This is a genomic window from Mucilaginibacter sp. PAMB04274 (assembly GCF_039634385.2).
Classification (GTDB): domain Bacteria; phylum Bacteroidota; class Bacteroidia; order Sphingobacteriales; family Sphingobacteriaceae; genus Mucilaginibacter.
Genome location: NZ_CP155081.2, coordinates 3,402,337 through 3,460,007, shown reverse-complemented (window position 1 = coordinate 3,460,007; position 57,671 = coordinate 3,402,337). Strand labels below are relative to the sequence as shown.

The 57,671-nt window shown below is 43.4% G+C and carries 53 protein-coding genes and 1 pseudogene (2 of these 54 only partly in view); 22 read left to right on the top strand and 32 right to left on the bottom strand.

From position 1 onward, the window contains the following. The 9 genes from ABDD95_RS14475 to ABDD95_RS14435 all read left to right on the top strand — a co-directional run. Nucleotides 1–632, top strand: the 3' portion of a protein-coding gene (locus ABDD95_RS14475; protein ID WP_345948052.1) for an acyltransferase. It extends 487 nt beyond the left edge of the window; the window shows 632 of its 1,119 coding nt (coding positions 488–1,119); its start codon lies off the left edge, out of view; the stop codon is at nucleotides 630–632. 111 nt (nucleotides 633–743) lie between these two features. After that, on the top strand, nucleotides 744–3,728 hold the full coding sequence (locus ABDD95_RS14470) for a two-component regulator propeller domain-containing protein (RefSeq protein WP_345948051.1): 2,985 nt from the start codon (nucleotides 744–746) through the stop codon (nucleotides 3,726–3,728). A 4-nt stretch (nucleotides 3,729–3,732) separates the two neighbouring features. After that, nucleotides 3,733–4,362 (top strand): response regulator transcription factor, encoded by a 630-nt coding sequence (locus tag ABDD95_RS14465; RefSeq protein WP_345948050.1) that lies wholly within the window; start codon nucleotides 3,733–3,735, stop codon nucleotides 4,360–4,362. Between the two features lie 241 nt (nucleotides 4,363–4,603). Further along, the gene (locus ABDD95_RS14460; protein WP_345948049.1) at nucleotides 4,604–4,975 is read left to right on the top strand and encodes a VOC family protein; all 372 of its coding nucleotides are present in this window, start codon (nucleotides 4,604–4,606) and stop codon (nucleotides 4,973–4,975) included. A 19-nt stretch (nucleotides 4,976–4,994) separates the two neighbouring features. Next, the gene (locus ABDD95_RS14455; RefSeq protein ID WP_345948048.1) at nucleotides 4,995–5,858 is read left to right on the top strand and encodes an AraC family transcriptional regulator; all 864 of its coding nucleotides are present in this window, start codon (nucleotides 4,995–4,997) and stop codon (nucleotides 5,856–5,858) included. 345 nt (nucleotides 5,859–6,203) lie between these two features. Then, a complete protein-coding gene (locus ABDD95_RS14450) occupies nucleotides 6,204–9,209 on the top strand; it encodes a TonB-dependent receptor (protein ID WP_345948047.1) in 3,006 nt (1,001 codons plus the stop codon). A gap of 21 nt (nucleotides 9,210–9,230) precedes the next feature. Then, nucleotides 9,231–10,658, top strand: coding sequence for a RagB/SusD family nutrient uptake outer membrane protein (locus tag ABDD95_RS14445; protein ID WP_345948046.1), 1,428 nt, complete (start codon nucleotides 9,231–9,233; stop codon nucleotides 10,656–10,658). 13 nt (nucleotides 10,659–10,671) lie between these two features. Continuing rightward, nucleotides 10,672–11,124 carry a hypothetical protein gene (locus ABDD95_RS14440; RefSeq protein ID WP_345948045.1) on the top strand — a complete coding sequence of 151 codons (453 nt, stop codon included), beginning with the start codon at nucleotides 10,672–10,674 and terminating at the stop codon, nucleotides 11,122–11,124. 638 nt (nucleotides 11,125–11,762) lie between these two features. Continuing rightward, nucleotides 11,763–12,542, top strand: a complete 780-nt coding sequence (locus ABDD95_RS14435; RefSeq protein WP_345948044.1) for a DUF2231 domain-containing protein — start codon at nucleotides 11,763–11,765, stop codon at nucleotides 12,540–12,542. A 30-nt stretch (nucleotides 12,543–12,572) separates the two neighbouring features. On the opposite strand, the gene ABDD95_RS14430 is transcribed toward ABDD95_RS14435, so the two are convergent. The 5 genes from ABDD95_RS14430 to ABDD95_RS14410 all read right to left on the bottom strand — a co-directional run bounded on the left by ABDD95_RS14430 (nucleotide 12,573) and on the right by ABDD95_RS14410 (nucleotide 15,147). Beyond that, nucleotides 12,573–12,953 carry a DUF4406 domain-containing protein gene (locus ABDD95_RS14430; RefSeq protein WP_345948043.1) on the bottom strand — a complete coding sequence of 127 codons (381 nt, stop codon included), beginning with the start codon at nucleotides 12,951–12,953 and terminating at the stop codon, nucleotides 12,573–12,575. A 35-nt stretch (nucleotides 12,954–12,988) separates the two neighbouring features. Beyond that, complete coding sequence (locus tag ABDD95_RS14425; RefSeq protein ID WP_345948042.1) at nucleotides 12,989–13,396, bottom strand: hypothetical protein; 408 nt, start codon at nucleotides 13,394–13,396, stop codon at nucleotides 12,989–12,991. Nucleotides 13,397–13,458: 62 nt separating this feature from the next. Beyond that, on the bottom strand, nucleotides 13,459–13,974 hold the full coding sequence (locus ABDD95_RS14420) for an MOSC domain-containing protein (RefSeq protein ID WP_345948041.1): 516 nt from the start codon (nucleotides 13,972–13,974) through the stop codon (nucleotides 13,459–13,461). 14 nt (nucleotides 13,975–13,988) lie between these two features. Next, on the bottom strand, nucleotides 13,989–14,372 hold the full coding sequence (locus ABDD95_RS14415) for a DUF3037 domain-containing protein (RefSeq protein WP_345948040.1): 384 nt from the start codon (nucleotides 14,370–14,372) through the stop codon (nucleotides 13,989–13,991). Continuing rightward, a complete protein-coding gene (locus ABDD95_RS14410; RefSeq protein ID WP_345948039.1) occupies nucleotides 14,350–15,147 on the bottom strand; it encodes a HipA family kinase in 798 nt (265 codons plus the stop codon). Before ABDD95_RS14410 ends, ABDD95_RS14415 begins: the two co-directional genes overlap by 23 nt. A 647-nt stretch (nucleotides 15,148–15,794) precedes the next feature. Between ABDD95_RS14410 and ABDD95_RS14405 the strand changes: the two genes are divergently transcribed. Next, nucleotides 15,795–18,827: a TonB-dependent receptor gene (locus tag ABDD95_RS14405; protein ID WP_345948038.1), complete on the top strand. Its 3,033-nt coding sequence runs from the start codon at nucleotides 15,795–15,797 to the stop codon at nucleotides 18,825–18,827. 13 nt (nucleotides 18,828–18,840) lie between these two features. Beyond that, nucleotides 18,841–20,619 (top strand): RagB/SusD family nutrient uptake outer membrane protein, encoded by a 1,779-nt coding sequence (locus ABDD95_RS14400; protein WP_345948037.1) that lies wholly within the window; start codon nucleotides 18,841–18,843, stop codon nucleotides 20,617–20,619. 526 nt (nucleotides 20,620–21,145) lie between these two features. Here the strand turns inward: ABDD95_RS14400 and ABDD95_RS14395 are convergent. Together ABDD95_RS14395 and ABDD95_RS14390 are read right to left on the bottom strand one after the other, a co-directional pair. Further along, complete coding sequence (locus tag ABDD95_RS14395; RefSeq protein WP_345948036.1) at nucleotides 21,146–22,795, bottom strand: polysaccharide lyase; 1,650 nt, start codon at nucleotides 22,793–22,795, stop codon at nucleotides 21,146–21,148. 249 nt (nucleotides 22,796–23,044) lie between these two features. Then, on the bottom strand, nucleotides 23,045–24,607 hold the full coding sequence (locus ABDD95_RS14390) for a M20/M25/M40 family metallo-hydrolase (protein ID WP_345948035.1): 1,563 nt from the start codon (nucleotides 24,605–24,607) through the stop codon (nucleotides 23,045–23,047). A 122-nt stretch (nucleotides 24,608–24,729) separates the two neighbouring features. Between ABDD95_RS14390 and pelA the strand changes: the two genes are divergently transcribed. Continuing rightward, on the top strand, nucleotides 24,730–25,887 hold the full coding sequence (gene pelA, locus ABDD95_RS14385) for a pectate lyase (protein WP_345948034.1): 1,158 nt from the start codon (nucleotides 24,730–24,732) through the stop codon (nucleotides 25,885–25,887). Between the two features lies 1 nt (nucleotide 25,888). Here the strand turns inward: pelA and ABDD95_RS14380 are convergent, their stop codons facing one another. Further along, the gene (locus ABDD95_RS14380) at nucleotides 25,889–27,139 is read right to left on the bottom strand and encodes a DEAD/DEAH box helicase (RefSeq protein WP_345948033.1); all 1,251 of its coding nucleotides are present in this window, start codon (nucleotides 27,137–27,139) and stop codon (nucleotides 25,889–25,891) included. 209 nt (nucleotides 27,140–27,348) lie between these two features. Further along, on the bottom strand, nucleotides 27,349–27,723 hold the full coding sequence (locus tag ABDD95_RS14375) for a response regulator transcription factor (RefSeq protein ID WP_345948032.1): 375 nt from the start codon (nucleotides 27,721–27,723) through the stop codon (nucleotides 27,349–27,351). 95 nt (nucleotides 27,724–27,818) lie between these two features. Here ABDD95_RS14375 and ABDD95_RS14370 point away from each other — a divergent pair, with 95 nt between their 5' ends. After that, complete coding sequence (locus ABDD95_RS14370; protein ID WP_345948031.1) at nucleotides 27,819–28,685, top strand: YitT family protein; 867 nt, start codon at nucleotides 27,819–27,821, stop codon at nucleotides 28,683–28,685. Here ABDD95_RS14370 and ABDD95_RS14365 read toward each other — a convergent pair. From ABDD95_RS14365 to ABDD95_RS14340, 6 genes are all read right to left on the bottom strand, one after another. Continuing rightward, on the bottom strand, nucleotides 28,677–29,054 hold the full coding sequence (locus tag ABDD95_RS14365; protein WP_345948030.1) for a single-stranded DNA-binding protein: 378 nt from the start codon (nucleotides 29,052–29,054) through the stop codon (nucleotides 28,677–28,679). The two genes, ABDD95_RS14370 and ABDD95_RS14365, sit on opposite strands and share 9 nt — an antisense overlap. A 139-nt stretch (nucleotides 29,055–29,193) precedes the next feature. Beyond that, nucleotides 29,194–29,571 carry a response regulator gene (locus ABDD95_RS14360; protein WP_345948029.1) on the bottom strand — a complete coding sequence of 126 codons (378 nt, stop codon included), beginning with the start codon at nucleotides 29,569–29,571 and terminating at the stop codon, nucleotides 29,194–29,196. Nucleotides 29,572–29,802: 231 nt separating this feature from the next. Beyond that, nucleotides 29,803–30,459 (bottom strand): response regulator transcription factor, encoded by a 657-nt coding sequence (locus ABDD95_RS14355; RefSeq protein WP_345948028.1) that lies wholly within the window; start codon nucleotides 30,457–30,459, stop codon nucleotides 29,803–29,805. Nucleotides 30,460–30,500: 41 nt separating this feature from the next. Then, nucleotides 30,501–31,415, bottom strand: a complete 915-nt coding sequence (locus ABDD95_RS14350) for a DUF72 domain-containing protein (protein ID WP_345948027.1) — start codon at nucleotides 31,413–31,415, stop codon at nucleotides 30,501–30,503. A gap of 60 nt (nucleotides 31,416–31,475) precedes the next feature. Next, nucleotides 31,476–32,543, bottom strand: a complete 1,068-nt coding sequence (locus tag ABDD95_RS14345) for a M20 family metallo-hydrolase (protein ID WP_345948026.1) — start codon at nucleotides 32,541–32,543, stop codon at nucleotides 31,476–31,478. Nucleotides 32,544–32,871: 328 nt separating this feature from the next. After that, nucleotides 32,872–35,433, bottom strand: coding sequence for a zinc-dependent metalloprotease (locus ABDD95_RS14340; RefSeq protein WP_345948025.1), 2,562 nt, complete (start codon nucleotides 35,431–35,433; stop codon nucleotides 32,872–32,874). 146 nt (nucleotides 35,434–35,579) lie between these two features. Here ABDD95_RS14340 and ABDD95_RS14335 point away from each other — a divergent pair, with 146 nt between their 5' ends. Beyond that, nucleotides 35,580–36,866 carry a DUF2851 family protein gene (locus tag ABDD95_RS14335; RefSeq protein ID WP_345948024.1) on the top strand — a complete coding sequence of 429 codons (1,287 nt, stop codon included), beginning with the start codon at nucleotides 35,580–35,582 and terminating at the stop codon, nucleotides 36,864–36,866. Nucleotides 36,867–36,868: 2 nt separating this feature from the next. Then, a complete protein-coding gene (locus tag ABDD95_RS14330; protein ID WP_345948023.1) occupies nucleotides 36,869–37,090 on the top strand; it encodes a PspC family transcriptional regulator in 222 nt (73 codons plus the stop codon). Nucleotides 37,091–37,098: 8 nt separating this feature from the next. Here ABDD95_RS14330 and ABDD95_RS14325 read toward each other — a convergent pair whose 3' ends face one another. The 9 genes from ABDD95_RS14325 to ABDD95_RS14285 form a co-directional block, all read right to left on the bottom strand. Beyond that, on the bottom strand, nucleotides 37,099–37,470 hold the full coding sequence (locus tag ABDD95_RS14325) for a hypothetical protein (protein WP_345948022.1): 372 nt from the start codon (nucleotides 37,468–37,470) through the stop codon (nucleotides 37,099–37,101). A 142-nt stretch (nucleotides 37,471–37,612) separates the two neighbouring features. After that, nucleotides 37,613–37,756: a hypothetical protein gene (locus ABDD95_RS14320; protein ID WP_345948021.1), complete on the bottom strand. Its 144-nt coding sequence runs from the start codon at nucleotides 37,754–37,756 to the stop codon at nucleotides 37,613–37,615. A gap of 177 nt (nucleotides 37,757–37,933) precedes the next feature. Beyond that, the gene (locus ABDD95_RS14315; RefSeq protein WP_345948020.1) at nucleotides 37,934–38,299 is read right to left on the bottom strand and encodes a response regulator; all 366 of its coding nucleotides are present in this window, start codon (nucleotides 38,297–38,299) and stop codon (nucleotides 37,934–37,936) included. 152 nt (nucleotides 38,300–38,451) lie between these two features. After that, nucleotides 38,452–39,153, bottom strand: coding sequence for a DUF1345 domain-containing protein (locus ABDD95_RS14310; protein ID WP_345948019.1), 702 nt, complete (start codon nucleotides 39,151–39,153; stop codon nucleotides 38,452–38,454). Nucleotides 39,154–39,210: 57 nt separating this feature from the next. Then, on the bottom strand, nucleotides 39,211–39,414 hold the full coding sequence (locus ABDD95_RS14305; protein WP_345948018.1) for a YwbE family protein: 204 nt from the start codon (nucleotides 39,412–39,414) through the stop codon (nucleotides 39,211–39,213). 8 nt (nucleotides 39,415–39,422) lie between these two features. After that, on the bottom strand, nucleotides 39,423–40,757 hold the full coding sequence (argH, locus tag ABDD95_RS14300; RefSeq protein ID WP_345948017.1) for an argininosuccinate lyase: 1,335 nt from the start codon (nucleotides 40,755–40,757) through the stop codon (nucleotides 39,423–39,425). Between the two features lie 62 nt (nucleotides 40,758–40,819). Further along, nucleotides 40,820–42,118 (bottom strand): MFS transporter, encoded by a 1,299-nt coding sequence (locus ABDD95_RS14295; protein WP_345948016.1) that lies wholly within the window; start codon nucleotides 42,116–42,118, stop codon nucleotides 40,820–40,822. 51 nt (nucleotides 42,119–42,169) lie between these two features. Then, the gene (locus ABDD95_RS14290; protein ID WP_345948015.1) at nucleotides 42,170–43,270 is read right to left on the bottom strand and encodes a GAF domain-containing protein; all 1,101 of its coding nucleotides are present in this window, start codon (nucleotides 43,268–43,270) and stop codon (nucleotides 42,170–42,172) included. Between the two features lie 177 nt (nucleotides 43,271–43,447). Next, nucleotides 43,448–44,140, bottom strand: a complete 693-nt coding sequence (locus tag ABDD95_RS14285) for a DUF2490 domain-containing protein (protein WP_345948014.1) — start codon at nucleotides 44,138–44,140, stop codon at nucleotides 43,448–43,450. Between the two features lie 71 nt (nucleotides 44,141–44,211). Between ABDD95_RS14285 and ABDD95_RS14280 the strand changes: the two genes are divergently transcribed. Next, nucleotides 44,212–45,069, top strand: coding sequence for an NAD(P)-dependent oxidoreductase (locus ABDD95_RS14280; protein WP_345948013.1), 858 nt, complete (start codon nucleotides 44,212–44,214; stop codon nucleotides 45,067–45,069). A 177-nt stretch (nucleotides 45,070–45,246) separates the two neighbouring features. Here the strand turns inward: ABDD95_RS14280 and ABDD95_RS14275 are convergent, their stop codons facing one another. From ABDD95_RS14275 to ABDD95_RS14255, 5 genes are all read right to left on the bottom strand, one after another. Beyond that, nucleotides 45,247–46,518 (bottom strand): ectonucleotide pyrophosphatase/phosphodiesterase, encoded by a 1,272-nt coding sequence (locus tag ABDD95_RS14275; RefSeq protein ID WP_345948012.1) that lies wholly within the window; start codon nucleotides 46,516–46,518, stop codon nucleotides 45,247–45,249. A 106-nt stretch (nucleotides 46,519–46,624) separates the two neighbouring features. Further along, nucleotides 46,625–47,362 carry a 3-oxoacyl-ACP reductase family protein gene (locus tag ABDD95_RS14270; RefSeq protein ID WP_345948011.1) on the bottom strand — a complete coding sequence of 246 codons (738 nt, stop codon included), beginning with the start codon at nucleotides 47,360–47,362 and terminating at the stop codon, nucleotides 46,625–46,627. A gap of 158 nt (nucleotides 47,363–47,520) precedes the next feature. Beyond that, entirely contained in the window at nucleotides 47,521–47,754 is a 234-nt protein-coding gene (locus tag ABDD95_RS14265) for a hypothetical protein (protein ID WP_345948010.1), read from the bottom strand. A gap of 106 nt (nucleotides 47,755–47,860) precedes the next feature. Further along, complete coding sequence (locus ABDD95_RS14260) at nucleotides 47,861–48,439, bottom strand: hypothetical protein (RefSeq protein ID WP_345948009.1); 579 nt, start codon at nucleotides 48,437–48,439, stop codon at nucleotides 47,861–47,863. Between the two features lie 115 nt (nucleotides 48,440–48,554). Next, the gene (locus ABDD95_RS14255) at nucleotides 48,555–49,217 is read right to left on the bottom strand and encodes an ankyrin repeat domain-containing protein (RefSeq protein ID WP_345948008.1); all 663 of its coding nucleotides are present in this window, start codon (nucleotides 49,215–49,217) and stop codon (nucleotides 48,555–48,557) included. Between the two features lie 75 nt (nucleotides 49,218–49,292). Between ABDD95_RS14255 and ABDD95_RS14250 the strand changes: the two genes are divergently transcribed. From ABDD95_RS14250 to ABDD95_RS14240, 3 genes are all read left to right on the top strand, one after another. Next, nucleotides 49,293–51,959: a DNA translocase FtsK gene (locus tag ABDD95_RS14250; RefSeq protein ID WP_345948007.1), complete on the top strand. Its 2,667-nt coding sequence runs from the start codon at nucleotides 49,293–49,295 to the stop codon at nucleotides 51,957–51,959. A 90-nt stretch (nucleotides 51,960–52,049) separates the two neighbouring features. After that, on the top strand, nucleotides 52,050–52,721 hold the full coding sequence (locus ABDD95_RS14245; RefSeq protein ID WP_345948006.1) for an outer membrane lipoprotein carrier protein LolA: 672 nt from the start codon (nucleotides 52,050–52,052) through the stop codon (nucleotides 52,719–52,721). Between the two features lie 119 nt (nucleotides 52,722–52,840). Then, nucleotides 52,841–53,389: a DUF1003 domain-containing protein gene (locus tag ABDD95_RS14240; protein WP_345948005.1), complete on the top strand. Its 549-nt coding sequence runs from the start codon at nucleotides 52,841–52,843 to the stop codon at nucleotides 53,387–53,389. Nucleotides 53,390–53,575: 186 nt separating this feature from the next. Here the strand turns inward: ABDD95_RS14240 and ABDD95_RS14235 are convergent, their stop codons facing one another. Further along, nucleotides 53,576–54,073 (bottom strand): ankyrin repeat domain-containing protein, encoded by a 498-nt coding sequence (locus tag ABDD95_RS14235; protein ID WP_345948004.1) that lies wholly within the window; start codon nucleotides 54,071–54,073, stop codon nucleotides 53,576–53,578. Between the two features lie 91 nt (nucleotides 54,074–54,164). Next, nucleotides 54,165–54,581 (bottom strand): hypothetical protein, encoded by a 417-nt coding sequence (locus ABDD95_RS14230; protein WP_345948003.1) that lies wholly within the window; start codon nucleotides 54,579–54,581, stop codon nucleotides 54,165–54,167. A gap of 130 nt (nucleotides 54,582–54,711) precedes the next feature. Between ABDD95_RS14230 and ABDD95_RS14225 the strand changes: the two are divergent. Then, a pseudogene (locus ABDD95_RS14225) lies at nucleotides 54,712–55,451 on the top strand (EcsC family protein). Between the two features lie 11 nt (nucleotides 55,452–55,462). Here ABDD95_RS14225 and ABDD95_RS14220 read toward each other — a convergent pair. After that, nucleotides 55,463–56,740 carry a cytochrome P450 gene (locus tag ABDD95_RS14220; protein WP_345948001.1) on the bottom strand — a complete coding sequence of 426 codons (1,278 nt, stop codon included), beginning with the start codon at nucleotides 56,738–56,740 and terminating at the stop codon, nucleotides 55,463–55,465. A 187-nt stretch (nucleotides 56,741–56,927) separates the two neighbouring features. On the opposite strand from ABDD95_RS14220, the gene ABDD95_RS14215 reads away from it, so the two are divergent. Both ABDD95_RS14215 and ABDD95_RS14210 read left to right on the top strand, forming a co-directional pair. Then, the gene (locus tag ABDD95_RS14215) at nucleotides 56,928–57,074 is read left to right on the top strand and encodes a hypothetical protein (RefSeq protein ID WP_345948000.1); all 147 of its coding nucleotides are present in this window, start codon (nucleotides 56,928–56,930) and stop codon (nucleotides 57,072–57,074) included. A 300-nt stretch (nucleotides 57,075–57,374) separates the two neighbouring features. Next, nucleotides 57,375–57,671, top strand: the beginning of a protein-coding gene (locus ABDD95_RS14210) for a PQQ-dependent sugar dehydrogenase (RefSeq protein ID WP_345947999.1). It continues 813 nt past the right edge of the window; 297 of the gene's 1,110 nt are visible here — the first part of the coding sequence; its start codon is at nucleotides 57,375–57,377; its stop codon lies off the right edge, out of view.

The following is a 57,671-nucleotide window of genomic DNA, read 5'->3' as shown; positions in this document are numbered from 1 at the left end:
ATATATTGTATGCGCTGTTTGTGAGAAAGTTCTCTAAAACTACCCTGAGTATATTAGTGGCCGTTGCTGGTGCTGCCCTCATTCACTACACCGTAACCAGTAAGTCTGGCGATGTGATAGGTGGATGGGCATTAAACGCCGATGGATTGCGTATAGGTTTTACCCGGCTAATGTTTCCTTTTTTTGGCGGCTTGTTACTTTCGCGCACTGCAAACATCACAAAAGTTAAGAATGCTTTTATATGGTGCAGTATTTTGCTTTTAGTTGTTTTGGCTATGCCTCGCATAGGCGGCGCAGATCACCTATGGGCAAACGGTTTGTACGATTCATTGAGCATTATATTGGCATTCCCGATTATTGTATACCTCGGTGCCAGCGGAGAAGTAACTGGCCGGCTTTCATCAAAGCTTTGTAAATGGTTAGGCGATATTTCTTACCCCTTATATATTACGCATTACCCGCTTATTTACCTGTATACGGCCTGGGTAAGCCGCAGGCATGGCGCAACTTTTCAGGAAGCATGGCCTTGGGCGCTTGCTACTTTTGTTTCGGCGTTGGTATTGGCTTATGTTTGCCTCAAATTTTATGACGAACCCGTAAGGCGCTGGTTACACAAAAAGACAATAGCGTAAATTATTCCAGTTCAATACCGACGGAAAAATCACCCCATAAGGGTGATTTTTCCTTTTACTGCACACGCTGTTATTATGTTTGTGTAATTTTCAACCTATTTTATTAACGCATTGTCTAAACACACATTCGTACTTGTTCGTAAAGTAATAGCCGGAATGTTGCTCATGCTGCTAACGGATAAAGGCTACGCGCAGAAGTACATTTTTACGCATTATGACATTGAAGATGGGCTTATTCAATCGCAGGTAAATCGTATTACCGAAGATCCGGAACATCGCATATGGGTGGGAACTCTGGGTGGTGCCTGTCGCTTCGACGGTAAGGAGTTCATGTCATTAACTAAAGAGCAGAGCCTCAATAGTAATTTTATTTTTAGTGTATTTAACGATCCCAAGGGGCGTTTATGGATAGGGTCGAGCGCAGGCTTATCGGTTTCGGTTAACAACAAGGTATTCAATTATGCTTTACCGTCGGCTATTAAGCACCACTCTGTAACCAGTATTGTTCAGGACCGGGCAGGCCAAACCTGGTTGCTTATGGATAATCAGTTATGCAAAACCCAAGGCAAGACCGTTACGCCGGTCACTTTGCCCAATTCCTTAAAGCAATCCATTACCAGTATAGCCACCAATGCCAGCGGAGATCTTTATATCGTGGTGTATGGCAAGGGAATATATAAACATGCACGTAGCCAATGGTTGCCGGTAGCACTTTTCCCAAAGTCAGTTAGCGATAAAGTATTTAAACGCCTGTTATTTGACCGGGCTAATCCTTCCGTGTTCTTTATATTGGCCGAAGACGCTATTTATCAACAAGTGAATGGTGTGCTAACGCCTTACGAACCCGAGCTGCTTAAAAACAAAGCCACTTTCATTTGCATGCAACAGGATAAAGACTTTAACCTGTGGATTGGTACCGGCTGGGGAGCTTACCGTGTAGGTAAGGGTAAACTTACACACTTTAATGCCAGCAATGGTTTTGCTGATCAATCGGTAACCGATATTTTCATTGACCGTAGTAACAACCTTTGGTTTGGGGTTGGCGCCAGCGGCCTTTATAAATATGAGGGAGACAGTTATCTCACTTTTACCAACGTGCCCGGTTGGCAATCAAACATTATTGTAATGGGTTTTGCCAGGCAACGCGATGGTAATATACTCATTGGAACAGACGGTTTTGGAGTGCTGAAATACAATGGTAAAGAACTGACCCAATTGTGGGTAGGGCCGCCTAACAGCATGGGCCGGTATGTACAAAGCATGCATACCGACAAAGCCGGTAATGTTTGGATAGGTACCAGTCATGGCGGCTTATGGAAGTATGATGGCAAGGCGTTTAGCTTGGTTAACGGTACTCAAAACAAAACAGTGAACTCAATTGCATCAAGCGATGATGGTACGCTTTGGGCAACAACACCAGGAGGGGTTATCTGGATAAAAAACGATGTAATAACGCCTGTTAAAGACATTCATTCCTTTTCGGCCTCCATATTACCCTTAGGTAACGATTCGGTATTAATTGGAGGACTGGAAGGACTTAAGCTTATTGTTAAGAAGCGTTATGAACCTGGTTTTAACATGCCGGCTATCAACTCGTCGGCTATTTACTGTATGATGCGCTATGGCCGGTACCTGTTATTAGGCACAGGCGACAGAGGCGTTATCGTACTTGATTTGAAAACGCGGCGATACCGAAGATATACGGCCGCTGATGGCCTGAATTCGGATATCATTTACAGTATAACGGCCGATAAGTTTGGCTTTATATGGGTGGGTACCGGCAGGGGCGTTAACCGCTTAACTTTTAACCGTCGTACAATGGCCTGCGAGGTATTAGAAACCACTACCGACAAGGGTAAAATTGCCGAAGCTAACCAGAATGCCATTTTGTATGATAACGAGCGTATATATATAGGCAATACAAAGGGGCTCAGTATCTATCGGTGCAGCAGCAAAGAGAAGATTGAGGGCAAACCGCATCTCCTTATACAATCTATTAAGGTTTTCCAGAACCAACAAAAAGCCATGCTGGATGCTGCCGATGTACCGGATAAAAAACAGGGGCTTGCCAATACGCTGCTCTTAGACCATACGCAGAACCATATACGTATTTCTTATCTGGGCATATATTTGCAAAGTCCGGCCAGTGTTTACTACCAGTACAAACTTACCGGATTGGATAGTAGTTTTTCCCAACCGGTTAGTAGTACCGAGGTGGATTATTCATCTCTGCCACCGGGCAATTACACCTTTTTTATAAGAGCAGGTGTAACTAAAAAGATGCTGGCCACCGAAACGCTGAAGTACAGTTTTATCATATCGCCGCCTTTTTATCAAACTCTTACGTTCAGATTTATTAGTGTGTTGTTGCTGGTGTTAGCCGGTGTGGCCATTCAATATTATTACACCAGCCAGAAAGCCAGGCGTAAGCTAACCCTTGAGACTATCCGCGAGCAGGAGAAGATGAACATCAGGCGGCAAACCGCCGAAGATTTTCATGATGATCTTGGTAACAAGTTGACCCGCATCAGCGTCCTATCAGATATACTGGACACCAAGTTGAAGGGTGAGGAAGAGCAACAAAACCTGGTTAAGCAAATTAAACAAAACGTAGATGCGCTTTACAAAGGTACCAAAGACATACTTTGGGCGCTGGATCCTAAGAGTGATAACCTTTATGAAATATTGCTGCACGTTAAAGATTTTGGCCGAGAACTTTTTGAGGATACCGATATCAGATTTGAATTTAAAAACGTGGATGGCAAACTCGACAAGATAAAGCTACCCATGGAGTACTGCCGTAATCTTACCATGATATGCAAGGAGATACTGACCAATATACTAAAGCATGCACACGCTGCCCATGTGGTTATGAATGTAGCGCTTGAAGAGAATAATTGGATTAAACTCACTATTAAAGATGATGGGAAAGGGTTTGATACCCAGCAAGCGCATAAAGGGCGTGGGTTAGGCAACATCAACAAAAGGGTAAAGCGTATTAACGGTGACCTGGAGATTACGTCGGCACTTTATAAAGGTACTGGTATACAATTAACTTTTGTGATACCCAAGTACAAGCAGTTTGTAGCTAAATGAAATTATGGAACAAGGCACAATTAAAATAGCAATAATTGAGGATGATGAGACCATAAGAAATGGCTATGAGTTTTTAATTAACAATACGCCTGGTTATCGGGTGGTAGGAGCTTATGCCTCGGTTGAGGAAGCAAGCAAATTGATGGAGGACACCGGTGCTGAAGTTGTATTGCTGGATATTGAGCTGCCCGGAATAAATGGGATTGAAGCATTACCCAAGCTCAAAAAAATTTTACCTGACGCCTATATCCTTATATTAACCGTATACGAATCAGAGAACCTTATTTTTGAAGCGCTATCTAACGGCGCTTCGGGGTACTTAACCAAAAATACATCGGCTGGTAAAATTGTTGAGGCAGTTAAGGAGGTAATGGAAGGGGGAGGTCCTATGAGTGTAAACATAGCACGACTAGTGATCCGCTCGTTTCAAAAGAATCAGGATTCGCCTTTATCCAAGCGCGAAACACAAATACTGCAATTGATAGGGGAGGGCAAGAGCCGCAGTCAAATTGCCACTGAGCTTTTTATAGACCTGGAGACCGTAAAAAGCCATATCCGGAATACTTATCATAAACTCGACGTAAACTCAAAAGCCGACGCTATTAAAATTGCCAAGCAAAACAGGCTGATCTGAAATCACCCTTAATATCACCCTTTTTACACTAAAAAGCCAACAAGTAAGTAAGTTTTACCTATGTGTTGGCTTTTGCTCATTATCGATCTCAGCTTTCATAAATATGCAATTTCCCCCTTTCAGGGTGATTTACCTGGATATGCCATTCTCCTACTTTTGAAATACACCTAACAATGCCTTGCACTTTAATTTGTTGCCGGTGCATTCATATACGTATCACAATTGAGCAGAAGGGTTTACCATGTGCCTAAAAATTAATTATATACCTGTTTTCGTAAACAGCTTGCAAACCGAGATTAACTTTTACACCGAGAAGTTGGGGTTTGAACTTTTGGGCGACGGGGTGTACCACAACGCTAATCCATGCAAACTGGTTAAAACAGGCGATAACATTGTTATTGGCCTAATTGAAGATCCTACATTGACAGGCAACCACAAAAGCAATATGCTGCTGAATACACAGGACCTGTTGCAGGATTACCATTTACTAAGTGCTGCCGGTATTCAATTCAATGGCGGTCCGCAGTATTCACCCAATGGACTTTCGGCTGAGTTTACTGATATGAGCGGCAACGCTTATGTGTTGTTTGAGCAAAGAAATTATGAGGATTAGTTAACAGGAGGCCTCAGATATGAAATACCAAAAAGTACTTAAGAACAACAACAAGATTGCAAGCGATACTACCTGCCAAAAGCAACAAATGCAAATGGCTGACAATCTGAGTATCCGCTTCGTTTTCTCAGGCTCAGAGACCTACCATATCGGTAAGCGCCAGCTTGCCGTACATCCCGATACATTTTTGATACTGAATGAAGATACGCAGTTTACCAGCAGAATAGATGCCATTGATCCGGTTCAATCCTTCGCGCTCACGTTTGACCGTACTTACCTGAGCGATTTTCTTCGATCGCAAACTTTAACGGAAGAGGCGCTGCTGGCCAACCCGGCCGATAAACCTGTACTCTACAACTTCGAGGAGACATTGTATCCGTTAAAAGGGGACATGAGGTATAATTTGCTCCACTTAAAGGAGCAAACCGAACGCGGCCTGCAAGATGAGTTCCTGCTCAACGAGTATTTGTACCACTGCCTGATTAATTATTACAAGGTATACCAGGAAGAAATCTTTGACAAAGAAGCCCGCCTTACCTTTTTGAATCACAGCACTAAAATTGAAATTTTGCGGAGGCTAAACCTGGCTAAAGAATATATGCTGGGCAATTATGATCAAAGTATATCGCTTGATGATATTGCCGAGTATGCCTGCCTGTCGGTCAACCACTTCCTGCGCACATTTAAACAGGCGTTTGATATGTCGCCGCACCAATACCTTACCAAAGTAAGGTTACAACGCGCCAGGCATCTTATTAAAACCACTAACATGCCCATTAACGAGATCGTGCACCTGGTTGGCTTCGAGTGCCCAAGCTCTTTCATTAGGTTATTTAAGAGTAAATATCACACCACGCCGCTGCAGTATAAACTTACAGCGTAACCGGTTAAGCTTTACCAAAACGAGAATAGAATAGGCAACATATTAGTATGTCGCCTATTCTGTTTATACCCCTTTTTCTGCCCCTTTCCATATTTCCGTCAAAATGTGCTGAAATAATCAAAATGGTGATTATCGCATATCCCAGCCATGCGGTAATTAATAAAATTACAAATCAGTTCCAGTTGAACTGATGAATTGATAACAATCAACATAAAAGATTTCATTACTGTAAAAGATCTATGATTTGTATTAACCCCCCGTAACCCGGCTTAACCGGTATATATCTACTCCATATTATACCCCTTAATGCTTTTTATAAAGTGCTAAAAATTAAACTATTAACACATGAAAAAAAAATTACTCATTTTCTTATTTTTATATTCACTGTCAATAACGGCTGTCTTTGCACAAAGGACAGTAACCGGAAAGGTGACAGGAAGTGACGACGGCCTGCCATTGCCTGGCGTATCTATAAAAGTTGCCGGTGGTAGCGGTGGCACGCAAACCAACGCCCAGGGCGATTACACTATTAACCTGCCCGCAGGTTCATCAGCCTTAATATTCACTTACGTAGGTTTTACTACTACTACAGTGCCGGTGGGCAGCCAAAGCGTATTAAATGTTAAGCTAACCTCCGATAGTAAAGCGCTTACCGAAGTAGTAGTAACCGGTTACGGTTTGCAGCAACGCAAACGCGATTTAACAGGTGCCAACTCGGTGGTGTCGGGCAAGGATATTGCTAACGTACCGGTACAAAGTTTTGATAACGCGTTGAACGGCCGTGCAGCTGGTGTGCAGGTTACCTCAGCCAGCGGTATCCCTGGTGCCAACGTGTCTGTAAACATCCGTGGTATTAACTCTATCAATGCTGGTACACAACCGTTATATATCATAGATGGTGTTGAAGTTGTATCGGGCGACCAAAGCCGTAACTTTCCAACGTCTAATGCCCTGGCCGGTATCAACCCTAACGATATTGAATCTATCAATATCATGAAAGATGCCGCCGCCGCCGCTATTTATGGCGCACAGGCTGCCAATGGTGTGGTAATTGTAACCACCAAAAGAGGTAAAGCCGGTAAAACACAAGTAGATGTACGGGCTTATGGTGGGTACTCTGAAGTGATAAGAAAACAGCCTGTATTAAGCACACCGGAATTTATTCAGCTCTCGCGTGAAGCTATTACCAATCGTTACGGGAGCGTAGCTGCAGCCCCTTTGGCGGTTCGCAATTTATTGGCAGGCTTTGGCGACCCTGCTACCGCACCAACTTATGATTGGCAAGATGCGGTATTTAGAAAAGGCGGTTCTCAAAACTATGATCTAAGTGCCAGTGGCGGTAGCGAGAACACTAAGTTCTTTGTTTCCGGCTCATATAACAAGCAAATTGGGCAAACCATAGGTCAGGACTTCACCCGCGGTTCAGGCCGTGTAAATCTTGATCAGAAGATAAGTGATAAAGTATCGTTCGGTACAACCATTAATTTGGCTAGTTACACCCAAAGCGGAACCACAGGGGGTACAGCCTTTGCGAGTCCAAACCGCTCGGCCATGTTGATTCCACCGTACGTGCCCATCTATAATCCCGATGGTACTTACAATACCACTATTCCGGGCGCTTATCCTAATAACGTTTTGCAAACGTCAGACTACGACGTTTACCAGGCTAAAACAAAAAAGTTTACAGGCAACTTTAACTTAAATTACCAAATTACGAAAGACCTGCGTTTCCGCTCATCTTACTCATTGGATTACACAAACATTGCCGAAGATAGGTTTCAAGATCCAAGAACGCCGGATGGTGCGGGTGTAAATGGTCGCGCTGCTGTATACAACACAGCTATTGCCGATTTTAATACCGACCAAACGCTTAACTACAACCATTTATTTGGCGGGCATAAATTAGGTGTAATAGCCGGTGCAACCTATAAAACCGAAAACAATGAGGGTAACAGTGCTACCGGTACCGGTTTCCCAACCTATCAGTTACGCACCCTTAATTCTGCGGCAATCCCCTCTGCAGTTGCAGCGTTTTACACTGGTTACAAACGTATAGGTTATTTCTCACGTGCCGATTATTCTTACAACGATAAATACATTGCCTCGGCAACCGTACGGTATGAAGGTTCATCACGTTTTGGTGCTAACAAACGTTATGGTACATTCCCTGCCGCATCAATCGGATGGCGTATTAATAAAGAATCATTCCTGGACAAAGTTAACTGGATCGATGATCTGAAATTAAGAGCCAGCTATGGTATTTTAGGAAACTCGGCCATTGGTGATTTTGATGCGCTTTCATTATTTACCAGTACAGGTTCATATGCCGGCGGACCCGGCTTATCACCGGTTTTGGGTAATGATAATTTAACCTGGGAGCAATCAAGAACAACCGATTTGGGCGTTGATTTCACGTTATTTAAAGGAAGAATCAGCGGCGGTATAGGTGCGTTTATTAAAAAAACGTCGCAACTGTTACTTAACCGTAGCTTGCCTATTAACGGTGGTTTTAGCAGCTACAGAGCAAACGTGGGTAAGCTGCAAAACAAAGGACTTGAGCTGGAATTGAATACCACTAATATTGCAGGCAAGTTTCAGTGGACTACAACAGCTACTGCTACGATACTGAAAAGTAAACTGCTTGAACTAAACGATGGCCTGCAAAGTTTAAACAATACTTACTTTGTTGGGGAGCCCTTGCTAACCTTTAATACTTACCGTTATGCTGGTGTTAATCCTGCCGATGGCAATCCCATGTATTATGATAAAAATGGTAACATTACCTATAGCCCTACAACTGATGACCGTGTAAAAGTGGGCAGCCAGTCGCCAACAGGCTACGGTGGTATTACCAACACCTTTACCTACAAAGGCATATCACTATCGGCATTTATACAATACCAGTATGGTAACAAAGTAAACAACGTTGATGCACAGTTTTTAAGACGCATGGGCAGCACGCTTGACCGTAACCAGGATGTATCTGAATTACGCAGGTGGCAAAGGCCGGGTGATATTACCGATACGCCCCGTCCTTATTACAACACCGGCGTTCCAACGGGCGATCAGGCAGGTGGTATAACTTATACCTCTGTTTACAGCTTGGTAAACACGCACATGATCGAAGATGGTTCATATGTACGCTTAAAAACGCTTAGCTTATCTTACAACCTGCCGGCTAAGTTATTGTCACGTACTTTCGTGAGGAACGTGCAAGTTTATGCTCAGGCTTATAATCTGGTAACCTTAACCAAATTTACTGGTACCGATCCTGAGGTTGCATCGGCCAGCTATTCGGGTACAGTGCCGCAATATCGTACCGTTACTTTCGGCGTACAAGTTGGTTTATAACATTTTATTTAGGAAGAAAAGATGAAAAAAAATATAATAATACTGCTTGCAGGATGCGCCATAGGTCTGTCATCATGCAAAAAAATATTGGATACGGAACCGCGTCAGTCCATCTCATCTGATGTTGCTTTAAACAGTGCGGCTGGTATCCGCGGGCTGCTGAATAATGCCTATTCGAACTTAACTCAATCTGGCCTTTTTGGTAGGGATATAATCGTTCAATCCGAAGTGCTGGCCGATAACTGCCGTATTGCTACCTCAAACTCTAATCGCTTCGTTAACGAGGCCAATAATCAGCCGCGTGCGCACTTTGATGATTATACTACTATTTACCCAATCATCAATAAGGCAAACCTGATTATCGATTATATTGATAAGGTGGCTGATGCTACGGCGGCTCAAAAAGCTTCCATTAAAGGGCAGGCGCTGTTTTTAAGAGCCTTGCTTTACTTTACACTGGTTAATGAATATGCTTATAACCCTAAGCAAATTGTAAATAGCTTTAATTTAGGTGTGCCCATCTCGTTGAAAGGCGTATCCACGGTAAGCCAGATCGAGGGCTTGCCACGTGCCACAAGTGCTCAGGTATATGACCAGGTAAAAGCCGATTTAGCTGCTGCTATTACCTTGCTGGATAATCCCGCAGGTAATAATGCTAAAATCTATGCTTCAAAGGGAGGCGCTCAGGCTTTATTATCAAGGGTGTCTTTGTACAACCAAGAGTATCAGGCAGCTATTGACAATGCTACAGCAGCTATAAATTCAGGTGTAGCAACATTTGTTTCTACTGCTACAGTAGCCGGGTACCAAAGCATATTTAACCAAAAGTACAGTCCCGAGTCGTTGTTCGAAATTAATATAGATGTATCTGAAAGCAACGGTACTAACTCTATTCAGAACATCTATCAGCGCCTTAATAATGCATCAAACAGCTCGAGCGGTTATGGCGACGTAGTACCAAGCAACAGTATGCTTGCTGCTTATGAAGCGGGTGATTTACGCAAGGATGCTGAATTGATAGCCGTTAATAAAGCGGGTGAGCCAGTTTTTTGGATCCAAAAATATCCGGGTTCGGGAGGTCAATACGGCGTTGACAATATTCGTGTCATCCGTATATCTGAAATGTATCTGAACCGTGCTGAAGCTTACGCACGCTTAGGCGGTGCAGGTAACGAAGACTTAGCCCGTGCAGACGTCAACAGAATACGTGCAAGAGCCGGTTTGCCTGCAACAGCTGCAACAGGCACTGCCTTAATTGATGTAATTTTAAAAGAGAGAAGGGTAGAGCTTGCTTATGAAGGCCACCGTTGGTTTGATTTAACACGCCTGGGCATGAATATCGTTAAAGATAATGGTACGCTGCTTTATACCGATTTTAAAATTCTTCCTCCAATTCCAATCGGCGAGTTAGACATCAACCCTAATTTGGTTAGAAACCCTGGTTATTAATTAAACGATTACAATGAAAAAGAATATAATATTTGCATGTTTAGCATTTGCCGTTTTTGTAATAACGGCATGCAAAAAAGAGTATGATACCTACGAAGGCCCGTCGGTAGTGGAATTTTCTCCGGCTGTTAAAAGTCGCTCGCAAGGTACCGTTGCTACACCCGGTTATGATAGCGTAAAGGTACAGTTGGTTGGCCCCCAGCGCAGCACCGCTGCCGAACTGAATTACACAGTTGATGCAAGCAGTACAGCCGTTGCCGGTACACACTACACTATTGCCAATACCGGTAAACTAACGTTGCCGGCTAACAGCAGCTTTGGATGGATACGTGTTAACCTCATTCCGGGTAGCATACCTACCAACAGTGCTGCTAACCAGCGGAAACTAGTGCTAAAACTCGATGGAAACAGCGAGTTGCCGGCCAGTGTTAATTATCGTACGTATACGCTTACTATTACTTTTTAATAGTTAAAGCTGTTGTCGAAAGTCCTGGTTGCTGTAAGCAACCAGGACTTTTTTTTATGAGAAAAAACTAAATACTTAGGTGATTTTCACACATTGCAGCAATCAGGTGCCGGTTACCTTTACATCAACCAAGTAAGTAAAGTTTTCTTCATTCATATTTGGTCAGTTAATGAAATAGTTTATTAAAAATTTAAAAGTCGTTTACGCGAGGTAGGCGACTTTTTCCATTTACCGAAGTTTTGAAAAAGTTAGTTTGGGGTTTAATTTTAAGTTTTTGCAATTAAAATGTAACGTTTTAAAATAAAGGCGGTCTTATAGTTAAAAAAAGAGAACTATGAGAGCTTTAATGATTTTAGCGGTAGCTGGGGGATTGTATGCATCGGAGGGTAGTACAGTTAAAAAAACGTATAAAAGCCATTCCGTATACAAAGTACATCACAAATGTAAGCTTGTAAAAGCTAAATGCAGGCCGGTTAGCCCCGCCCATAGCTAAACAGCGATTATAGATACAGATATTCAACCATTCCTTCACTTTCACAAAAGAGAGAGCCCTTAATCAGCAAGGGCTCTCTCTTTTGCTTTAGGCCGATGCAAACATCTGGTTACCGGGCTTGTTCAACACTAAAAAGCTCTGATATATGAAAAGTAAAGCCAGTATTAAAGGTCACCCGCTACATCCCATACTTATTCCGTTTCCTATTGCTTTTTTGATCGGTACTTTGGTTTTTGATTTGCTACATGTAATAAACCGCAACGAAAGTTACTGGCGAACGGCTGGGTACCTGGAAATAGCTGGTATAGTTACAGCATTAGCGGCTGCCGTGCCAGGTGCTGTGGATTATTTTACTATTGTGCCACCACAAAGCTCAGGTAAGAAGCGGGCAACGCAACATGCCTTAGTTAATGTGGGCATGGTGTTGGTTTTTATTATTGCCCTTTTTTTAAGAGATAAGGCAAGCAACATTGTTATTTTAGGTTTAGAAGGCCTAGGTGTAATTATGTTATTTGTATCGGGCTGGTTGGGTGGTACGCTGGTTTACCGCAACCAGATAGGGGTAGACCCGCGCTATGCCAACGCCGGTAAATGGAAAGAAGCTCACTTTAACCAAACGAGCGGCAGCATTGAAGTGGCAACGAGCAACGAACTTGAAACCGACCAGATGAAACTGCTGCATGTGGGCAATAAGCGAATCGTACTGGCCAAAACAGAAAGTGAGTACCTGGCTTTTGATGATCGCTGCACGCACAAAGGTGGCTCCCTGGCTGGAGGCATGATGATTTGCGGAACGGTACAGTGCCCGTGGCATGGTTCGCAGTTTGACTGCAAAACCGGCCTTGTAAAAGCCGGCCCTGCAACCGAGAAGATAGCCACTTATCCCGTAACTGAAACCAAAGGCAAAGTGTATTTAAGTTTATAGAAATAGCAGGCACTCATAAGAACTGATTTCTTAGGTTGCTATAATGGGCGTGATATCTTTCGGGTCCAAATAAATTAATTTTCCTTTCGCTCGTCCGGTGCTAACCATTTCATCAGCCCCGGCAGATGGTCCGCCAATGCGTAGTATGGCATCGCAGTGGTCTATTAGCTGTACAGCTACAGGATGAAATATCTCATTGAAAATAGCATCACCGGTTTGTTTTGATCCGGCAGCTTCAATAAGCGGCAGTGTAAACCACTCGCCCAGCACAGGCAAATGCCCCATCCGGTAAATTTTAAGCGCTGTATCTGTCATTGCCCTCACATTGGCGGCAATAAGGGTAGGATCGTCATTGGTGCCGGAGCGGTAAGGGCCCGCAACCAATATCATTAAAGATTGGTTATTTGTCATGAAAACTGTGAAAAGGTTAGGAGAAAAATAAGCTGTTATTGTTTGGTTAACCGATAAATATCACTCTCGTTACCGTAATTCTTAGTAATTTTAAGTTCATTGCCGGTTTGGCTAAACTCGTACTCGCCCGACAGGATAAGTGTCCAGTTAAAATTTGCTGTGAATGCACAGTTGTTTTCAAAATTGATTTTATTTTTGGTGAAAGTGTAGGTGCCGTTGCATAGGGCAGGGTAATTAGCTATATCGCTCTGGCCGGTCCACTTGCCGGTATTTAGGGTAAGCGTAACGTTGGCAGTTTTGTTGTCGAGAGCAGGTCCAACACGCTGGTAGGTGCCTTTGTAATTGCCCTCTAATTGAGGTGTCTTAACTTGGCTTTTTTTGCAGGCTACTGCAGTTAAAAGGATTAGTGCAACAATGGCGGTAATAATATTGAATCTTTTCATCAAGATATGGTTTACAACCTATACGTCAGGCGAGGCCCGTGTGCTACAATCCAAGTGAACAATTATTCACTTTTTTCTTCACTTTCAGCTACACGTACTTTATCGCCCACGGTAATTGCACCGCCTTGTACAATGCGCGCCGTAATGCCGCCATGGCCTCGCACCGCATTGTAACCGCCCGGGCCTAATGTCTCTTCCATGCGCGAACAGGGATGGCATTCGCCGGTGTATTCCAGCAATACCGAACCTATCCAGAATTTACGGTCTTTAAGCGCATGCAGGTTGATACCTTTAACCACAATGTTGCGGCGTAAATCGCCGGGCGTTAAATCTGGTTTCTGCATTACTGATGCAATCAAATCCAGGTGTTCCTGTTGTATGAGCGTAAGCTGCCGCTTGCTGGTAGGCGAGCCCGAAAAATGATCGCCGGCCAAACCTTTCAAGGTGATGGCGTCCACCTCATTGAGTGATAGCAGAGGCGCTTTGCGTTTGGGCCTTATGCCAATCCAGGTTACCATGCCTTGTTGTGGCATGGTATTCATCAGTATTTGCAATGGCGAATTAGCCGATAATTTCATAGACACCCATTTAGTTACAATACCAGTTGTGCGTGTAATTTTTGCAGCGTTACCAATGCATCTGCACAAAAACCAGGGTGCACTTTTGAGGCCTGCACTACCGTGCTCCGTGTAGCCGTAAGCCACCTGAACCTGGATGCCGCATCCAGCTTGCCAATGGCGCCGCTTTGCGGGCTGCCCAGGCAAATTTGCTCAAAGGCATGTAAATTTTGCTGTAAATCATCAACATCTAACTGCTTGCAAAAAGCCTGCAGGCGCTCACAATCCACAGTGATGATACATCTTAAAAACTTAAGTTTGGCACAATATAGAATCACGCCAACGTTCAAAAATTCCTCGCGCTCAACCCTGGGCACAACGCGTATTACGGCGTACTCAAATAAGTGTTGCTCTGGCATTTTTGGCTTCGGTTATAAATATTTCTGACGCAGCTAAACGTGTGGTTAAAAACTGGTAATACACTTCGCGGCGTTCATTGGCAGTGTCGGTTGTTGATGCATCAATCAGCCAATCATCGGGTATTAAGTTTACTATATGGCGAATTTGCTCGTTGGTAAGCAAAGTTTTAAACTCGGCATTAACCTCATCCAGCTCGCTAGCCCAGGGCAGCAGTACATGGTCTTTTACCTGTACAAAAGGCTTTACAGCCTGCTCGCGCCAGTTATACCAGCTATGATGAAAGTATAAAGCGGCACCATGGTCAATAAGCCAGAGCTCCTTGTGCCACATCAGCATGTTCGTGTTGCGCGGGGTTCTGTCAACGTTAGTCAATAAGCAATCTAACCAAACAATTTGTGAGGAAAGCCGGCTATTCAACTTTGTAACTACGGCATCAAAAGTGATAGCGCCCGATAGATAATGCAAGGCCAGATTTAAGCCGGTGCTTGCTTTTAGCAAATCTTGTATTTCTTCGTCGGGCTCGGTGCGACCAAAAGCGGTATCGAGTCTGGCAAATACCAATTCAGGAACTCTGAGCCCCAGCGCACGGGCAATCTCGCAGCCAATCAACTCGGCAATAAGCGCTTTAACGCCTTGCCCTGCCCCCCTGAATTTAAGTACATATAAAAATTCGTCATCGGCCTCGGCAATGGCAGGCAACGAACCCCCTTCGCGTAAGGGGGTAACATACCGTATTACATCAACCGTTCGTAACTGAAGTGGATCTATAACCATAAGTAACATTCTTATCCTTACATCAGGTGTCAACCAGATAGTTAAGATAGGATAGGTCAAATATACATCATCTTCGTATTTGAAGCTAAATTTTATGATATGCTGTGGCGGATGTATATATATATTATTGGCCTTGCATTCCCTTACCTGAAGCTTAAAATCTAAAATAGCTGTAATTATGATAACCTTAACAAAAGCCCCGTCGTTACTCAGATTCAGATGTCAATTAAAGGTTAATCTTCGATGCGGTTTTGTAATGGTCTTAATCGAGTAGTGGTTTTGTTAGGAAATTCGTATAAAAATTGATGTTTTGCTGCGAATAATTTATTGTACTATCTTGCTCATTTACTTTATTCGAAAGTCACTTAAAAAGGCAGCTCTACTGCTTAAAGCATAATTAATGGCATTTTTCAATCAACTTTTAGTATGATAATATAGTATACTTATTGGGAAAAATTTCATAATAAGTAATTATCCCAAAACTTAGTTTTGAAGTGCAATTGCTCACCCAGTTGCGGTTAAACCAATTCCCCCCTGTTATACTATCAATTAATATTTAATGAGCTGGTTGCCAGCTGATTGTTTGTTAAATTTTAGCAGGTGATGACTTGTGTTTTAAAAGCTTTATTGAAAAAAATAATTTAATTATGAGAAAACTCTATCTCTTATGTGTGCTGCTATGCGCAGTAGTAACGGTACAGGCGCAAACCCGCGCACTCAGCGGCCGGGTGGTGGATGCCAGTAACAGCGAAACGCTCATTGGGGCCGCGGTACGTGTACAGGGAGGCACTACCGGAACAATTACCGATGTAAACGGAAAATTTACAGTCAACGTTCCAAACGGACAGAATGTAACCTTAACAGTGAATTATGTTGGTTACGCTGCACAAACTGTAACATTCACTGCCAATGATCAGGATGTTACCATTAAACTGGCCGCACAACAAAACTCTTTAGATGAGGTTGTGTACATTGGTTATCAAACCGTTAAACGGAGAGACCTTACAGGTTCCGTACCGTCAGTAAAAGCAGCCGACATTGTACGTGCCCCTACACACAACCCACTTGAGGCTATACAAGGCCGTGCAGCCGGTGTAGATATTTCACGCAGTTCAGGTAATGCTGGCGCAGGCGTAAACATTCAAATTCGTGGTACGCGGTCTATTCCTACCGCTTTAACTAACGCAGCAGGAATTAACGCAAACGGCCCCCTTTTGGTAGTTGATGGTGTGCAAAATGGCGGTAGTATCAATAACATAAACCCGAATGATATCGAAAGCATCGATATCTTGCAGGATGCATCTTCAACAGCCATTTATGGTTCACAGGGAGCCAATGGCGTTATCGTTATTACAACCAAAAAGGGTATTGCTGGTAAAGCCAAAATATCTTACAATGGTTACTATGGTATTAACGGCTGGACCAAGTTTCCGGAACCCCGTCAAGGCGAAGATTACCTTAACTTAAGGCGGGAATCGTTCCGTGATCCGGTAACAGGTGTTATCCCGGCAGATAACGTTGTTTTCAACAACGCAGGTGAATTGGCCGCTGTTCAGGCAGGTCAGTTTGTTAATTGGGTTGATTTAGCTACACAAAATGGCACGCAGCAAAGTCATACCGTAAGTATAAGAGGCGGATCTGAAAATACTAAAGCGCTTTTTTCTTTAGGTTACTTTAAAGAAGAAAGTCAGTACGCCAATAACGACTATACTCGCTACAACTTCCGTTATAACATTGATCATAAAGTAAATAACTGGTTCAAGGCCGGCATAGTAGGTCAGCTAGCATTTAACAAAACCAACGGACGTCGTGATCCGCTTTCAACTGCATTAACTGCAAACCCTATAGGTGTGCCTTTTAATGCTGATGGTAGCATAAATACATTTCCAATTGCTGCCAATACAAACACAGTAAGTCCTATAACCGACGAGCGTCCAGGCGCTTCGGTAGATGAAACCGTAGGTAATGAAATAAACGCAACAGGTTACATAGAATTAACGCCTATTAAGGGCCTTAATTTTCGTAGCAACTTAGGTGTGGTATTGAACAATAGCCGTAGGGGCGAATTTTACGACCCGTTTTCATTAACACAAAATAACTTTAGGTATTCTTCTGCCTCAGCCACAAACTCTGGCAGCCGGTATTATAACTGGGATAACATCTTAAGTTACAACAAAACTATTAACAAACATAATTTTACGGCTACTGCGTTAACCAGCTATATTCATAGTGAAAATGAAACTTTTGGTGCTACAGGTTTAAGGCAGGTTTTATCGTCGCAACTGTTTTACAACTTAGCGGGTACCGATCAAGCTGGTAGAATACTTAGCTCTTCTTACCAACGATATGATTTGCTTGCTTTCGCCGGCCGTATCAATTACAGTTTTGACGGTAAATATCTTTTACAGGCTTCGGTTCGTCATGAAGGCGCATCAAGGTTGAGCCCCGATTACAGGTGGGATACATTCCCGTCTGTATCTGCCGGATGGGTTGTTAACCGCGAATCTTTCCTGTCTGATGTTAGTCAAATTGATAATCTGAAATTAAGGGCAAGCTACGGTGTTACCGGTAACTCAACTATTCCTGTGTATGGTACACAAAGCTTATTAACATCAGTGCCAATGGGATTCGGTGAAGTTTCTGCACCGGCATATATTTTCAACGGTCAAATACTAACAACCGACTTACGTTGGGAAAAATCAAGAACGTTTGACATTGGTACTGATATTAGTTTACTGAAAAACCGCATTAGCGCTACTATAGACTGGTACTATACCAAGACGAGTGATATCTTGTTTCCACGTCCTTTACCGCTATCTACCGGGCAACAAACTGTTTATGAAAATATAGCAGCAACACAAAATGTGGGTATCAATGCCAGTTTAACCACAGTAAACATCCAGTCAAAAAGTTTTAAGTGGAGTACTACAGCAACCTTTTCACACAACAGTGAAAAAATTACTAATTTGATTGACGGCCGTGACATCATTAACGCAGAGGATAACTCTCTGTTTATAGGTTCGCAGATACAGTCATTTTACAACTACCGGAAAATTGGTATCTGGCAGTTAGGTGAGAACGCCGACGGCCGCGCAAAGTTCGGTACTACAGCTTTTAAACCTGGTGATATTAAGGTAGAAGATCTAAATAATGATGGCCTCATTGACGCAACTAATGATCGTACGGTAATTGGCCATGCGCAACCTACCTGGTATGGTGGCTTACAAAATACCTTTACTTATAAGAACTTTGATTTGAATGTGTTTTTAGTTGCCCGTTACGGACAAACCATCAGAGCAGAGTTTATTGGTCGCTTCGATCCGTCCGGCCTTACCAATGGACCAGGCAACTTTGATTACTGGACAATTAATAACCCAACAAATAATTTCCCTAAACCAGGTCGGGGCAATATATCCAATTTATATCCAGGTACATATACCTCACTTTTATATCTGGACGGATCATTTTTAAAGGTTAAAAATCTGTCATTGGGCTATACCTTTCCAAAAAGTGTAACCGATAAAATTAAAGTAGGGTCACTACGTTTTTATGCTACGGCATCTAACTTATTCACCTTTACAAAAAGTCCGTTGTTGAAAAATTACGACCCGGAAAGGGGAGGTGCTGAATCGTCGCCACTTAACCGTCAATTAGTTTTTGGTGTAAACCTTGATTTTTAATTAAGCTATAGTCATGAGAAGAAACATATATAAAATAACAGGCCTTTCATTACTTACAGTAGCCTTGTTATCATGCAATAAACGTTTAGATGAAGTTAACCCTGGTGGTGCTACATCAGACGCGACCTGGTCTACTCCGCAAGGATTTGTAACTAACGTAAATGGTGCATACCGCGAACAACGGGCATACTATGGTAAAGAAGACGGCTTGTTAGTTTCAGAAGGCGGAACAGATTTGTGGTTCAATGCCAACAAAGCCAACTATGCTAACCAGCTAACCCGGTATGCAAACATATCAGCAGCTAGTCCAAGCGGCGCTGTAATTAACTTTTTTACGCTTTTCTATAGATCCATCAATATTTGTAATGCTGGTATCAGTCGTATTGATGATGCTGGATTTACAGATGTTGCCGAGAAAAACCGCCGTTTAGCCGAGTTACGCTTTTTAAGAGCATTTTACTATTGGCACATTGTAGAGCAATTTGGCGGTGTGAGTTTACGAACCACCGAAACAACCACTGCGGAGTTAACCGCACAACGCAGTCCAGTTAGTGCCTTTTATGATTTGATTGTTAGTGATTTGCGGTTTGCAGCAGACAATCTGCCAAACGGATGGGGGCAGGAATATAGCAGGGCCACTAAGAAGTCTGCATTAGGCATGCTTGCCAGGGCCTATCTATCAAGAGCTTATTATGCCCCTGCAGGCAGTGCTGATCGTAATAATTATTTCACATTGGCCCGGAACACTGCTAACGAAGTAATAACCCGCAAAGCTGAATTTGGTGTAGATTTATGGGCTTCGCCTGCAGACTTATGGAACCCGGCCAATAACCGTGTAGGTGTCAATGCGTCTACTCCGGGCAATAAAGAAGGTTTATACATTATAAGTAATTCGACCAATACCGCTATTGATTACGACTTAAATGCTAACCGTTTACACGCATGGTTTTTGACCCAGTATAACGGCCGCCCGGGCTTAGTAACCAGCATACAATATGGGTTTGATAACCAGCGCCGATTACAGCCTACCCGGTATCTGCTCGAATTGTTTAACGAACAGATGGATGCACGGTATGCAGCCAGTTTTCAGGAACGATGGATCGCAAATACACCTTTTACATGGAATGCGGCCACTGCAGCCACCTACGGTAAGGCATCTTCAGTTGTAGGTACACAATTAGTACCAGGAACCAGCCTAGCAATGGAAATAACCAAAGGTGTGATTGCCGATAAAGCGACCAAGCCTTGGGTAACCGTTGATATTAATGATATGTATGAGGCCGATGGCAGAATCAAATCAACTACAGACTTTGTGCCTCTTAAGAAGTTTTTAGATTATACACGTACCTTACCGGCATCACAGCCAGGGTATAACGACATCATTGTAATGCGTTTAGCCGAAATGTATCTTATTTCGGCCGAGGCTGAATTTCAATTAGGCAATATTGCTGCGGCGGCGACTCAAATAAACGTTTTGAGGGCACGTGCGGCGGTTAAAACTCCTCAAGATCAAACTGCAGCAATGCAAGCCGTTACACTACCTGCATTATCAGCTGGTAACGCAGCAGGTTTACAGTTTATTATGGAAGAACGTGCAAGAGAGCTTTGCGGTGAGCATTTACGCTGGTATGATTTAAAGCGTGTTTATAGCAACAACTTTGCGTCCTACATCAAAAGTAAGAACAAAGATATAACCGATGTGCAGGACTTTCACAGATTAAGACCTGTTCCGTTGGCAGAGTTAAATGCATTAAGTAACGCAGCTGAGTTTGGTAACAACCCTGGTTATTAACAATCCTTCAGTAAAAGTAAGAAAGAAAGCAGGCGAGGTGTCAATCCCGCCTGTTTTTTTGTTTATAGGAACCGGTTAGCTGTTTCAGAAATTTGTTCTGAATCATGGGGCGCCATTAAGGTGCGGTTGTATGGTAACAATGCCAACTTGTAAAACAATGGAAAGAATAACCGTTATTCGTTTCGGCCGAGCTTGCGGTAAAAGTGCGAATACCATACAAGACAATAACTCATTTAATCGATATTTTGTCCACTCAGCAGAACAAGTTTTTAATAGAATATTTTTATGGAATACCTTTAAGAATGCCCAAGGTATTGGGAGGTAAATCATTAAAAGTTATTTGGCTCTTGTTACTCAGCTTCTATAATGCTCATAATTAGCGCTGTTTTGCAAGTGGCCCGTGCCAAATTGAGCACCCTGTTGCAACTGTGTTTTGCGGTAGCATTGTAACTTAGCTTTAAATCTGCCTGTAAAACAAACGGCGTTCATGGTTGCATGAACGCCGTTTGTACTTAAAGATAATCGCTTACTTGCCGTTTGGCGGTACCACCTTGCTTAGCGGAACCACACTGTTCAAATAAACCTCAATATTGGTGTAACCATTACCGTTTTTAGCCGGTAATACGGCATCAGCTGCGCTGCGTGGGTTAAGGCCTGCTTTAGTTTCATAAGTGTCGGGCATGCCATCGTTATCGCTGTCTTTGTAAGGAGTACCAGCGTAGCTAGGGTAGCCACCAACCTGGTTAGGGTCGGTGATGATGCCTTGCTTGTAAGAGTCATCGGGCAGGCGGTGTTTAATAAATTCTTTGCCTTTGCTGTTGGTGGTATTTTCCACGTAGCTGATCTTCCCCGTCTTCACGTCTTGTACAATGCGGCTGTCTACAGCATCACGTTTAGGCAGGCTGCAACCCACATTTGCCAACACGTAAGTGTAAGCATCCGCAGCCGCAAGGGTTTTGATTTTAGCTATCGGGAAAGGCTTGTTTGACCGGATACTATCGGTATAGCGGCCGGCATCAGCCATCTCGCCAATTTGTATACCACCATCCCAGTTGTTCTTGGTTACGCGCTCGTTGCCTTCCATAATGTTGCCATTGGCGTACACCCGGCCAAACAAGGTCGACTTATCTTTTGCACGACCCGATTCCGGTTTTAGGATCCGGTGACCGATTGGCTTGTCTAACGGCGTTATAGGACCTGGTTTGTAATAGTTGTTGATAAAATTGAAAAACGAGTTGTTATCGCCACCGTCGGCACTACGGTTCCACCAGTTAAATACTACGTTGTTTACAAAGCCAAAGTCGCCGTACATACCTATAGATGGGTTGCGGGCAATGTTGTTGGCCCAAAGGTTACGCATAAACGTACTGTTTAAACCGCCAATGGTGCTACCAAAAGCATGGTTATAAGTGTCTAATGCTTCCGAGAAGATAGAATTCTGTATGGTAACATTAACTGTTGGCATCTTTTCCTGCTTGGCACCGTTGCGGTCATATACGTGGCGGTAAATAGACATATTCTCGTCCAATCCCCAGCTTGCCGATACGTGATCAATAATGATATTGCCAACCGGATTGCCGCCCAGGGCATCATCACGGCGTGCCACATCGGTAGCACCACGGCGGAAACGCAGGTAGCGGATCACAACATCATGCGTGTTAATCCATACCGATTCATTAGCGATACAAATACCGTCGCCAGGTGCAGTTTGCCCTGCTATGGTGATGTAGGGCGCTCTAATAATTACCGGACTTTGCAGCTTGATAATACCAGCCACGTTAAACACAATAACACGTGCACCACCTTGCTCACAAGCCTCACGGAAGGTACCTGGGCCACGATCGGCCAGGCTGGTCACTACAAATACCCTGCCGCCGCGGCCACCTGGTGTAAAGGCACCGCCGCCTTCAGCGCCCGGGAACGCGGGGATTTTTGCTTGAGGCAGATCAGATGGTTTATCTGCCCATGGCACAAATGGTTTGCCGTTCTTTTCATCGCGCTGAATGATAGGCAATGCTTTTTGCCAGGCCAGGTCAGACAGGCGTTGCTCTTTGGCCAGTGCTGAATCGGCAACGGCTTGTACAGCCGGCGGAATTTCCGGGTATTGGGCTTTTGCGGTTTTAACAGCACCAATAGCAGCCATAAAGGCCATTGTGCTTAGTATCGTTTTATTCATATGCTTGGGTTCATCATTACCGCTTGTATGGCGGTTTTTAGGTTAATGATAATAACTGGTTGTACTTATCAAATATCCTATCTGTTTGCCATTCATAACTGTATAATTTTTACAAAGTATTATACAATATTAGCTTAGGGGCTTAAAATCATGTAACATGTTTGTGCGTTTAAAAAGCAAATTGCAAATGCAGTTTAAACAAAAAAGCGGATGGCCCTGCCATCCGCTTTAATCGGTAACAAAAGATACTTATTTATCTAAACCACCGCGGCGGATGGCTTTAACCGGCAACGGCCATTGCATAGGCTGGCCTGTACGTGGGTTGTTTCCTAAAACGGCTTTTTCGGTTGATGTTCTTTGTGGATCTTCGCTGGCCATGTAAATTAAAATGGCTGTAAGTATAGCGTTACTACGCACATCATCAAAAATGATCTTATCATAAGTATCGCGGTTGGTATGCCAGGTGTAGTTAAAGTACGACCAGTTTAACGAGCTTAATGAAAAACCAGGCGCTCCCATAGCCACAAACGAAGCAAAGTCAGATCCACCGCCACCCGGTGTGCCCGGAAAATTGGTTTTAACCTGATCGCGAATGCTGGCCGGTGCTGCAGCCAGCCAGCGGGTAATAGACTCGCCTGCGCGGGCATAACCCTGGCCTGATATGTTTACAACGCGGCCTGTACCATTATCCTGATTAAACAGCGCCTGCAGGTTTTTTACAATCTCGGGATGATCTTCAACAAACGCACGCGAGCCGTTCAGGCCCTGTTCTTCACTGCCCCAGTGGCCTACCAGTATGGTACGTTTGGGTTTAGGATATACTTTCTTCAAGATACGCATGGCCTCCATCATGGTTAGGGTACCAGTGCCATTATCAGTAGCGCCGGTGCCGCCATCCCAAGAGTCAAAGTGGGCCGATAGCATTACATATTCATTGGGCTTTTCGCTACCCTTAATTTCGGCAATGGTGTTATAAGTAGGTACTACACCCAGTTCTTTCGATTCGGTATGCATGCTGATGCGTGGCTTATCGCCTGACTCGGTTAATCGATATAGCAAACCGTAATCTTCCAGCGCTATATCAACTGTTGGAACCTTTTTGGTGTAAGCACTGAATATTTTATCAACCCCAAAACCGGCCGACCAATTGGAGGTGATAACACCTGCGGCGCCCGCATTTTCAAGAGCCACAGGCAATGTTCGTGCGGTATAGCCTGTTTTAGCTATGCGTTTGGCCCATGCCTCGGTTTGGGCGGTGCGGGCTGCTTTCATTTTATCGAATGATTCTTTAGTGGCAAACTCTTGCCAGTTATAATCGGGCCGACCGGTTGGTTGCGGCATCGACATCATTACAAATTTGCCTTTAACGGTTGGCAACCAGTTTTTAAATGCTACAGAATCGGCCAGGTCTGGCACAATCACCAGTTCGGCTGTTACGGTTTTGGTACCCATGCTTGGGCTCCAGGCCAGCTGTGTACCCTCTAACGATTTCACGCGCGGATAAACCATGTCAATGTGAGATACACCCCTTTCCCAGCCACGCCACTCGCCCCATTTTTCGTTGCGGGCTGCAACACCCCAACTTTTATATTTGGCTACGGCCCAGTCATTGGCTTTTTGCATTTGCGGTGTACCCACGAGCCTTGGGCCAATGCCGTCAATTAGTTCATGCGCTAGTTTTTCGAGCTGTGAGTTATCGTTGCCTTCTTTTACAATCTGGTCAACAACGCTGTTTTGGGCTTGTGCAAAGTCGTACGAAACGAGCAAGGCTAAACCTGTGAGCAGCGATAGGAAGTTGGTATTGCATTTCATATGGGCAATATAATCATTATTGCAGTTGAGATAAGTCACGCTGTTGTTACAGACAATGTAGCGCCAAGCTTAATAACGTGTTATTTTTTATGGACAAAATTGGTAACTTTAACATATTAGATATGAGGAAATTTGTTATAGGAACACTTTTAGCGTGTGTGGGCTTAAGTGCATTTGGTCAGAAAAAGTTACGCAGTTACCCTATAGATACCACGATGTTTGCCAGTAATGCGCACCACTGGTATGATATAAAGGACAAGCATAATATTATTAATCCTAAAAAAAACCAGCCCAGGTACAAAGCCGATGATTTAAGAGCGGTAGGCGACAATATTTTGTTGTATCAAAAAAGCAACGGCGGCTGGCCTAAGAACTACGATATAATGGCCATTTTAACGGCCGGTCAGAAAGATAGCCTGCTAAAAGACAAAGATAACCTGAACACCACTTTTGATAATGGTACCAGTTACACACATGTGGCCTCGTTGGCTAGGATTTATCAGGCAACTAAATTGCAGAAGTACAGCGATGCAGCATTGGCTGGTATAAACTTTATCTTAAAAGCGCAATACGCCAATGGCGGCTGGCCACAATACTATCCGTTACAAAAAGATTATAGCCGCCACATTACCTTTAATGATGATGTGTATGTGGGGATTATGGAATTATTAAACGAGATTAAAAAAAATAACGACGTTTACTCATTTTTAGATGCTGAAAAACGCAAAGAGGTGGAAACTGCATTTAATAGGGGCATTGAGTGTATTTTGAATACCCAGATCAATGATTTTGGTGAAGTTACAGCCTGGTGTCAGCAGCATGATGAAGTTACATTAAAGCCGGTTTGGGCCAGGGCATTTGAGCCACCTTCTATTTGTAATGCAGAAAGCTCGGGCATTGTATTGCTGCTCATGGGTATCGACAATCCGTCTGAGCGCGTGAAAAACGCTGTTCAACAAGCAGTGCGCTGGTTTAAAGAATCGGCTATTGATGGGATAAGAGTCGAGGTTATTGCTGCCCCGGCAGATACCAGCCAGTTTACCATATCCAGAATTGACAGGGTAGTGGTGCAGGATGCTACCGCACCACCGATATGGACACGTTATTATGAACTGCAAACACACCGGCCGCTATTTTGTAACCGCGACCGCAAGGTTGTATATTCCTTAAAAGAGGTTGCACGTGAACGCCGGTCAGGCTATGGCTGGTATACCTATAACCCGCAAAAGGTGCTGGATCGGTACCCCGAGTGGTCTAAAAAATGGGGCGTAGCTAATTAAATCAGCCGTTTTTAGCCTGCTGTTTTGGTCCGCCGCCACCTTGCCGCCTGCCGTTACCTTTGTTGTTACCACGGCCTCTGTCACGCCCCGGGCGATTATTTGCTTCCGGTTTAAACTTTGGGCCTTCGCCTAGTTCGGCGGGTAGCGCAATTTCGTCTATCTCGCGGTCAATAAGCTGTTGTATGTTTTTAAAGCGGCGGAAATCGCGCTCGTTTACAAAGGTAATAGCAGTGCCTGTAGTTGCTGCCCGGGCTGTACGGCCTATGCGGTGTATATAATCTTCAGGGTCGGGTGGTACATCAAAGTTAACAACAAGGTCAATACCTTCAACATCAATACCACGTGAAAGAGCGTCAGTGCCAATGATAATAGGCAGCTGCTTGTTCTTAAATTCCAACAAAATCTCTTCGCGCTCGCTTTGCTTAATATCGGAGTGAAAAGCGTTCACGTTTAAGCCGGCACCTTTCAATTCTTTGTATAAAGATTTAACGCGGTCTTTGGTTGATGAAAAGATAATAATGCTGCTGTAAGTTCCGCTCTTTAAAATACCAACCAGTAATTTGGTTTTTTGCTCATCCTTAACCTTATATATCTGTTGGTTAATACCAGCAGCGGGTTGCGATATAGCAATATTGATTTGCTCCGGATCTTTTAAGATGCTGCGGGCAAGTGTACGTATACGGCCCGGCATAGTAGCCGAAAAAAGCAGCGTTTGCCGGTTTGTCGGCAGGTAACTGATAATACGCATAATATCATCCTGAAAACCCATATCCAGCATGCGGTCGGCTTCATCAAGTATTAGGTACTGTAACTGATCGAGCTTTAGTGATCCAGAAGCCAAAAACGAAATCAGGCGGCCTGGAGTGGCTATTAATATATCTACCTTATTTTGAATACCTCGTTTTTGCTGCTCGTAGGCGCTGCCGTCGCCGCCGCCAAAAACCGCAAGCGAACTAACCTCCGTAAAGTAGGCCAGGCCTTCTACCTGTTGATCTATTTGCTGAGCCAACTCGCGGGTAGGAGCCAGTATAAGGGCACTAATACGGTGTTTGGGGTTAGTGCCTATCAGGTTTAATACTGGTAATAAATAAGAGGCGGTTTTACCTGTTCCTGTTTGTGCACAGGCAATAACGTCCTTGCCTTTCATTACCACCGGAATAGCCATTTGCTGTATAGCAGTTGGCGTTTTATAACCCATGCTCAGCAAGCCTTCGGCAAGCTGTTCATTAAAATTAAAGTCTTTAAATGTCAAAATCAGTAACGCGCTTAAAATCAATCAGGAGTTAATGTAACTCCCTTTTCAAAGCTACTTAAAATATGCCAATAACGTAAATATGCTTTAAGGTGTTTTAGTTGTGCAGAAGCTACCCCTTAAAAATTTGGATTAGCGGTCCACATAAAATTCTAAACTGTTAGTTTAATGACTTATTATTTTACGCTTGTGAGTTTAGCTGGATAGAATTATGCTTGCCTGTTTAATAAATTAAACACTTTTTGTTGTAAAACCTCCATATCAAAAGGTTTCTCTAAGTAGTCGTCGGCTCCGGCTGCAGTAGCTTTATGTCGCACATCCATGCTGGCCGAAACAATTATCACAGGAATATCTTTGGTAGACGGTTGCCGCTTTAACTGCTGGCAAACTCTTTGGCCATCATGACCGGGCATCTGAATGTCAAGTAAAATCAAATCGGGCTGTGCTTTTACAGCCTGCATTACAGACGTACCGTCATTAACTTTTAACACTTCGTAGCCTGAATGATCTAATATGGCTGAGATAGAATCTACAATCGATTTATCATCATCTGCAATCAATATCGTCTTTTGCCTGGTATCCATGTGCAAATAGTATCAAAAATTAAGCCTGATTTTGTATCTTACGACCAATCTTTTTAAACCATTAGTTAAAAAGATCGGTCATTTGAGAATTATTTATGAAGTTAAGAAGAAAAAAGATACTTACAGACGGCGTTTTAATAATATTGGGCATATTGTCAGCAAGTTTGGGTTTAAAGGGGTTTTTGCTATCTAGCCATTTCATCGACGGCGGTGTTACCGGCATATCAATGCTACTTGCCGATATAACCAATTTGCCAATTGCCGTACTTATCTTTGTTATTAATATACCATTCTTAATTTTAGGTCTCAAACGCCTGGGGTGGGTGTTTGCTATTAAAAGTGCCATAGGAATTGCAGGTCTGTCTTTGTGTATAGCGTTCATTCACTTTCCAGACGTAACGCCCGACAAACTACTGACCGCAATTTTTGGTGGTTTTTTTATAGGTGTTGGCATTGGTTTTGCCATGCGCGGTGGGGCCGTGCTTGACGGTACCGAGATAGCTGCGCTGTTACTGAGCAAGAAAGCGCAATTACTCAAGATAAGTGATATTGTGCTCATCCTTAATATTATCATATTTGGAGCTGCGGCATTTTTGCTGGGTATCGAGTCGGCTATGTATTCGGTACTTACGTACGTTTCTGCATCCAAGATGATTGATCTGATCTTGAACGGTATTGAGCAATATACAGGAATAACCGTTGTATCGATGAAGAGCGAAGTGATACGCAAAGTGATTACTATGCAGCTGGGGCGTGGCGTTACGGTTTACCAGGGGAAAAGCGGTTATGGAAAAGATGGTTACGTTAATGACCCGCGCGATATAATCTTTACCGTAGTTACCCGCCTGGAGGTGCCGTCTCTTAAGGAGAAGATACTGAAGATTGATCCGGCGGCATTTATTATACAGCAAAGTATAGACGACACCACCGGAGGCTTCCTAAAACGTAAAGGGTTACATTAATTCACTTTCTGAAGCTACCTGTACTTCGACAGGAATGCTGCTAAGCACCCTGAAGTTAACACATAGCACTTCAGACTTGTAGCGCTTAATTCCTAATTCGTCTGTATAACACTTGGTTTTAATTTTACCTTCCAGGTAAATTAAATGGCCTTTGTTCAAATCGGGAGCTGTTTCGCTCAGCATAGGCACGGGTATTTTAACCTGATGCCATTCTACATGCTCAACCGATTGATTGTTTTTCTTAATAAACTCGTTGGTGGCTAAAGGGAAACTGAAAAAGTTCAGGCCGTCCGCTTGTGTGTGAAGCCGGGGTGTTTTACCCACATGTCCAACTAAAAACACTTTGTTAATACCGGCATTGTTAAACATAGATAGTCGTAATTTTAAAGATTGTACCTGTTATAATAATAAAAAAGAGCGTTTGGTTGTAAAGCAAGTTACCGTTAAAAATTAAGTGGTAAAACCCGAACAAATACTTATTCGGAAAGCGTTAAATACGTGTTTTTTATTAGGCTGTTAAAGCGTTGTTTGTACTTGTATACAAGCATATTCTGTTTACAAAATGTGCCAAATCAAAAGGCTTGGCTATAAACTCATCACAGCCATAATTGCCTAATGAGAGTAATACTTTGGAGTAGGCCGACATGATAATTACCGGCAAGCCACTCGTTAAAGGATTTTTTTTAATCTGCGCACACAATTCTCCTCCATTGATACCATTTAAAATGTAATCGATAAGTACCAGGTCGGGTTGATAATTGTCTATACAGGTAAAGATGTTATCAGTATCCTCCAAGGTCTTCACATCGAAGCCCTCATAGCTTAAAATTTCCTGCATTACGTCAAGAATAGCCGGATCATTGTCTAACACCAGAATGCGCTTCATATGTTATTATATTATTTTAACTAATTCAATAACGAAGCTTCTAAATGATAAGACGTGCCGGGGCGAAGCGCTTACCGCACATTATCATATAAATGACGCTAATTAATTATAAAGCAAATATAAAGCACCATTTTAACCATTTAATAGGTATAAACTCGGGTTTAAAGAGGTGGTAAATACGCGTTTTTGGAATACGTATTTATTGGCAGGGAAGGAATATTAAAGTTGAAATTACCTTATTATATTATTAACAATGGCAAAGCGTATTAATGAAGCGGTATTTCGTGTGCCGGTTTTTTCGATAAGGTTTTGACGATGACCTTCCACGGTACGTTTGCTGGTGAATAGTTTGTCGGCAATTTCTTGATTAGTAAGTCCTTGGGCAATTAAAGATAAAACTTCTATCTCGCGTTTGGACAGGTCCAGGTTTTCAGAATTTTCAGGCACGTTTACTTCAGGCGAAACGATCATTTTATCGAGCATGCGCAACGCCAGTTCAGAGCATAGGTATCGCTCATTGTAATTGCAAATGTGCCTTATAGAAAAGGTTAATTCATCAGCGCTTACGTTTTTTAAGATGTATCCCGAAGCTCCAGCTTTGAAAGCCTGGCTTATATAACGCTCATGATCAAGCATCGACAATACAATTATTTTAACAGTCGGGAATTGTTCTTTAATCTTTGCAGCTAACTCCATACCGTTCATTACCGGCATGTTAACGTCAGTTAAAATAACATCGGGCAGCTCTTTGCTATTTTGCAATAAATCAAGTGCCTGCTGACCGTCAATAGCTTCAGCCAATATTTTCATATCAGCCTCTTTGTCTAACAAAGATTTTATTCCGTTCCTTACTATATTATGATCGTCGGCTAATAATATTTTTATCATGTGCGTGCTTAAAATTTAGTCATAACCTGTTCAACTAAAGGTTAAAATAGCGTGTTGTTAGTTGGTAACAATCCCGGTCTTGCAATGTTCATGTGTAATGCTTTATTTAATTGCATAATCAAATAATCACATAGCAAAGGCGTTGTTTTTTCGTCGGCTTGGTGCATCCCAAAGTAAATAGCCTGCAGCCCCTGTTTGCTCCATTGTGCAAACCGGTTTACCCAGGCATCAATGCGCAGGTAATCGGTAGGGTGCAGGGCATTCCCCACAAAACGAATAAAAGCTACAGGTGTAGTAAGTGTCATGTGCACCACATCGCGCCTGCCGGCAGTATCGGTAATGATGGAGCCGATGTTAAGTTTATTCATTAACTCAAAGGCGGCGTTGTAGTGTATGGTATTGGCAAACCAGTCTTTATGGCGTAACTCTGCAAATACGGGCAGGTCGCGGGGCAACCTTTCGATGTAACTTTTAAATTCGGCAAAGTGCTGCGGTAAATAGCCGTCGCTCATCTGTAAAAACATAGGCCCCAGTTTGTCTTCAAAAGCCAGCATGCTTTCATAAAAAGATGTTGTAATCTCATCGGCCTGCTTTAAGCGCTTTATATGCGTAATAAGCTGGTTAAACTTGGGGCAAAACTTAAAGTCGGGATTACTGGCAGCTTTTTCTTTCCATTTGGCAATAGTAACAGCATCATGCATGCGGTAGTGCGTCGCATTTAACTCAATCATGTTGAAATGCTTTACGTACTCCTGTAAAAAGTCGGCGCTTTTTGTTTTGGCCGGAAACATCATGCCTTTCCAGTCCTTTTGCCCCCAGCTGGAGCAGCCTACATAAACTTGCAGCGGCTGTTTACCTTTGGCTTCGCGCAAAGTTGCGGTAGTTAACGCTGCATCAGGCGGCAAAGTAAAATCAATAAGGTCGAGTTCTGGCAGTATTACTTTGCCAAATTCCATTTCATTTGTGCTTAAGCTTAAGTTGTTGTTACTGTATTGGTAATGAAGTAAATGTACAAATTAAGTGGTAACCTTTTCCAGCATTTGTATATAAAGTTTAATGCCTTCTTCAATTTCATTGGTATAGATGAATTCATCGGCCGTATGTGATCTTGCAGAATCACCCGGACCTACTTTAACCGAAGGAATATCAAGCAGTGCCTGGTCTGAGGTGGTGGGGGAGCCATAAGTGGTTCGGCCCAGTGCTATACCCGCCTGTACAATAGGGTGGTTTTTATCTATAGATGATGGCTTTAGCCTGACCGACCTAGGCACCACATCGCAACTAACCTGTTGTTGAATAATATTAAGCACCTCCTCATTACGGTAGGCATCGGTTACCCTCACATCAACGGTAAAAGTACAGGTTGCCGGTACTACGTTATGTTGTGACCCGGCATTAATTACCGTAACCGACATTTTTATTGGTCCGAACATTTCAGATTCTTCTGCAAATCGGTAATTGCGAAACCATTCAATGTCTGCCATTGCTTTGTAAATAGCGTTTTCCCCTTCTTCGCGTGCGGCATGACCTGATTTGCCGTGGGCGGTACAGTCTAATACCATTAGCCCCCGTTCGGCAATGGCCAGCTGCATTAGGGTTGGTTCGCCAACTATGGCAAACTCAAGTTGCCCCAGATCGGGTATCACCAGTTCTAATCCGTTTACACCTGATATTTCTTCTTCGGCAGTGGCGGCTAAACAAAAATTATATTTCAAATCCGTTTTGTCATAAAAATGCAGAAACGTGGCAATCAGCGATACCAGGCATCCGCCCGCATCATTACTGCCCAAGCCGTACAGCTTTCCGTCCTCAATAGTTGGTTCTAACGGATTGCGGGTATAAGCCGAACTTGGTCTTACCGTATCATGATGGGAGTTAAGCAATATAGTAGGCTTTGCAGCATCAAAGTACTTATTATAAGCCCATACATTATTAAGTTTGCGATGTGTGCTGATGTTCCGCTGTTTAAAAAATTCTTCGATAATACTGGCGGTACGGTCTTCTTCTTTGCTAAAGGACTGCGTTGCTATCAATTCTTTTAAAAGCTGCAGGGCGTTATGATATAGCGTTTCGGTATTAGTCATAGGGTTAGGCATTAAATGCCCTTTGGTATATTGCAAATGTATACGATTTTACTTAATGGCATACGGTTATTATGCCTTTTAAATTAAAAACCAATAAGCGGCAATCGTTTCTATAATGGCAATTCGCATACATTAAAATCACATCATCTTATCTCTTCAGATGACAAACAATTACGCCTGCACACCTATACTGCTGATATATAGAAAAGCAAACTGCCAAAATCTTAATGAGCTTTGGCTGCAATAGTTATTAAGTCAGCCGTATCAAAAAAGAAAGCCGCCCTGCTTAAGCAGGGCGGCTTTTAGTTGAAAACTATTTGCCAGTCAATTAACTTTTTGGATTAAGAGCTTCTGTAATACGATCAGATAAATCCAACAGATGGTAAGTGCTCATTGAGTCGCTGATGTTTGCTGATTTGATCATGCTGTTTATGGCACGCAATTGAGCTTTAGCAACAGAAATTGCATCAGTTTGCTCCAGTTCGCGTTGTACTGCACCGCCACGGCCGGCAAATACAACCAGTTGCGCAGCTGCATTTGGTGCTTGTGGCTTAACCATTTCAATCAGTTTATCTACATACAATTTTTGCAGGTTGCGGCGGTAAACGTCAATAGCCTGATTGTTTTTTATCTCGCGAAAGATGATGTTCTGCATATCGCCCATAAAGTCGGTTACCTTGTAGGCTTTGCTACCTTCTGCAGCTTCAAACGCAATTAGTTTATTAAACACGCGTGGGGTAACCAATCGGTTTAACACAGCATCCTGACGGGTGTAAATAACCTGTAGCGGGTTTGTGCCAATATCGCTCAATATCTGCTGGTTTAATAACCAGGTAGGTGTAGTGAACAGTTGTTTGTCCAGGAAAGTCATAGCCTCACGCTGTGTAGCAGCAGGAGTATATTCGTATACCGCACCGGCTTGTTCAGTCGTTTTGGGGTTTTCGTAAATACCGCCAATGTTTTTAGCTACATGGCCCATATAGCGGCCAAACTGTGTGGTTAACTGTCCGTACATGTTGTCCAGGTCATCATAACCTTCACCTTGCTCTTTAGTCCACTCAGGTAATTTAACTACAATGCGTTGCAGGTTTTTAATGCCATAAGTACTGGCCACCATAGCATTATCGCTTAAATCCTCGTTTTGCGAGTGCGGATCATCCGGATTGGTTTCAGTACCGAACCATAAGCGGCGGTTTTTAGCGCTTTCAATGGTCATTTTGTTCAGTTGCTCTTTCTCGGCATCTGCACCTTTATCACCTAGGTATCTGTAACCCCACTCAATAGCCCATTTGTCATAATCGCCAATGCGGGGGTATAAACCTTTAGACGTGATGTTATCCTCAGGTTGTGCTACATAGTTAAAGCGGGCGTAATCCATAATTGATGGCGTATGGCCGTTTGCTTCAACAAATGCTTTATCGCGTAATTTTTCAACCGGCACGCTCGAGCTTGAACCGTAGTTGTGACGTAATCCTAAGGTATGGCCAACCTCGTGCGATGATACAAAGCGGATCAGGTCGCCCATTAGTTTATCGTCAAATGTCATTTTACGGGCGCGTGCGTCAACTGCTGCAGTTTGAATAAAATACCAGTCGTGTACCAGTTTCATTACGTTGTGGTACCAGTTGATGTGTGTTTCCAGAATTTCACCGCTGCGTGGATCAGAAACGTGCGGACCGCTTGCATTCTCGGTTTCGGATGGTTTGTAAACAATTACCGAGTGGCTGGCATCTTCCAGGCTCCAGGTAGAGTCCTGCTTGGCAGTAGGAGCCATTTTGGCTACAATAGCATTCTTGAAGCCAGCTTTTTCAAATGCTTTTTGCCAATCATTAACACCAGCAATAAGGTATGGTACCCATTTCTTAGGCGTGGTAGGGTCAATGTAATAAACAATTTGTTTTTTAGGCTCAACCAACTCGCCGCGCTTGTATCTAGCCATGTCGGCAGCTTTGGGCTCCAGTCTCCAGCGCGCAATAAGCTGCACATCTTTTACGCCTTGTGGGTTAAGGTCAAAGTCTGTGTAATTACTGGTAAAGTAACCTACGCGCGGGTCAAAGTAGCGGCCTTTCATCGGCACTTTTGGTAATATTACCAATGATGTATTCAGCTCAACAGTTACCGAACCATTTGGCGCGCCGCCGCCAAGGGCAGGAGCCGGAGCACCGCCTCGACCAAATGGTGAAGCTGCTGCTAATAAACCATATGTTTTAACGGTGCTGATTTCTACATTGTTAGAGAAACTGCGTACGTTTTCGATGTAGCTGCGATCAGGTACCAGGTTGCCCAGGCGGATACGTTGTTTACCTTGCGGTGAACTGAAGAAAAATATTTCATTATCGCCGTTGATGTAGTCGGTCATATCAATAACGCTACCTTTTGAATCGGGCGAAAATGCAGCAATGTTGAATGCTGCAGCAATAGCTTGTATATTTGAACGCTGTACAGACTGGTACATTGATTTGGTGCTGTCGGGGCTATAAACACGGTAAGAAACCTTACGCATAAAAATGCGGTTGTTGGGTCCTTTTTCAAAGCGGATAACTGTATTGCCAATTTGGTCGCCTGCATAACCATCGGCGGCACGTACCTCTGCACCTGCGCGCGATATGCGGCTTACTACCAAAATGTCGCGGTTAAGTACGCTATCTCCAATTTCAAAGTAATACTTATCATCAACCTTGTGGGTCTTAAATAAGCCTTTACGGCTAACGGCTTTATCTGTAATTACAGATTTGTAAGGCTTGGGTTGCGCACGTTGCGTTGCTGCTACGCCTGTGAAACCGCCCGGAAGGGCAGTTCGGCGGGCTGTACCTGCACTGTCTGGCCGGCCTTGCGCAAAAGTGCCCGAGGCAACTGCGGCTAAAGCCATAGTGAGTAAAATTTTATTCATTAGTAAGGGTTAATTAATTATCAACTAAATGTACAGCAAAGAAATATATTTGCACTGCTATAGCTTATTTGTTACAAAGGTTTTAATAGTAGGCCTTTGTGGGCACGTTTCATTGCCGGTATTATAATTTCTGCTTATATTACATCATGCTATTCACCGAAGACTTTTTGCATTACATCTGGAAGTTTAAGCTGTTTAATTTTCGTGATTTGCAAACTACAGATGGCGTATCATTGGAGATATTGTCGGTAGGTGTGCATAACTTTGATGCAGGGCCCGATTTTCATAACGTGCGGATAAGAATAGGCGATACCTTATGGGCAGGTAACGCCGAAATACATATTGCTGCCGGTGATTGGTACAAGCACAATCATACACACGACGAAGCCTACGGTAACGTTGTTTTACACATTGTTTACCGTAACGATAAACCCGTTATATTACCTAACGGCAGGCAGGTCCCTACATTAGAACTTGCCAACCGTATTCCTGCCGAACTTTACACCCGGTACCACCAACTGGCTTATGGCAACCAGCAAATCATACCTTGCGAGGCTACCATTAAAACCGTGAGCGGCATTAAGCTGCATAACTGGCTTACCCGTGTACTGGTTGAAAGGCTACAGAAAAAATCTGTTGCCGTTATAGATACACTACAGCATAACCGCGGCGATTGGGAAGAGACCTTTTATCAGCACCTGGCTGCAAATTTTGGTTTTAAGGTGAATGCTTTGCCTTTTGAATTACTGGCAAAATCGCTACCGCAGCAAATTCTGGCAAAGCATAAAAACAGTGCATTGCAGATTGAAGCACTTATTATGGGGCAAGCAGGACTTTTGGAAGTTGAGCTTACAGATAGTTACCCCCTTAAGCTGCAGGCAGAATATGGTTTTTTGCAAAAGAAGTACAACCTTAAGCCTGTGGAAAAGCACCTATGGAAGTTTATGCGTTTAAGGCCGCAAAACTTTCCAACCATTCGTCTTGCACAATTTGCTAATCTGATATTTAAATCTAATCACTTGTTTTCGAAGATTTTAGAAATCGAACATTTGGCCGATTTTAGAAAACTTTTTAACCGGGTTGATGTTAACGACTATTGGGAGACTCATTATAGATTTGGTGTAGAATCAAAACCGGCATCAAAATCACTGGGCAAATCCTCGGTCGATTTGTTGTTAATGAATACCATTGCTGTGTTTTTATATAGCTACGGACATCATCACAAACTGCAGCAGTACATTGACCGAAGCCTTGAATTGTTGGAAAGTGTGCCTGTTGAGCAAAACCATATAGTAAACGATTTTACAAACCTTGGCGTTATTGCCAAAAGCGCTTTTGAATCGCAGGCTTTGCTTGAATTAAAAAATAACTACTGTAATCATAAAAAGTGCTTACAGTGCGGGGTAGGTAATCAAATATTAAATTTGGGCTGATTATGATGCAAAGATTTTTAACCTTTTTTGAGCGCTACTCATTTGGAGTATGTACTTATCTGGGCGAACGTTTCAATATCTCTATTGCCAAAATCCGGTTGTTTTTTATTTACTCTTCGTTTCTGGCAGTAGGATTTCCCCTTATATTTTATTTCTGCGCGGGTATTGTGCTAGATATTCGCCACTACGTTAAACGTATGCGTGCCCGGGTAATGGATTGGTAAACTAGTCTTTAACTGGCCAACCGTAAGTTAATATTTTCTATCAACGTATCAAGATCTGTGGTCTTTACACTGTTTCCGTTTGCATTGCCATATGGCTTTAACGAATAAGTGTAGTGATTGTAGTCCTTTCCTAAAATAAGCATCAACGGAATATCTTTTACCGTTTCGATTACTCCTAAAGCTCTGCTTACTACCATGCTGTCCATTTCGCTAAACATGGTATCCATAAGTATAAAGTCAGGCTTACAGCGCGATATCTCGTTTAATATTTTATATGACTGATGTAAGGGGCAAACCTCATATCCCCTTGAATCCAGCATAAGAGACAACTGATTGAGCTCTATCAAGTCCTCATCCACAATTAAAATCCGCTTACTCATATTTGGTTATTGTATCCTTATTAGTCAATTTTGATGCCACATCATAGCATATTGTCGTTATCATCAGTGCCCTACAGAAACAAAAAAGAGTTTATGCACAATGTATAAACTCTTTTTTATTCATAGGGTAGATGGTATATGGTCAGGCAGCTTGTTTGTTGCCCTGGTTAATGCCTTCTTTTCTTACAAGAGACTGGCGATATGCTTTTAAGTCTTTTTCTAACATTTTCTTTAATTGAATATCAATTGACTTAGCTAAGATTTGAGTATTGTTTACACTTTTCATAAGGCAGTTAGTTTTAGTTATTATACCATATACCAATAATGTGCCAGTACTTACAAATCAGCCAAAAAACGTGATTTAATGTAAAAGATGAGATGAAAAAAGCCCGGTGCTTGTACGGAAAATTGTACAAGTTACCAGGCTTTAGAACAGAATACGATACTAAATGGTGTGCGAATGTTAATTCGCAGAAATAAGCGAGTTCACTTTGTCAACCAGTTCGGTTAAATCGAAAGGCTTTGCAATTACAGCCTCACAACCAAACGATGGATAATCAACATCACGGTTAATGTAGGCCGAAAAAATAATAACCGGCACGTTGCTCAATTTATCATCAGCCTTTAGACGCTTGCATATTTCACCACCGTTGCCATCATTAAGTAAGTAATCCAGTATCACTAAATCGGGCTTATAATTTTTAGCTACCTGTAAAATATTGTCGCTGGTTGAAATGGCGTGAACATCGAAGTTTTCGTAAGAAAGAACTTCATTAACAACCTCCAGAATGTCCTGGTTATCATCCAGCACTAAAATACGTTTCAACATCAATAGGAATTAAGGGGTTAACAGCATACAGAATCATTTATCTGCTTGCTGCAACAAAGATAAACATACCAATAAGGTTAAACGAAACGGCATATACAATGTATTGTAAAAATGCTGTAACTGTAAGTTTATAATATTTCTCTACTTGTAATTTAGTGTTTTGAAATTAGTTCTGAAGTAATATTGATGCTCAAAGCAACGATTGCAGTGTTGTAAGCGAATGAGATTAAGCTGTGTGCCCAGGTTAGCCTGCGCATTTTGCGGGAAGCGATGGCAACGTCTGATACTTGGAACGCAACACCCAGGTTAAACGAAAAATAGACGAAATCCAGATAATCGGGCTCGTTTTCATCCGGAAACTTTAGGCCGCAGGCAGGTATTTGTTGGCCTTCATCATTAACGGTATCATAATAGATGTGTGCATAGCGCAAGGTAAACATGGTATGCACCAGCCACCACGATACAATGACCGATCCTATGGTTAGGATGATGTGCCCTGTAACCTGAGAGGGGCTGGCGTTCTCGGGCGATTTCATTAAGAAAAATATGGATAACAGGCTAAAGACCGTACCTGTTACCACGAAAATGAATATAAACGTACGGCTTGAGTCTTGCAAGGTTGCAATTTTACGCACATCGCGCGGGTGTGCTGTTAGTATGGTTATCCATTCTGGAATAATCAGGCTAAAAGCAAAGCATATCCAGGTTACCAGTATCGTTTCGGTAAGTGGTAAAGAACCGCTTAAAAGGTATGCGGCGGCAGCACTTACTATTATAGCAATGATAAGACGGTGGTGAGCGTCTAAGTGCAGGGCGAGTTTTTTTGCGGCTTTGAGTGGTTCGGCGTCGGGCATATAAATATTTACCTGTGTTGTATGATGTGTAAATTAGCTGTTTCTCCCGACTTGGTTTTAATCGCCCTCTTCAACAATATGAGCAACGCGGCCAATCTGCCCGTCTTCCAGCCTTACCTTAATGCCACGGGAGTGAAAGGCAGCACTGGTAAGTAAGTTACTCACAATGCCACGGGTTAGCTTGCCGCTTCGCTGATCTTTTTTCAATATAATATCTACCTCAAGGCCGGGGTAAATGTCTTTGCGGTTTTGTCCGTTCATCGGTATTCTTATTTCACTAATTGTTCAATAGCAACAGCTACTTTATCAAATTTAAAATTTTGCAGCACGGTATGCATAGCCTGCGTAATATGCTCGGTGCCTAAGTTGCCTATGCTGCCTTCGTGGGTGTGGTTAACCGTTTTGTCGGGGTTGAAGTTTCCCTGTTCAATTGCCAGGCCTACTTTTTTGTATGCATCACGGAAAGGTACGCCTTCCAGTACCTGGCGGTTAACTTCTTCTACACTAAATAAATAAGCATAGCGCGGGTCATCCAGAATATTAGTTTTAACTTCAACATGCTGCAGCATAAAATGCGCCATATGCAGGCAGCTCTTCAGCTCGGCAAAAGCGGGGAACAACAATTCTTTTAACAACTGCATTTCGCGGTGATAACCCGACGGTAAGTTGGTGGTCATCATGGCCACATCATTAGGCAGGGCTTGCAGGCGGTTGCATTTACCGCGCATAATTTCCCAAACGTCGGGGTTCTTTTTATGCGGCATAATGCTGCTGCCGGTAGTTAGGTTTTCGGGGTAACTTACAAAGGCGAAGTTTTGGCTTAGGTACAAGCACTGGTCCATAGCCATTTTAGCCAGCGTTGCTGCTACCGCCGAAAGTGCCTGTGCAATAATGCGCTCTGTTTTACCACGTCCCATTTGGGCATATACTACGTTGTAGTTTAAATTATCGAAGCCCAATAATTGGGTTGTGAGCGTGCGGTTGAGCGGGAACGATGAGCCATAACCTGCTGCCGAACCCAATGGGTTTTTATTGGTGATTTTGTAAGCCGCCAAAATTAATTCCAGGTCATCAACTAAACTTTCTGCATAAGCGCCAAACCACAAACCGAATGATGATGGCATGGCCACCTGCAAATGTGTGTAACCTGGTAATAAAACTGCTTTATGCTTTTCGCTAAGTTCGGTTAATAAGGTAAATAGGTGTTGCACTTCTTCAACCACCTGTTGCAACTCATGGCGAAAAAATAGTTTCAGATCAACCAATACCTGGTCGTTACGTGAGCGGCCGCTATGAATTTTTTTGCCGGCATCGCCAATACGTTTGGTTAACAGCATTTCTACCTGCGAGTGTACGTCTTCTACGCCGGCTTCAATTTCAAAATTATTTTCCTGAATTTCTTTGTAAATGGATTTAAGCTCACCTTGAACCAGTTGGAGGTCTTCTTTGCTCATCAGACCAATGCTTTGCAGCATTTGTGTATGTGCCAGGGAGCCTAGTACATCAAAAGCGGCCATTTGCTGATCAAATTCGCGGTCGCGGCCTACGGTAAAGCTTTCAACCAGTTCGTTTACATTTGTAGTTTTTTGCCACAGCTTACTCATGCTGCAAATATGTGTAAATCTGCATACAATTACACATTTTAACGCATAATTGCATTATATGCTCAGTCCTCAATCTTAGAGTGCTTGCGCGTATCTTTCATAAACACATAAATCAGTAAGGACACAGCAATACAACCCGTAACATACCAAAAGAACCATTGCGGATGACCAGCCTGTTTAAACCAAAGGGCAAAGTACTCGGCGGTACCGCCAAATAAAGATACTGCAATAGCATAAGGAAAGCCTACTCCCAAAGCCCGCACCTCGGCAGGAAAAAGTTCGGCTTTTACAACCGCATTTATAGAGGTATAGCCACTAATAATAATAAGGGCAGCCATTATCAGCAAAAAAGCTATCCACTTATCAGTAGCATGGCTGAGGCTGTTTAATATAGGAATAGTGCACAAACTACCCAATACGCCGAAGGCAATAAGCAACGGCCGGCGACCAATGCGATCAGATAAGGCCCCGAACAGCGGCTGCAACAGCATGAATATGATTAAGGTAAGCGTTGATATAAGCGTCGCATCGTTCTTAGAAAACCCGGCAGTGTTCACCAAAAACTTTTGCATGTAGGTGGTAAACGTATAAAAAGCTACCGTGCCGCCCAGCGTTAAACCTATAACGGTTAATACAGCCCTTGGGTGTTGCAGCAATGCCTTTACGGTTCCCCGGCCAGGCTGTGCTTCTGTTTTCGCAAATGTAGCAGACTCATGCAGGCTTCGGCGCAGAAATAGGACACTTATGGCGAGTATAGCGCCTATGCCAAAAGGAATGCGCCAGCCCCAGCTGTGCAGTTGCGCTTCGGTTAAAAACAGGCGTTGCAGCGCTATCAGTACACCAAGGGCAATTAACTGGCCCATAATTAAGGTAACGTACTGAAAGCTGGAGTAAAAACCACGGTTGTGTTTGGCCGCCATTTCGCTCAGGTATGTGGCGCTGGTACCGTACTCGCCGCCTACGCTAAGGCCTTGTATAATCCGGGCCAAAACCAGTAGGATGGGGGCAAGTATACCAATCTGCTTATAGCCTGGTACAAAAGTAATGATGAGTGAACCCAAGCTCATGAGCAGTATTGAGGCGGTTAATGCTTTTTTGCGTCCCTTCTTATCAGCATAGGTACCCATAAGCCAGCCGCCAACGGGCCGCATCAAAAAGCCTATGGCAAATATGCCCGCGGTATTTAAAAGTTGTGCAGTGGCATCTTGAGCCGGAAAGAACGCACCCGCAAAATATAAGGAAAAGGCAGAGTAGATATACCAATCATACCATTCTACCAGGTTACCCAATGAGCCGCCAATTATCGACCTAATGCGGTTTGATACTGTGAGATTGAGAGAGGTGCTTGGCTGGTCGGTCATATACATGCTGCGTTTCAGACAAACATAATAAGTAACAGGCTTAATTAAGGCTTACTGACTCAGGTAATTTTCTGAAAGTGCATTGGTATCGGTTTGCGTTTCGGTGTTCTGTACTATGCGGTGTATGGTGGTGTCCAGTTCCTGTACCGTAGCTTCCAGCATTTTCATGATATCCGAATGCGCACCTGGATCTTCCAGTTTTAACAAGTGCATAAGTCCTAAAATTGAAGCTACCGGCTTGCGTAACTCATGCGACTGCATGAAAGCAATCTTGCGTAATGCCTCGTTTTGCTGCAATATTTTTTCTTCATTCTTTTTACGCTCGCTAATATCAGTTGCGTTAAATGATACGCCTATAATATTGCCGGCGCTGTCATAACTGGGATTGTAACTGATCTTAAACCACCGGGCCGCAATTTTTCCAAGTTCAACCAGGCGTTCATGTTGCAAAGATTCACCGGTTAACGCTATCTCTACATTCCGGATAAAATCATCTGCGTAGGTAGGGTAAATGTAATTTGTTGCATTTGCTCCTGTAGTAACTTCTTTTCCAAATACTGTGTAAGTAATGTCACGAAAGGTTTTGTTAAAGGTAATCACCTTCATATCAGGGTTTATAAGCAGGTGGCTCGATTTAGAACTTTCAAAAAATGAACGCAGTTTGTTTTCAGCGCTTTTAGCTTCAACAAACTGCTCTTTAAGGATGCTGATGCCAAGTTCAAATTCAACCATGGTTACTGCCTGACGCGAAAGCAATTCGAGCATGCGTTTACGGCGTTCAGAAAGTACTTTTACGTCTTGTCCTAATACATACAGGCTGCCCAGCACGTGCCCGTCATGCGTAATGAGAGGCACCCCTGCGTAAAAGCGAACATGAGGGTGTCCTTTAACAATAGAGTATTCTGATAAAGCTGTATGTTGCGACGCGTCGGGTATTATCAAAACTTCATCCAGGTCCAAAGGCATGTTCCAGAAGGTGTCTTCTACAGCAATATCATCCGCTAAAAAGCCGTATTTAAAGTGCGATTTTATCCTGCCTTCATCCAGGAAAACTAGAAAAGCAGCAGGCGTCTGGCAGGCTTCTGCTGCCAGCGTCACTATGTTCTGAAGCTCATTTTCCCGGCTAATGTTAAGGTCTAAAAACCTTTCCATCGACCGAATTTTATAAAATTCGTTAAACGGCATATGATGTAAACAGTAGACGAAAAAGTTTTGTAACGATGTCGCAATATACGGCAATTGATGAATTAAAGTTTGTATATTTAACTTCTCAGCCAAATATTATGGTGTTAAATAGCTTAACAAAATAATAAAATAAGCATGTTTTTATTAAAAACTAGTAGTAATCATCAGTTGAATTACATTGCGGCGAAAAGCGCTTTCCATCTCCTGCTGATACCAGTACATGTAGCCTGCTTCTGCATCGAGTTTTTTGCTGAAGCGATAACCCAGGGACACAAACGACCGGTTTTGATCAAACAAGTGCCGGTTCACGCTTGCTTTGTGCTGAATGTTCAAAAAGAGTTCGTTTTGTAATCCTGTGTACCAGCCGTGGGTAAAGGCTGTATCGGCGGTTAGCGGTATTTGTACACTAATGAACGCTCTTGCACGCTGCGAAAAAGCCACTTCTTTGTCGTTAACCCAACGTTGCTCTACGCGGGCACGTAAGCTTACTTCAGTTCGTTTAATGTCAAAACTGTAAAGGTATTGCTCGTAAATACGGTTTTCGGATTGACGAGTAGTGGGTGCCGATAGTTGTTGTTCCCAATCGGCTTTATGTGCATATCCAAGCGCAATAGCATTTTTTTTGTTTAAGTTGTAGCTTATTGCCCCTCGCAGCAACAAGGTGTTTAGATAAGTGAATTTATTTGATGAACGGGTTTGTACGTCGGTCAGAAAATCGAACTTATTTGTAAGTTGTTGCTTGTGCGTTAAAAAGATCCACCCCTGCGTTTCGGTTAGTTGTGCAAACGTATTTGCGGTCCACAAGCAAAGCGCTACTGCCAATAAATTTTTCACCATTTTGCCTGTTTGCTATTAAAGCTAAACTTATAAAGCTTCCGTTTGTTCGTAATAAACTATATTATTGAACAATGAATACAACGAAAATAGGCTGGGCCGGTTTGGGCAATATGGGCATACCCATGGTTAGCAATTTGCTAAAAGCTGGTTATGCCGTGCAGGTTTTTAACCGTACCCGCAATAAAGAGAAGGACGTGCTGGATGCTGGTGCTACAGCAGCCGGAAATTTATCCAAACTTGGATCGGGCAACGATATTACCTTAACCATGGTATCTGACGATGCTGCGGCTAAAGAACTTTTTACAGCACCTGAAGGCTTACTGGCCGGAGAGGTAAAAGGTAAGCTTTTCATCAACGTAAGTACCGTATCGCCCGAAACCTCGCGGTTTTTGGAAGAAAGCTGTATAAACAAAGGGGCTGCATTTATGGAAGCGCCTGTATCGGGCAGTGTAAAGCCGGCGCAGGATGGTACCTTAATTATTCTGGCGGGTGGCACCGAAGATGCCTACCAAAAGGCAAAGCCGTTGTTTGATGTTTTGGGCAAGCTGTCGTTATTGGTTGGACCGGTAGGCGCAGGCAGTGCGGCAAAGCTTGCTATTAACTACTTTTTAGGCCTAAATCTGCAGGGCTTGGCCGAAACGGTTCTGTTTGCCCAGGCCAACGGTGTTAAAACTGAAGACATGCTCACCATTATAAACGAGGGCGCGTGCGGCAGTGGCATCACCAAACTTAAATCGCCTGCAATTTTAAAAGGCGAGTTCCCGGCGGCTTTTGCCCTTAAGCACCTGGCCAAAGATTTACGGTTAGCCAAAGAGCAAGGCCTTGATGCGCCTTTAAGTACACCACTTTATGAAAGCTTTAAACAGGCACAAGAAGCAGGTTTGGGCGATGAGGATGTAATGGCTATTTACAAGCATCTGGATAAATAAAGTGATACCTATTGCTAGGGCACAACGCGTATACAGAGGTGTTTTGCAAAGATGATTGTTTTTCGAAATACCTACGGGGGCTTCTTGCTACCGTAGCTAATTGAGAAATTAACGCGGGGGAGCGAAATGGAAACTTACAAGTAGTGCTTCAACCCGTAAGGTAAGTTCTAATAAGTACTACTTAGTTCTAAGAACCTTTTTAGCTAAAGCGTTGCCACCATCGATGGGTTCCGTAATTTTTAAGCCGAGTAACTGGGCCAGCATTGGGTATACCTCTACATTTGGAAACGAAGAAATTTTTAGTCCTTTTTTAAAGGCAGGGCCCCACGCGTAAAAAGTGGCCTGCATATCGGGTACTAAAACCGGGTCGTACCCGTGCACTCCCGGATTAGGTTTGGCTTTGCTGGTGTACACAAATATGTAGGGTTTGTAGGGTACCAATAAAATATCGCCTATACGGTTAAAGCGGTCGTTGGTCTTATTGTAATGCCAGCGTGCAGGAGTGTTAGAACGCAAGTAAACGGCATATTTTCCCTGAGTGTTTTTTTTAAGGGCCTCATAAGTGCTTTTAATAGCAGCGGTGTCTTTAGCATAAAGTTCTACGAGTACATCTTCGCCGGTTACTTTAAATTTAGCGGTATCAATCACTGCCGGAATCTGGAGCGGATGCAGATTGTCAACCTTGGTCATGCCATGGTCTGACATGAAAACGAAATTCACTTTTAACCCTGTTGCTTTTACCGCCTTTTGTAAGGCATTAACGGCGGAGTCAATGAACAGTACGGCTCGCTTTGTTTCAGGTGCATCGGGTCCGAAGTGATGACCGGCATGATCAACCTCAGGAAAGTAGAGTGTAATTAAGTGCGGGCGGCGGTTAGCTGGCAGTTTTAACCAATTCACTACGGTATTAATTCTGTCTCTGATGCCAATTTGCTCATTATATTTGTACCGATAAGTAGGGTAAGTGCCTTGTATGGGTACATCGCTGCCTACCCAATAAAAGGCTGCGCTAACCATTTTTTGCTTTTCAGCCAAAACCCATAGCGGGGTGCCGCCGTACCACTGTGCTTCACCGGCCGATGCCAATTTGGAAGAATAAAGCGCACCAGACTTACGGTCATAAAAGCGGTTGCAAACCAGGCCTGTATGTGATGGATACAGCCCGGTCATTAGCGTATAATGGTTTGGAAAAGTAATAGACGGGTAGGAGGGCTGCATAGCTGTGGCCTGTATGCCAGTTTTGCTTAACGCCAGCAGGTTTTTAGCACCATACCTTTGGGCATAATCATACCGCATGGCATCGACCGAAATAACAATTACGTAGGGTTTGTTTTGTTGGGTGTGGCTATTGTTACGCCCCTTTATAATATGCTGGGTGGTATCAACCGTTTGGCCAAAAGCGCAGATGGAGAGAAGCAGGTTAAGTAGCAGCAATACTTGTTTTATCATGAATAAGCTTTGAAGATTCAAAGGTACTCAAAAACATTTGCCAGCTAAACGAGGTGGGCTTCCATAAATCGTAAAATGGCACCTTCTTTAATATTTAAGTTTGCAATTAACTCATGTACATGCCGCCATTAACATTGATGGTTTGGCCGCTTACATAACCGTTGCAAGCCAGCAGCAAAGCTATGTCGGCAACTTCTTCGGGTTGGCCAAAGCGTTTAACCGGCAATAGTTCTGGTTTAATCTTGTCGTTATTCTTAATCATGTCGGTTTCAACCAGAGCAGGGGCTATGGCGTTTACGGTGATGCCGTACTCGGCCAGCAATGATGCGTATGAATGCGTAAGCCCTAGCATGCCAGCTTTTGAAGCAGCATAGTGCGGACCGATAACACCACCAGTTTGCGCAGCTACCGACGAGATGTTGATGATACGACCATATCGTTTTTGTTTCATGCCCGGTACGGCGGCCTGAATGGTAAGAAAGGCTGATGTTAAATTTATGTTCAAAACTTCAGACCAGTCGTCCACCCGAATGTCTTCTGACGGCTGCGGCCTGGCAATGCCGGCATTGTTAACCAGTATGTCTATATCGCCAACCTGGTCATGTATCTGTTTAAAAAGACTGCTTACCTCTGTAGCATCACTCATATCGCCACGTATAGCTATGGCTTTGCCGCCCGACTTATTAATGTCGTTAGCCAAGGCTTCTGCCTTATCTTTACTTTGATGGTAGTTGATAATAACCGTAGCGCCAGCCAGGGCCAGGGTGCGGGCAATACTTTTACCAATGCCACGGGCGGCACCGGTAATTAAAGCTGTTTTGCCTAAGAGTTTCTGCTTGTCCATAAGGTGGTAGAAAGGATACTTCGAAAGTAACACTTACTGCGGTAATATGGTTGACGATAACTTTATGTTTGTGTAAATTTGTTATTACATCATAAAAGCCACATCATCAAGCTTATGAGCATAAACAAAGTGAATAATAAATTGAACAGTAACGTAGTTTATGCATCGTATTCTATACGTACTTGTACAAAATGGTCATCATGCACTTGTGCGTACTGTTTAGGGTTACGTGTAAATTCCGGGTCGGTATCTAAATAAATCTCGCTGATGTTAACCACCTCTGGATTGCCGTTTGTGCCTACATTGTATTCCAAAGAGGGCTGACTTTCCAAAGCCTGTTTAATCTCCTGATATTGTTTCCCGGTAAGCATTACCATTTTCTCTGCTTTCATAACTATAAAGTTTTTTAGTAAACGCCCAAGCGGGCAAATTGATTGGTTAGTATGGTAAAGATAGGAGATTGAATGAATTGAAGCCTAACGTAACACTACTTCCTGGTTACCTTTGTTTTTTCCAATCCCAAACCACAGTATGCCAGATTTCGCCATCATGTTCGTAAGTGCCGGCCACAACAAAGCCAATGTTAAGATGCGCTTGTAAGGAGCGGGTATTGCGTTGAGAAACATCAGTTACACATAACTCATAACGCCCATTACCCAAAGTTTTCATTTCATTGTACATGCGCCTTAATAACCCCTGCCCCCTGTAGCCCTTGTCTACACACACTTGGCCACCTACAACATAACTATATGTTCGTAGCAAACGGCCCTGATAAGTAGTTTGGTCAAATGCGTAAAACATCGACTTTAAATCCGGAAGTTTACTAACCAGTTGTGTAGATATAGCCAGATTATAACCAATTACCCTTTTGCCGTCAGTCGCAATAATTTGTGCCTCAAATTCAGAAAGTTGCTGTAATGTGTGTAGGTTATATTGGGCATATACAAAGCCCTCTGCAATTTGCTGTGCAGGGCTAAGAGAATCGCGGTGGTTGCTTTTCTGTAATTTTAATATCTGTTCAAATTGCTGAACTGATTTTGCTGTTTCGAGCGCTATTATAGGGGAAGGAACGGGCATCTTGTGATAGATTTGCTGCAAGTATACTTAAATTACAGCCGCTCGCTTGTATGCAAAAGTAAAAAAGGCCTTAACTACAAGTTAAGGCCTTTTTTTATATGTTGAGAACAGAATATTATACGCTCAGTATTTCGGCAATTTCGGCGTAACCATGCTCACGGGCAAGGTCTGCAGGTAACAAGCCATCTTCCATGGTTATAGCTACGTCGGCACCTTCCTCTAAAAGTGTAATCAACATTTCGGGGTCGCCGTGTTTAGCAGCATAGTGTAACGGGGTGATGCCCGTATGGTGTTGTACATTAATTTGAACATTGTGCTCAATTAGCATACGTACAACATCTAAGTGATTACCTGCAACAGCTAAGTGTATAGGGCGTATACCCGAATCACCGCTTAAAAGCTGGTTTACATCAGCGCCTTTAAAAATAAGGTAACGTGCTGCCTCGTACTGCCCAAAGTAGCAAGCCAGAGCCAACGGTGTAAATCCATCCTGGTTATATTCATGAACCAGTTCGGGGTTCGTATATACCAAATAAGCTAAAATATCGAACTTTCCGGCTGCTGCCGCCTCAAAAATGTCTATTTTATCAAGGTACTTAAGCAGGAGTGAAGTAGCGTCTGGCCTTTTATAATAGCAGGAGAGCATCAGTGGCGAAAGATCTTCGCCAGCCGAGTTTTGAGCCAGTGCCGGATTTTGAGCCAGCAGGCTGTTCAAAGTATTTAAATCTCCGGTTGTGATCAAGTATTCTAATTGTCCCATATTCAGGCGTTTGTTCATTATATAAATTAAAAATCGTGCCAAATAAATTTGTTATCTAATAACTTTATATTTGTACTTTAACTGTAGATGAAGATGCCGCCAAAAGGAAACCAGTTTAAAGCTAATACTTTCAGAGATGAGACTCGTCCGCGCCAGGGTACAGGCACCCGGCCAGAGCGCGAGCGTGTGGTAAAATCCAGACTGGAAAACCTGCCTACCTTCAATATAGGCGATGGGCGTGTCATTAAGATAGCTGGCTTGCTATGCCTTATAATTTCCGTATTTTTCCTCATTGCATTCACCTCATATCTGTTTACCTGGCAGTCTGACCAAAGCTATGTGTTGAAGGCAAACGGCGGTTGGGGAAATTTATTCAAAACCCAGCAAGAGCTGATGGATAACGGCGTTACCGATCCTGTAGTTGATAACTGGCTGGGTAAGCTGGGCGCTTTGATGGCCAACCAGTTTATGTACGAGTGGTTTGGTATTGCGTCGTACTTCTTTGTGGTGGTGTTTTTTGTTATTGGTTACCGCCTGCTGTTTAAAGTGCGATTGTTCTCGGTAAGTAAATTACTGGCTTATTCATTTTTTGGATTAATATTCTGCTCTGTAGCTATTGGATTTCTGCATGGCTTTGTGAGCGATTACCCGCACTACTTTGAAGGCGAATTTGGTTACTGGAGTACTCGCTTATTGAATGCACAAATTGGCCCGGCGGGCACAGCATGCGTATTGATATTTGCGGCTTTAACCGTGCTGATTATTGCCTATAATATTGATTTTAAATTACCCGAGCGGCCTAAGAGAACACCGGTTACGCCTAATGCAACAACCGACATTGAGCCAGATGGTGTTGACCTGGAAGACGAGATCTTATCAGAACCCATTGAATGGCCCAGGGCGAACAACCGTGCACGCGATACCGGCGCTGCTACAGCGCCTCCAGTAAATAATGGCGAAAGGTTACGCCAGGAACCATTGGTTAAAGCACCAATTGTGGAACCAGTGCTGCCTGAGCCGGTAACCGCGCAAGCTACACAAGCTGCTATTTTAGGTAACACCCTGGCGCATGAGCCTATAGTGTTAAGCCCTACCAGCAGTAATGTGTTTGAAGAAACGGATGAGGCTGATTTGGAAGATGAAATTCCTTTAACGGTAGAAGATACGCGCCCGCTGCCCGAGTTAGCCATTGAGCAGGCACCTGAGGTTAGTGCTAACGAGTTGGTGGATGAATTTGGCACTTTCGATCCCAAGCTTGATCTATCATCCTACAAATACCCTGGGTTAGATCTGCTCGAAAACTACGGTTCAAACAAAATAAACGTAGATGCTACAGAGCTGGAAGCCAACAAGAACAAAATTGTTGAAACGCTGAACCACTACAATATTGAGATTGATAAGATTAAAGCGACTATAGGGCCAACCGTAACGCTTTACGAAATTATACCGGCCCCGGGTGTGCGCATTTCTAAGATTAAAAACCTGGAAGACGATATTGCGCTTAGCTTAGCCGCCCTGGGCATTCGTATCATTGCCCCTATGCCGGGTAAGGGTACCATAGGTATTGAGGTGCCTAATCAACATCCCGAAATGGTTTCCATGCGTTCGGTATTGGCTACCGAGAAATTCCAGAATACCACTATGGACTTGCCCATTGCATTGGGCAAAACCATATCAAACGAAGTATTTATTGCCGATCTGGCTAAAATGCCTCACTTGCTGGTGGCCGGTGCTACCGGGCAGGGTAAGTCGGTAGGTATTAATGCTATCCTGGTTTCACTGTTGTATAAGCGCCACCCGGCCGAGCTTAAGTTTGTAATGGTTGACCCTAAAAAGGTGGAGTTAACCCTTTTCCGCAAAATTGAGCGTCACTTTTTGGCTAAGCTGCCCGATGAGGCCGATGCAATTATAACCGATACTAAAAAGGTAATTAATACGCTTAACTCGCTGTGTATTGAAATGGACCAGCGTTATGATCTGTTGAAAGATGCGCAGGTGCGTAACTTAAAAGAGTATAATGTTAAATTTATTAACCGTAAGCTTAACCCAGAGAATGGTCACCGCTTTCTGCCATTTATTGTACTGGTTGTAGATGAGTTTGCCGACTTGATGATGACCGCCGGTAAAGAGGTTGAAATGCCAATTGCCCGTTTGGCGCAGCTTGCGCGTGCGGTAGGTATTCACCTCGTAATAGCTACACAGCGTCCGTCAGTAAATATCATCACGGGTACTATTAAGGCCAACTTCCCGGCGCGTCTAGCGTTTAGGGTGCTATCTAAAATCGACTCACGTACCATTCTGGATGCGGGTGGGGCCGATCAGTTGATTGGTCGTGGTGATATGCTGTTGTCAACCGGAAGCGACCTGATTCGCTTACAGTGTGCCTTCGTAGATACACCTGAAGTAGAAAAAATATCAGACTTTATAGGCAACCAGCGCGGTTATCCAAGCGCCATGATGCTGCCTGAATATGTGGGCGAGGGAGAAGCGAATAGCCCGAAAGAATTTGATCCCAATGACCGAGACCCGATGTTTGAAGATGCGGCAAGGCTCATTGTATTGCATCAGCAAGGTTCAACCTCGCTTGTACAGCGTAAGCTAAAATTGGGTTATAACCGTGCAGGCCGTATCATAGACCAACTGGAAGCTGCCGGTATTGTTGGCCCGTTTGAGGGCAGCAAGGCCCGCGAAGTACTCTATCCGGACGAGTACAGTTTGGAGCGCCATTTAGAGGAAATTCAAAAATCTTCTAACGGTTAAACTATAGCCTTCATTTCTTGTTCTAAGGTCTTAAACAACGTCATTGTAAGTTTTATTTGCAATGACGTTGTGTTAAATAACATTTCTATCATGAAAAAAATTATTGCATATATATTACTGCTGACCGCTACCACTACAGGTGCCTTTGCCCAAAAGGACGCCGAGGCCAAAACGATATTGAACGGCGTAGGGCAAAAGTACCGCTCTTACAACACGGTAAAAAGCGACTTCACTATTACGGTACAAAACCCGCAAGCGGGCGTAAACGAAACGCAATCGGGTACTTTGCTTACCCAGGCCAAGGCCAATAAATTTAAGCTTACTATTTACGGAGGTGCCAAAGGCGCAGTTGCCCAGGAAATTATTAGCGATGGCAAAGCGCAGTGGACCTATATGCCTAAAGAAAAGGAAGTACAGGTAAATGATGTGAATAATAATGCCGAGGGTATGAACCCGGCACAATTGTTTACCATGTACGAGAAAGGTTATAAATACATATACACCGGTTTGCAAAAATCGGGCGGCAAAACTTACCAGGCAGTGGAGTTAACACCAACCGATGCCAAACAGAACATTTTTAAAGTAAGATTGCTGATTGATAAAGCCAAAAAGCAAATCTATAGCGCCCAGTTATTTGATAAAAACGGCAACCGCTACAATTATACCATCCGCAGCTTTACTCCCAACGTCGCAGCAGGGGCGGATGTCTTCACTTTCAATGCTAAAGCACATCCAGGTGTTGATGTGGTAGATCTGAGATAATCAGCGACAGCAAATACATTAAAGCCCGATAGTTGTACTGTTGGGCTTTTGTTGTTTTGGACTATTCTTAATAGTTGTTATCCTCTAAACAATGCCTCAAGTGCAACGTAGTTAAGAGTATGAAAAAGGAAGAGGCCGCAGAGAACACTATGCCGGGAATGGCGAAGGTTGTGGAGAGAAATATTAAGGCTTTGCTTAAACGCCGCAAGTTGGAAAATGAAGCCAACACAACGGAAGAAAAGGTAGCCGATGTTATTACCCGTTTTGCCGGCAGCATGGCATTCGTTTATATTCATTTAATGTTTTTTGCCCTTTGGATAGCATGGAACCTGGGTTGGCTTGGTTTAAAGCCGTTCGATCCCTCATTGGTTATATTGGCTATGGAGGCTTCTGTTGAAGCAATATTCCTTTCTACATTTGTACTCATCAGCCAAAACAGGGCTAACGCCCAGGCCGACCGACGCGCCGATTTAGACTTGCAGGTAAGCCTGCTGGCCGAGCATGAAATTACCCGCCTAATTACCCTGGTTAGGGCAATAGCTAAAAAGATGGATATTGATGATGCGCATCACTCTGAGCTTGACGAATTAGCAAAAGACGTTCATCCAGAAAAGGTAATGGATACAATGGATAAGCATAAAGAGGATAGCCAAAAAGGGCAGGAGTAGATGGTAAAAACTTCAGACAAGGGAGATAGCCGGCAAAGTCATCAAAAAGGAGCGCCAAGTGTTAGTAATTAAAGCAAAGGCAATCATTCAAAGGATGAGTGTGGCGGTGCCGCAAAGAATGCTACCAAAAAGCAACAAAACAGCATTTAACAAAAAAGCGTGGGTGTTGCACCCACGCTTTTTTGTTTATTCTTCATCCTCCAGCAGTTCGGGGGCTAACAGCTTAAGGCCATCATAATTTTCCTGTATGCGGGCATAATCAATCGGGCTTTTGCCAAAACGGTCGGGCAGGTGTTTGTTGGCGCCGTGTTGCAGCAATAATTCTATGAGTGCTGTATGTCCAAAGGTGGCCGCAAAGGTAAGCGCCGTTGCACCGTTGCCATTAGGCATATCTACCTGTGCGTTGTGTTCCAGCAATATTTTACCAATATCAGTATATCCTTTAAAGCAAATCCCCATCAGGGCGGTGTTGCCCATACCATCTTGCAGGTCGGGATTTGCGCCGGCTGCCAATAATACTTTTACCGCATCGGCATTGTTATAGTAGGCTGCCACAATTAAAGCGGTAGAACCGCGACTGTCTGTGGCGTCAATATCAGCGCCAGGCAAAGCGGCTTTAAGTTCTTCGGCTTTATTTGCGCGGGCCAGTTCGAATATATCGGCAGAGGCAGGAGTTGATTCCATAGTTTTAAAGTGTTGACTTGTTGAACAAAGAAAGCGAATTTAACGTTTGCTGCTAATTGATATTTTCTATGTGCAATAGAGCGTACTAACCTTACTTTTTAACGGCCTGCTGCTGTATCTGTCCTCTTAAACGGTTTGCTTCCATTATTGGCAGATTGGCCTCGGTTGGGATGTAAATAACCGAGTTTTTGTTGTTCTCAAGCTGGTCTATCCATAACCAATGCAGGTAAGCTTCGTTATCTTTCAAGGAATTGCCGATAATCTTGTTGGCTTGTGCAATGCCCCGTGCACGAATAATTTCGGCTTGTGCCAGGTCTTTGGCTGCTTCCATTTTAGCATGTGCCTCCTGTATAGCTATTTGCCTGTTGCTTATAGCGCGTTGCAACTCTGCCTTTCCCTCCATCTCTTGGGTATAAACGCGGTATTTAGGGCAACCCACCAGGCAACCAACTACCAGGGCTATCATAATCAACAACAAAAATCCAATTCCGGTTAAACTTGTTTTCATGTTTTAAATTTAGTGATTAGATACTGAAGCCGTTTCTTTGTTACGAAATAGTTGGTAACATAAACCACAAATAACGCATCTAAAGATGAATTGCTAGCAATAGACTAACCCGTATACATACTCTATCATCATGACACCCTACGAAGAACAAGCCCATGTACAACTACAGTTTTGGCAGCACCGGATGCAGAAGCAGCCTACCCTTTTCGATAAGCTGTCCAGGAAAGTTCAAACGAAGGTAAACGATCTTATTCCTGATAAGGTGCACGCAGCTATTACCGTCACTATTGAAAAAATGATTAAAGCGGTACTGTTTGGCGCCAAATACACCACACCCAAAATGCCTGAACCTGATGCATCATTGCAGGTGCGAGAGGCTTTTATCCAACAAAAAATTAATAACTATCAAAAAACGGCATCGATAGAAGGGGCGGTTACCGGTGCCGGGGCTTTCTGTTAGGACTGGCCGACTTTCCAATTCTCCTGGGTATTAAGCTTAAGCTGCTTTTTGATATAGCCACCCTGTACGGGTATGATGTAAAAGATTATAAAGAAAGACTATATATCCTCTATCTTTTTCAACTCGCTTTTTCGAGTCAACAAAGGCGTAACGAGGTGTACAAACTGCTCGCCGGCTGGCAGGGGTACAGCAATTCGCTGCCCAACAACGTGGAGGAGTTTGATTGGCGCATCTTTCAGCAGGAGTACCGCGATTACATCGACCTGGCTAAAATGGCACAACTGCTACCCGTAATTGGAGCAGCTGTGGGTGCCATAGCCAACTACAAACTTATTGCCCAGTTAGGCGAAACAGCCATAAACTGTTACCGTATGCGCAGAATTAGTGCACTGCAAATTTTAGAGCCATAAACAAATTATCTTCAAGCTTTTACCGCGCTGGCCGAGCTTACCATTTTGCGGCTTACACAACTCATAACAAATCCGCTGTTGGGCAGTGTAGGCATGCGCGATAAGTCGTAGCTTAGGTCTTGTTGAGGCACATCAAAGGCCACTTTTTCAACTAAAAAGCCCATAAAAGTTTTTAGTACTTCAATAGTGATCCACTCGCCGGGGCAACGGTGGCCCTGGTGTGGGTCGCCACCGCCCTGGGCCAGAAAATCAAAGGGCTTAATTTGCCTGTTGTTAAACCGCTCGGGGATGAATTCCTGAGGGCTATCCCATAAACGCGGGTCGTGATTGGTGCCGTACATATCCAGCAACACCAGGCTGTTTTTAGGAAAACGATATCCATGCCAGTCAAATTCATGCTTAACCCTTGCACCCATCACTGGTGCAAAAGGGTAAAAGCGCCTTACCTCGTGCACAAAACATTCGCGGTAATCGCTTACGTTCATCAGGAATTTGAGGCGGCTATCCGGATAGGTAGTAAACGCATGTGCACTAAAGGTAACATACCAGGCAATTGCCACCGTGGGCCGTAAAATATTCAGTAATTCTACTGTAGCCATAGGTATGTCTAATACATTGCCATCAACATCTTTATGGTTTGCAGTTAAATAAAGCGCACTGCCGCGCTCAGGCACAAGTTTTAGTTGGCGCACTTTCTTAATAATCCCGTTCATCCACCGTTCCGTACGCTTACGTGCGCGTTGGCCTCGCCAGTTACGCGGACCAACCGCACCAAAGGCGTCTACCATCAGCGTAAAGTCGCGCGCAATGTAGGGTGCTTCTTCATCGGTAAGTGGTACGCCTGCCCAGGCACAAACTGCCTTGCATAAAATTACCCGTGCCTCATGGAACAGAACAACCGACTCTGCATCTTCCCACTTATGCAGCGCTTTGTACAGCTCAATTTGTACACGTTCCGTTAGCCGTTTTATGTTTTCCTCCGTCATTAACGACATGAACATTTCTTTACGATTGTGATGCGCTTCGCCGTCTTTAGTATGAATGGCGTTTTCTCCGGTCAATGTTTTTTGAACGGGTGGTGGTACCGCACCTTTACGTGCAAATTTGTCGGTATCGTAAAATGTCTGTGCGGCATCTTCGCCACCAAAACAAATCACTTTAAGGGCCAGCAGATCTATCTGAAAAATATCTGACTCATGTTTACGGCGAGTATCCTGCACATAGGTAAACCCATTATTATATAGGCCCAAAGCGGCCGAGAGTATGTTTTCTTTAGGAATTTTAGGCATAACTAAGCTAATTGCTTTGTAGTTAAACAGGGCTACACTTGCCTTGTTTAGTAAAACAGGTTTACAGACTACAAACGCGGTGTATGACAGCTAGTTAAATTTATCCAAAATTACACCTTGAACGCACTTGTTACTTAAGCAGAATGTGCATTGTTTTCTGCTCTGCTTTTGGCTGCAAAGTAAAAATATGGCAGCCAGCACAACGCAAACGCCACCCATAAACATTGGTATTTTAGGCGCCCAGTTGTTGCCTTTGGTTTCAGTTACCTCGGGTGCCGGCACTGTCAATAGGGTTGGAGTCAGTTCGGTAAAAAAAGTTGCTACCTATTATTAGTACCAGGCCAACTACCAGTAAAATGATGCTCAATCGTTTCATAATCCTTTAATTATTTATCCATTCACACACACTAAAATCACATTGTAATAACTAAAGCTTGCAGCGAGTGGGTTGCTGCCTATTAGCCCGAACGGCTAAAATGATGAAGTAAAAGCAAGAATATTTAGCATTATAAGCTGCAGATGTTTAGTTTGTTTTTAAAACCAGCAAATATGGGGGCGAAGCTATCCTTGTTGCGGTGCAACATTTTACCTTTTACATAGTTGTACCTTTACTATCCCATTAAAACCCGTAATTATGAAGCCGATTTACGCCTTAGCAGCTACATTGCTGGCTGTCATGCTCACAACTGCCTGCAGTAAAAATTCATCAAACAAAGCACAGGATGAACAAGTGACAGATTCGGAACTAACCACCCAGGTACTTACCCAGCAGCTTAGCTTTCCGTGGGAAATATTATGGGGCCCCGATAATATGCTTTGGGTTACCGAACGTGGCGGCAAAATAAGCCGTGTAAACCCTGGCAACGGACAGGTTAGTTTGTTGCTTAACATTGCAGATGTGAAATCGGTTGGCGAAGGTGGCTTGCTGGGC

Coding starts and splice junctions, on each gene's coding strand:
- ABDD95_RS14465 (WP_345948050.1), top strand. CDS start 3,733: ATGGAACAAGGCACAATTAAAATAGCAATAATTGAGGATGATGAGACC.
- ABDD95_RS14460 (WP_345948049.1), top strand. CDS start 4,604: ATGTGCCTAAAAATTAATTATATACCTGTTTTCGTAAACAGCTTGCAA.
- ABDD95_RS14455 (WP_345948048.1), top strand. CDS start 4,995: ATGAAATACCAAAAAGTACTTAAGAACAACAACAAGATTGCAAGCGAT.
- ABDD95_RS14450 (WP_345948047.1), top strand. CDS start 6,204: ATGAAAAAAAAATTACTCATTTTCTTATTTTTATATTCACTGTCAATA.
- ABDD95_RS14445 (WP_345948046.1), top strand. CDS start 9,231: ATGAAAAAAAATATAATAATACTGCTTGCAGGATGCGCCATAGGTCTG.
- ABDD95_RS14440 (WP_345948045.1), top strand. CDS start 10,672: ATGAAAAAGAATATAATATTTGCATGTTTAGCATTTGCCGTTTTTGTA.
- ABDD95_RS14435 (WP_345948044.1), top strand. CDS start 11,763: ATGAAAAGTAAAGCCAGTATTAAAGGTCACCCGCTACATCCCATACTT.
- ABDD95_RS14430 (WP_345948043.1), bottom strand. CDS start 12,953: ATGACAAATAACCAATCTTTAATGATATTGGTTGCGGGCCCTTACCGC.
- ABDD95_RS14425 (WP_345948042.1), bottom strand. CDS start 13,396: ATGAAAAGATTCAATATTATTACCGCCATTGTTGCACTAATCCTTTTA.
- ABDD95_RS14420 (WP_345948041.1), bottom strand. CDS start 13,974: ATGAAATTATCGGCTAATTCGCCATTGCAAATACTGATGAATACCATG.
- ABDD95_RS14415 (WP_345948040.1), bottom strand. CDS start 14,372: ATGCCAGAGCAACACTTATTTGAGTACGCCGTAATACGCGTTGTGCCC.
- ABDD95_RS14410 (WP_345948039.1), bottom strand. CDS start 15,147: ATGGTTATAGATCCACTTCAGTTACGAACGGTTGATGTAATACGGTAT.
- ABDD95_RS14405 (WP_345948038.1), top strand. CDS start 15,795: ATGAGAAAACTCTATCTCTTATGTGTGCTGCTATGCGCAGTAGTAACG.
- ABDD95_RS14400 (WP_345948037.1), top strand. CDS start 18,841: ATGAGAAGAAACATATATAAAATAACAGGCCTTTCATTACTTACAGTA.
- ABDD95_RS14395 (WP_345948036.1), bottom strand. CDS start 22,795: ATGAATAAAACGATACTAAGCACAATGGCCTTTATGGCTGCTATTGGT.
- ABDD95_RS14390 (WP_345948035.1), bottom strand. CDS start 24,607: ATGAAATGCAATACCAACTTCCTATCGCTGCTCACAGGTTTAGCCTTG.
- pelA (WP_345948034.1), top strand. CDS start 24,730: ATGAGGAAATTTGTTATAGGAACACTTTTAGCGTGTGTGGGCTTAAGT.
- ABDD95_RS14375 (WP_345948032.1), bottom strand. CDS start 27,723: ATGGATACCAGGCAAAAGACGATATTGATTGCAGATGATGATAAATCG.
- ABDD95_RS14370 (WP_345948031.1), top strand. CDS start 27,819: ATGAAGTTAAGAAGAAAAAAGATACTTACAGACGGCGTTTTAATAATA.
- ABDD95_RS14365 (WP_345948030.1), bottom strand. CDS start 29,054: ATGTTTAACAATGCCGGTATTAACAAAGTGTTTTTAGTTGGACATGTG.
- ABDD95_RS14360 (WP_345948029.1), bottom strand. CDS start 29,571: ATGAAGCGCATTCTGGTGTTAGACAATGATCCGGCTATTCTTGACGTA.
- ABDD95_RS14355 (WP_345948028.1), bottom strand. CDS start 30,459: ATGATAAAAATATTATTAGCCGACGATCATAATATAGTAAGGAACGGA.
- ABDD95_RS14350 (WP_345948027.1), bottom strand. CDS start 31,415: ATGGAATTTGGCAAAGTAATACTGCCAGAACTCGACCTTATTGATTTT.
- ABDD95_RS14345 (WP_345948026.1), bottom strand. CDS start 32,543: ATGACTAATACCGAAACGCTATATCATAACGCCCTGCAGCTTTTAAAA.
- ABDD95_RS14340 (WP_345948025.1), bottom strand. CDS start 35,433: ATGAATAAAATTTTACTCACTATGGCTTTAGCCGCAGTTGCCTCGGGC.
- ABDD95_RS14335 (WP_345948024.1), top strand. CDS start 35,580: ATGCTATTCACCGAAGACTTTTTGCATTACATCTGGAAGTTTAAGCTG.
- ABDD95_RS14330 (WP_345948023.1), top strand. CDS start 36,869: ATGATGCAAAGATTTTTAACCTTTTTTGAGCGCTACTCATTTGGAGTA.
- ABDD95_RS14325 (WP_345948022.1), bottom strand. CDS start 37,470: ATGAGTAAGCGGATTTTAATTGTGGATGAGGACTTGATAGAGCTCAAT.
- ABDD95_RS14320 (WP_345948021.1), bottom strand. CDS start 37,756: ATGAAAAGTGTAAACAATACTCAAATCTTAGCTAAGTCAATTGATATT.
- ABDD95_RS14315 (WP_345948020.1), bottom strand. CDS start 38,299: ATGTTGAAACGTATTTTAGTGCTGGATGATAACCAGGACATTCTGGAG.
- ABDD95_RS14310 (WP_345948019.1), bottom strand. CDS start 39,153: ATGCCCGACGCCGAACCACTCAAAGCCGCAAAAAAACTCGCCCTGCAC.
- ABDD95_RS14305 (WP_345948018.1), bottom strand. CDS start 39,414: ATGAACGGACAAAACCGCAAAGACATTTACCCCGGCCTTGAGGTAGAT.
- argH (WP_345948017.1), bottom strand. CDS start 40,757: ATGAGTAAGCTGTGGCAAAAAACTACAAATGTAAACGAACTGGTTGAA.
- ABDD95_RS14295 (WP_345948016.1), bottom strand. CDS start 42,118: ATGACCGACCAGCCAAGCACCTCTCTCAATCTCACAGTATCAAACCGC.
- ABDD95_RS14290 (WP_345948015.1), bottom strand. CDS start 43,270: ATGGAAAGGTTTTTAGACCTTAACATTAGCCGGGAAAATGAGCTTCAG.
- ABDD95_RS14285 (WP_345948014.1), bottom strand. CDS start 44,140: ATGGTGAAAAATTTATTGGCAGTAGCGCTTTGCTTGTGGACCGCAAAT.
- ABDD95_RS14280 (WP_345948013.1), top strand. CDS start 44,212: ATGAATACAACGAAAATAGGCTGGGCCGGTTTGGGCAATATGGGCATA.
- ABDD95_RS14275 (WP_345948012.1), bottom strand. CDS start 46,518: ATGATAAAACAAGTATTGCTGCTACTTAACCTGCTTCTCTCCATCTGC.
- ABDD95_RS14270 (WP_345948011.1), bottom strand. CDS start 47,362: ATGGACAAGCAGAAACTCTTAGGCAAAACAGCTTTAATTACCGGTGCC.
- ABDD95_RS14265 (WP_345948010.1), bottom strand. CDS start 47,754: ATGAAAGCAGAGAAAATGGTAATGCTTACCGGGAAACAATATCAGGAG.
- ABDD95_RS14260 (WP_345948009.1), bottom strand. CDS start 48,439: ATGCCCGTTCCTTCCCCTATAATAGCGCTCGAAACAGCAAAATCAGTT.
- ABDD95_RS14255 (WP_345948008.1), bottom strand. CDS start 49,217: ATGAACAAACGCCTGAATATGGGACAATTAGAATACTTGATCACAACC.
- ABDD95_RS14250 (WP_345948007.1), top strand. CDS start 49,293: ATGCCGCCAAAAGGAAACCAGTTTAAAGCTAATACTTTCAGAGATGAG.
- ABDD95_RS14245 (WP_345948006.1), top strand. CDS start 52,050: ATGAAAAAAATTATTGCATATATATTACTGCTGACCGCTACCACTACA.
- ABDD95_RS14240 (WP_345948005.1), top strand. CDS start 52,841: ATGAAAAAGGAAGAGGCCGCAGAGAACACTATGCCGGGAATGGCGAAG.
- ABDD95_RS14235 (WP_345948004.1), bottom strand. CDS start 54,073: ATGGAATCAACTCCTGCCTCTGCCGATATATTCGAACTGGCCCGCGCA.
- ABDD95_RS14230 (WP_345948003.1), bottom strand. CDS start 54,581: ATGAAAACAAGTTTAACCGGAATTGGATTTTTGTTGTTGATTATGATA.
- ABDD95_RS14220 (WP_345948001.1), bottom strand. CDS start 56,740: ATGCCTAAAATTCCTAAAGAAAACATACTCTCGGCCGCTTTGGGCCTA.
- ABDD95_RS14215 (WP_345948000.1), top strand. CDS start 56,928: ATGGCAGCCAGCACAACGCAAACGCCACCCATAAACATTGGTATTTTA.